We start from the raw sequence: 47542 nt of genomic DNA, 5'->3' as shown, positions 1-47542 counted from the left end.
ACCGCCGATAAAAAATCAAAAAAATTTACACACTTTACTTGACAAACCCTTATCTGCTATAAATGAATTCTATATATCAAACTTATCTTTGCAAGTTCCAAAAGCATATACCCCAAGGCCTTAAACAAACTGGATTTTTCAGTCCTCTATTACTTCTCCATGAATGCTCACTCTGCCCCCATCTGGACATTTTACATCGAATTTTTTAGCGCGAATATTACCATAGTCCAGTTCAGCTCCGTTCTGCAAGGCATATACAAGCGGATATATGACGTTCCAAAGTTCGTGGCATAACGGGGGACATAAATCTTCGACAAAGAAGATGTCCCCCGCTTTACAGTAACCTCCTCTGCATTTACTTTCCGTAATAGTTAATTTTACTTTTGCCATTACTGTAGCTCCTGTGCGCAACTTCTGATTTGTTTGTTTAGATTATAGCACTAATATAGCAATTTCTCTATCATTTCCTTATTTGTATGAATGGTATTTCCTTATATTTGTCCACATCGTTTTATTTCACTATGGGAAATCCAAGAACCATTTAGGCACTAAAGCATCAAAAGTAATTGCTATTTTTACACCTGCTATAGGTATTTGATCGGAATCACACGGTCATTTCCTTTCAGTGTGACCAGATTGTCATACAGACAGATCACGCCGCCGGGTCCTCTTTGCACACCGTGTATTTTATCTATCAGATCAAAAGCATCCGTATCTTTCTTTTTCGGATCAGCGTGCTTTTTCATTTCAAGTGGATACAGCGTACCGCTGTCCTCAATTAGCAGGTCAATCTCATTCATGTCCTTATCCCGGTAGAAGTACAGCGGAGGTTCCACAATTCCTTTATTATAGTAGCTTTTAATAATTTCCGAAATAACAAAGCTTTCAAAAAACGCTCCTGCCATCGCTCCGTTTTTCAGGACATCGGCTGTATTCCACCGGGTAAGATAAGCAGCAAGTCCCGTATCAAGAAAATATAGCTTCGGTGTCTTTATTACACGCTTTGTAATATTCGTAGAATAGGGCTTAAGCAGATAGACTATATTAGAAGCAACCAGTATAGACAGCCACCGTTCAGCAGTGGGCTGGCTGATTCCTACGTCCCGCGCCATCGAGGCGAGATTGATAAGCTGACCGGTAGAAGCCGCTGCCGCGGTCATAAAGCGAGAAAATTTTACAATATCGCCAATCTCGGAAAGCTCTCTCACATCCCTTTCGATATATGTTCGGACATATGCTCCATAAAACATCTGCCAGTCAAAGTCAGGATTACCGACAAGTTCCGGCATAGATCCCCGATAGATGATGTTCCAGACATCAGCATAGGAGATATCAGCAAGCTGCTTTTTTCTCTCTGAAAAATAATCATCCGTGGGAAGAAACGGTGCATCGTTTTCAATACCGTATCTCTCACGCAAAGAAAGTCCGAGCAGGGTCACCAAACCAATACGTCCCGATAAAGATTCGCTGACACCCCTCATCATCTGAAACTGCTGTGAACCGCACATAAAAAACTGGCCTTTCCTGTGACTGCAGTCTATGAGCATTTTAATATATGGAAATAATTCGGGTGCCTTCTGAATTTCATCCACAAAAACCGGCGGTGGATTGTCCTTGAAAAATGTTCCGCTTTCCTCCTGTGCACTGCTTCTGACAATCAGATCGTCAAGAGTGACATAGTTTATCCCCTCCGTAATTTTCTGAAGCATGGTCGTCTTTCCCACCTGCCGCGGACCTGCAACCAATATTGCCCCAAACATAGAAGAGAGTTTTCGCACTGCCTGCTCTGCATGACGTTTAATATATGTGTCCAACCTCACCACCTCTTTCCGGCTATTTTAACATTCAATATTATTATATACGAAATCCAACTAATTATCAATATTTAACCTATTACTATTCACCCACTCCCCGATACACCTCTTTAATAATTTCCTCCACAGAGGTTTCCGTCAGTTCGAAATCCCTGATCTCACATTGTGCGAATAAATATTCCAGAATTTTCTGCGCCGATATTTTTTTTTGGAAAATACAATCTGCAGTTGGTTTTCTGACTTATAGGTAATCCTGCAATCCGGAATATTCAGCGGTTTCTCCGGCGGTTTCACCAGCTGTACGCTTAACGAAGTCTTAGTATTGTATAATTCCTTAAGATTATCAATTCTTCCGTCATACACCAGTCTGCCGCAGTCTATAATCATTGTCCTTTTACAGATCTGCTCGATATCATCCATATCATGCGATGTGATCAGCACTGTGACTTTCCTGGTCTGATTCATCTCCTGAATAAACCTCCGGATTTTTTCTTTTGCCAGCACATCCAGCCCTATCGTCGGCTCGTCCATAAAAACCAGCCTGGGATTATGGAGCAGTGAGGCCGCGAAATCCGCCCTCACCCGCTGTCCCAGGCTTAACTGCCGCACAGGGCTGTCCAGAAAATCCTTCAAATCCAATATTTCATCAAAAACATACAGGTTCATGCGGTAAACGTCATCCGGGATCTGGTATATATCTTTTAAAAGTTTGAATGAATCGATCACCGGCAGTTCCCACCACAGCTGTGTCCGCTGTCCAAAAACCACTCCGATATTCTTAGCATGCTGTTTTCTCTTCCGATACGGAATCAATCCGCCCACATTCACCTCTCCGGATGTGGGTGTCAATATTCCTGACAGCATTTTGATGGTTGTTGATTTACCGGCTCCGTTCGGGCCGATGCAGCCAACGGTCTCTCCCTCCCGATTGTAAAGGAAATCCCGTCCACCGCATGCCTTTTCTCATACTCCCTGCGCCAAAAATGGCTGCCCGAACCTTTCTTTTCAACCTTATATTCTTTTCTTAAATCTCTCACTTCAATAAAGCTCATTTTAGTTTCCTACGCTTTCATAGCGGGACAGCCCCCGCCGCATTAAAAGGATACCCAGCAGGAACGCCGCGGCTCCGATCACCGGTGTCAGCAGATATAACTGTTTCCAGGCGATCTCTTTCTCCAAAAGCATCGCTGCCGGATAAAAATTTACATATGCCCAGGGAAGCACCGTGGACAAAATAACCCTTATTGTTCGATTATAGATGTTAATAGGATAATTAGAGAAAACCGCAAAATTGAAATACAGCATTTGCGACAGTGAAGCAGAGCGCTTCAGCCAAAATGCCGTCGCGCCAAAGCCGATAAAAACACCGCACTGCAGCAAGACCGCTCCCACCAGACACAGGAAAAAAAGAGCGCCTCTCTCCCACGACCAGCGGATCTCATTAACGGATAATGAATAAATTAAAAAAGCGAGTGAAAGAAAAATCTGGCTGATACCGGCCCAGTTAAACTGTTTCCACACGATGCTGAAGATCGGATGAACCGGGCGCACCATCATGCGGTCCAGATCGCCGTTATTTATGTATTGATCCATATTGTGAAGGATGCCGTAAAACAGCGTATTGGCGATGGAATAGGAAAAGAACTGCATCGCCATCAATAAAACTATTTCCGGATAGCTCCACCCGCCAATCACCGGATAATTTCGGGTGAGTATAAACGCCTGTAAATAAATAATCAGATAGGACAGAATATTAGAGCTCCATGCCATTATAAAATTTGTCTTAAACTGCATCCCGGACTTAACTGCATACTTTATATGCAGAAAATACAATTTTATCATCCGCATGTTCAGCCTCCCTGTACGGTGATCCGCCTCACTGCCAATTTCCATAAGAGATAGGCAGTTGCAGTCAGCACCGCGATCCACACAAAAAGCATACATATGGGCTTACCAAGTTCATCCAATGCGGCCGTTCCTGCCAGCATGCTCTGCGGCAGCTGGAATAAAATCCAGAACGGAAACAGAGAAGCGGTTCCAGATAAAAACCCGGGAAACATCCATAACGGAATCACGCTGCCTCCCAGCAGTTTAATGACGTCTTTCATCACTCTTTCAAACCATCCCGCACTGACCAGCATAAAGTGGAGCAGGCCCACGCAGAAGAAGATCAGCCAGTATAAAAACATATTGCCCGCCATGATCAAAAGGAACGGAAGAAGCATGGCTGTCTGCATCCTGACCTGAAATCCGGTCGTAAGAAAGGCCGCAGCTAAATACGGAATCCCCTTCTTAACCAGATTTCCGGTCATGCGCCCAAGTGATCCGCAGAGCATGCTGGCTGCGTAATTATACGGTTTGATAAAATCCATCACGATCGCCCCGTCCATGACCCGTCCGCCTACAAGCGAAGCTACCCCTGAATCATAGCAGAAACCTAAGAAGATCCCAAATGCCTGATAGGTTACCATCTCTGATAACGCTGCCGACTCTCCCAGCATAGCTCTCCATAAAAATATGTACATATACAAACTTAAAATGCCTGCTATTATTCCCAGAACTGTATCAGCCTTATATACAAAGGAATTTTTAAAATCAATATACACCAGATGCAAATATGCTTTTATCAAAATTAATCACCCATTTACCCTCGGCCGTGTACACGCATTATACCTATAGTACCAAATAAACGCTCACTATCCAATTCCTTTTCCCTTAAATGTATTTTACGTTTTTATATCGCTTGAATGAACAAGCACGGATAAACCGCCTGCCCGATTGACTTTTGCAGAACAGCCATGCTATGATGCGATTCACAGTAACTGACCCCTAAGTTATTTATTACAATTTTATTAAATTTAGAAAATAGTGTTATATTTATGTCATTTTTACGTTGTTATAGGCTGATAAAACTTGGAGGTAAAATCATGATACCGTTATCTGCAAAAGAGAAAGAGAAACTGGGGCATCTATATGTGAAATATTCGAGACTGATATGGTATGTTTCCGTCAGGATTGTCAGAGATGAGGGGCTGGCTGAAGATATGACACATGATACTTTTCTGAAGGTTGCGAATCAAATCGACAGCGTTAAAGCTGTGGAAGGGATTAAGACAAAATGTTTTCTTATTACGATTGCCAAACACCTATGTGTCGACTATTTCAGAAAAATGAAGGCGAAGAAGATGGATTATTCCTACAACCTGGATTCCCTGCTGGATCAGGCGCCGCTTCCCTTGGATCAGGTGTGTCAGAACGAAAGGGACACCGCACTGCACAACGCGCTTCAAAGTCTGGATGAAGATTACCAAGAGGTTTTATATCTGCGTTTCGTATCGGAGCTGAACAATCACGAAATCGCACAGGCGCTCGACATCACGCCCGAATATGCGGCAGTAAAAGTAATGAGGGCAAAGAAGGCGTTAAAAAAAGCCCTGGAGGCATATAATGCAAAGTATGGAGATGAACAGATCTTCTAAAAAAGGATGCTTCCCTTTCAGGCCAACCGCCTGTAAAGGGAAGCCTCCCGGATTCAATACCACTTTGCCTGTTCATTCCAGATCCGGCTGTACTCACCGCCCGCTTCTTTCAGCGTATCGTGCGTGCCGCATTCCACCACGCGCCCGTCCTTCATGACCACAACCTTATCTGCCGCCCGGCAGATCCCCACTCTGTGGGAAATGATGACCGATGTCTTATCCTGAATCAGATCCACAAACTTGGTCAGGATATCATATTCCACCAACGGGTCTAGCGCACTGGTCGGCTCGTCCAGTATGATCAGATCGCTGTCCTTGAACATACCCCGGGCGATGGCTACCTTCTGCCATTCCCCGCCCGAGAGTTCACGGCCGCCGAACTCTCTGCCCAGCTGGCTGTCCAGACCGCCGATGTTACGGATCAGCTCCTCCATCTCCACCGCCTCCACGGTTTTATTGAGCCTCCTGTCATCGTTTATATGGCTCAAATCGCTGATGCCGATATTTTCCCGCATGGTGAAGTTGTAATGTACAAAGTCCTGCGTCACCAGAGAGATATGGCGGTACAGGCTGTTTCTCTTAAGCGCCTTCATATCCTGACCGTCATAGCTTACGGTGCCGGAGGAGGCCAGATATGCGCCGGTCAGCACTTTTGACATGGTGGTCTTGCCTGATCCGTTTACACCGACCACCACCACATGTTCCCCCTTTTTGATGGCCAGGTCAACGCCGTTAAGAGAATCCCGGTCGGAACCGCTGTAGCGGAAATGTACATCCTTCAGGGTGATTTCCTGCTCAAAGGGCCTGTAGGACTCTTCCCCGTCTTTCTCCGCCTCAATCTGGAAAAAGTCATAGTACTCCTCTGCGCGGTGATAAAGCTCAAAGAATTGGGAAACGGTGTCCCCCAGCCCGATCAGGTTCCCCTGCAGGGTTGCGAACGCCGATATACAGGCGGCAAACTGGCCCACGGCGATGTTTCCGCGCACCATCAGTATGAAAGCGATCGCGATATTGAGCGCATAGCAGGTGTTTTTGATCACCGCTCCGGTCATCCACATGCGGGAGGCCGCCAGCTCCACCGCCTCCATCTCACTGACCACCGTCACATTGGAATCCACCCACAGTTTCTTCATATAGGATCCGAATCCCAGTGTGCGCATCTCCTTAACGGGATCTTTGAGACAGAACAGCCGCCAGAGGTACTGTATCCTGCGCCTGACCGAGGTCTGTCTGCGGTATGTGGTATAATAGCGTTTCTCAGTATAGACGGTTACCGCAAAATGCGGGATGATTCCCAGCAGTGAGAACGGGATCAGCCATGCAGAAAACGATCCGGTCACATATATGGTCCCGATGCATACCGCACCCATCTGTATGATATCAAACATCCTCGTGATCAGAAGCGTCATCGCCTCATAATCCGTATATGCCGCCTCTGCTTTCTGAAAGGAATCAAGCGTCTTCGGATTCTCCAGCGCTTCCAGGCTGATATGCTTCGCGTAATCAAACATCTTCCAGCCGTAAAATTTTTCTTTGCCGCATTCCATAAAGATCTTCTGCACCTGCTCCACGCTGCCAAGCACGGCAGGAAGACCGATGTTGATACACAGCAGGACGATGTCACGGCGAAAGACTGGCATCGTTTCTTCATTCAGATTTCCGACCACGGAAAAGATCTCGGCGATCAGAACAGGAAACCATACGGCCAGAACCGCATTGATGATGTGCACGATGATCGTGCAGGTGAGGAATCCCGGCATAAACCGTATTCCGTCCTTCAGCACATAGTTCAGATACCGCAGGCCCTTACGGACATTCTGCGAATAGGTACGGTCATGCTTGTTCGCCATCTTCACGGTCACCTCCCTGTTCTTTTACATACCAGGAGCTCTGCGCCAGATACATGCTGCGGTAAAGGCCCTCCTGCTCCATCAGCGCTTCGTGGTTGCCGGTCTGCACGATCTTCCCGTCATCCAGCACCAGGATCTTTTCCGCCATCTTTGCCGACGCCAGCCGGTGCGAGATCATGATCGTTCCTCTCTCGCTGAAAATCCTTGCAAAATTTTCATACATATGGCTCTCCGCTATGGGGTCCAGAGAGGCGGTGGGTTCATCCAATATCACATATTTCGCATCGGAAAGAAACGCTCTCGCCATGGCGACCCGCTGCCACTGCCCCTTGGACAGATCCTTGCCGTCTTCGGTCAGATGGCCCAGATTCCGGTCCAGCCCCGCATCTTCCGTATCAGCCAGCTCTTTGGCTCCGGCCAGAGAGAGCGCATGGAGCAGCGCCTCATCCTGATTCAGTTTCTCAAGACAACCGAACGCGACGTTTTCCCTAAGGGTCAGCTCATAGCTCTGGAAATCCTGGAACACAGCGGAAATCATCTCTCTTTTCAGCTCCTCCGAGAGGTCCCGCACATCGACGCCGCCTATGGTGACCCGCCCCTTTACCGGTTCGTAAAGGCCGCATAAAAGCTTGATCACCGTGGACTTTCCCGCGCCGTTTTCCCCGACAAACGCGACTCTTTCTCCTTCTTCAATACGGAAGGTCACGTCCTTTAATACCTCCCGGTCGGTTCCGGGATAGCGAAAGCTCACATGATCAAACTCGATACAGCTGCCGGCAGCCGCCGGTACCGACCGCTTGTCGCTCCGGTCGGGCAGCGCCAGAAATTCGCGGTAGAAATCCAGCTCTAACGCACGCCTTATGGCCTCTGATACCTGCCAGGAGGAATTGGTCATCTTATTTGTTATGGACCCGATGGAACCGAGAGCCGCGGTGAACTGGCCCAGCGTAACCGTCCCGTGCAGCAGCGCATAAGAGAGCATGGCGACAATGAAGATATAATAGATGAGGCCTAAGAACCGGCTTCCCGCATCCATGGCGATCAGCTTTCCGCTTTCTTTTTTTGTCTCCTCCACGATCTTGCCGCTGTACTCATTCCATTTTTCTGACAGCAGCGACTGGCTTTCAAATACCTTCATCTCATACACAGCATGTTTATTCCTTAACAGCTGCTTCAGATCGGCCATCCTGCGCTTATCATCCGTGGCTCCACGGTAGATTTCACGCAGCCGGTACGCGGAATTAAAGTACAGCGCCACCATCGGAACGGCGATGATCAGCAGCCCGACGCCGATCCAGACGGAAATGCTAAGATATACTCCCAGCGTAAATAAGATAGAGACTACCGCCTGAGTCGTGATCACCGTCCAGAAAAAGCACTGAGATACCACCTTCCAGGGCTCCCTGCTGATGCGCTGAAGCACCTCCTGGGCCCCTTTTTGCTCAAAGGCGCTGTATTCCAGATTCTCCAGCTTGTCCATGATGTCCCTTGCCATGCGCTGCGTCAGCTTCGTTTCGATGACTTTGTTTTCATAGGAGCCCAGGCGCTGAAGCATCGTCCAGAAGAAGAGCATCAGAACCAGCAGGACGCCCTGTACAATCATGGGTGTGAGCCCCTGCCCCGTGGACGTGTACAGAATCCCGGAGTCCACCACCTTCTGCACCAGGATAATCTGCAGTCCGGGAAAAAATCCCGGTATGTAGAAACCTAAAATCAACAGAAGCCCGTGCAGCGGCGCATAGCGGAAAACCAGCTTGAATGCCAGCCCGCAGTTTTTCACCACTTTCATACTTTCCCCCCTCTTTCTTGTCACTAACCGAAGGATGACCTACGCACACTTCAGTGTGCTTCCCCTTTTCAGTCAAATGTATTCCCATTATATCATGAGTTGGAAATTTGTAAACGGAATCGTCAGATAATCTCATCTATTTCATTTTTAAACACCAATAAGCCCGGATAAGAGTAAAAATCTTATCCGGGCTTATTTTCCGTAAAAACTCCAGTCTTCCCTGCAATTTTAAACTGCCGCAAGACTGCTAAACCATCAGCCTTGCCTCCATCCCATAAAAATCCACCGTCCGCAACGTGCCGTCCTTAAACAGTACGGTCACCGGACCGTAACCGCCGCAGCGCGTTGGATCGGCATACCGTATCTCCTTTATCGGGAACAGTTCCTCCTGCGTGAAATTCTCCGCGCTTTCCCTCGTCAGAACCTGTGACAGAAGCAGATACGGCTCATATCCGTACTGTTTCTCTCTCCGAAGCCTTGCGCAGACGATCATCGAATGCGCCGAATCCGCGTTTCTCCCCTCTGACCGAACCAGCTCCAGACTGTCCCATCCGTCAAATACGGTCATGGCCAGCTGTTTCTCCCGTCCCATATGGTCATGGCCCTTCAGAATCATTGCCTTCGCCCCGTCCAATTCCCTTTCTTCTATTAAAGTGCCGTTATCCGGAAAACCGTATGCTCCCAGAGTCAGCTCCAGCGGCCGGCGGAAAAAACGCATCTTATCCGCCCGGAAAGTGCCGAAAGGAACTGCAAAATCAGCCAGATCCATGGCCGGAGTGCGCAGGTATTCCACACTGCTAGAATAGCCAAATACTGCCCTCCGGTACAGCACCCCCTCCCGCTCTCCGCTCCACAGCAGCGCATTGGCCTTGCTGCAGGAATCTGTTGTCAGATCACGGAGCACATACTGCTGTGATTCAATGCCTGTCACAGGCTCTGACTCCCAGGGATATTTGGTGCTGTAGGAGAGCTTGCAGTAATTCCACATTCCGCGGTCATCACCCGCTTCCTTTTCCGCCTTCCCTGTCCGAAGCTCAGTGGTGCCGTTGGCGCCATGATTACAAAAGCACAGCCCGGGACCGTCCAGCACCGTCGTCTTCGTCTCTCTTACGCCAAGACTCTCCCATGTGCCGCCCCGTTCCCTCTCGGTCCAGAACGGATGATCCTTAGGGAAGTACAGGCACAAAAATGCCTTCGCCAGCCAAAACGGTGATTCTGCGCAGGAATAACTCTGCACCATAGGAAGAAACGGCCCATAAAAGCCAAGCACAGGTACCCCCTGATACAGCAGGTCGTCGCGGCATAGAAACTGCATGAGCGAACCGGAACAGATCCTTCTTGCGAGCCCTGGGTCCGCCGCCGGGTTTCTCATGAGAAGGTTTCCAGCAAAAGCGGAGGTGGACGCGTTTCGGTAGATGCAGCTTCTCCCCCACATATTGGTCCAGCCGTCCCTGTCAAAAAAATCCCCGTAGGTTTCCATCAGGCGGTTCGACTGCTCCTCAAACCGCGCCGCGAGATACGGCTCCTCCTCATAGCCGTACCAGAGATTCCAAAATGCGGTGTAGACATTAAACGCCCAGCAGGAATAGTAGTCAAAGCTATGGCCATCCCTGTACCATCCGTCCCCGGCATACCATCCCAGGATGGCCTGGGCATGATCCCGCATGATATCACGGTCGATCTCATAGCCCTCCATATAAAGAAACGCCATATCCAGCATATTAAACAGCCTCCAGTTATGCGGGATCGTGCAGCCCTGGGCGTAGTCTTTGATAAAATAAGCGATCCGGTCTTTCTCCTCCTTCGTGTAGGTATCCCAGATCTCCTCACGGCAGAGCCATAGGCAGATCACCAGAGCGCCTGTCTCCACGGTCTGCTGGAAGGTGCAAAAAGGGTCATCTCCTCCCTCCGCCGCTTTCATGCTCTCCATATCGAGCACCCAGTTGGGATCTCCCTTTGTGCAGGAGCGAAGCACCTGGCTCCTGTAATAATCCCGCATCCGATAGCCGCAGACCGTAAGCTCCGGCTCCGCATGGATCATGGGCGCCGCCAGAAAAAAGGATCGCGCCAGACCCTCAAAATATTCCGCCTGGATCTTATGCCCCGGCGTATGCGCATTGGGGTATGTCACCTCCGTCTCATAGCGGGGCATCACCACCGGATCGTCAAAATTCTGTATGTTCTGAAAGATTCCTGTCAAAAGATATTTCCCCGCATCTATCCAGGATTCTCTCGTCAAACCTGTGTATGGGGACAGACGGAAATCTGTCCCGGACGGTTTCCATCCCTGCTCCATCATCCTGCTCCTCATTTCTGCGCATTCCCTGCACTACCAGTATACGTTCCATTCAGGATTCAGCATCCTGTTTAAGGCTTCCATGAAATAATAATCCCCCCAGATCACGCATTCGTCCACGCCGCTTTCCCGGCAGGTGTTGTACGGCGTTTTCTTCGCATACACCCCATGCAGGAGCTGTCCGTCGGATATGGCAGGATCCTTCACCTGATAATGATCGATCAGCGTCTTAACAAATTTTCCGGCAAGGCTTTCGCAGTCTTTTTTTCCTTTCCGTCCAGATGTCTGCTCATCTCCAGCAGGCCGCAGGCCGCGATGGCCGCGGATGAAGAATCCCTGGGTTCATCGCTGCCATATGCGTCGCTGAAGATGAGATCCCAGTAAGGGCACAGATCCGCCGGGAGATGCTCCAGGTAATATCCCGTGATTCTGCGGAAATATCCGATATACTCTTCCCGCTTCGTATACTTATAAGCCAGAGCGGTGCCGTAGATTCCCCAGGCCTGGCCTCTCGCCCAGGCGGAGCCGTCCTGATAGCCCTGGCATGTGGCGCCGTGGTCAAATTCCCCTATCACCGGATTCATGAACACGGTATGCCAGGTGGAATCATCTTCACGGATCACGTATTTCATGGCCGTATGCACATGCTGGTCGGCGATTTCACGGTATCTTCTGTCCCCCGTTTCTTCGCTGGCCCAATAGAGCAGCGGCAGATTTAAGAGACAGTCTATGATAAATCTGTAATTGTCCGGCGCTCCATACGCCCCCCAGGCCTGTATAAAGCCACCCACGGGCTGAAACCTGGATATCAGCCGGTCAGCAGCCGCAACAGCCGCTTCCCGGGCTTCCTTCATGCCGGTCAGCATATATGCGGCCACACAGGATGGCGTGAACAAAAAGCCCATATCATGGTGATCCACATCTGTCTTGGCGCGGATTCTTTCCAGAAATGAGAGGACCTGCCGACTGCCGCTCTCTTTGAGCAGCCTGCGGGTTTCACCGTCAGCTGCGTTCTCATAGGCCAGCCACACTTCACCGGTCCAGAAGCCGGTTGTCCAGCCGATATTTTCCCTTAATCTATAAAACCCATTGTCGCTGTTATCTTCCGGAAACCGGTCTTTGTAGCGGATGACCGCGCGCTTCACCTGCTCCATACAGCATTCCATCGCCTTACGCACTTCCGGCATCGCGGCCTCAGGCATTTGTGCAATGCCCTCTCTCGTTATATATCCCCTCAACTTATTCCTCCTCTAAACATTCAGAAGCACACTGATGTGTGCGTTCATCAACCTGCGGTTGGTGACACGATCTGAATCTTTCTTATGCCGCAGGCCTTCACAGATCTTCGCAGAGCATCACAGGCCCTCGCAGCATATGAAATGATCCTGCTGCGCTTTCATCCAGTCGACCGTCATCCTCTCCAGACGCTCTGCAAGCGCTTTATTTTCTTCCGATTTAAGATCCAGCGGCTCCTGCTGCAGCGGGTCCAGCTCATTGTCGTACAGATATCGTAGGCACTCCGGCTGCGGTACGGGATGATAGCCTGCATCCATCACATAGGTGTATCTCGCGGTCCGTACGCCACGCCATCCATACCGCATCGGGTCCATCCCCGCCTTATAAAACTCCTCCAGATACAGCGCCCTTCCCGGGCAGGCACACAGAAAGCTCACCTTATCAGGCTCCTCCTCACCGGAACGCAGAATAGGGGCGCAGTCCTCACCTTCCACCGTGTCCGGCACCGGCACATCCAAAAGCCCCAGCACCGTAGGCATCATATCCTGGCTTCCGATACAGGTCGTGCAGGTATGGGGCTTTGTACCGGGATCGCGCACCACAAACGGGATATGCACCGATTCCTCATACCAGACATGCTTTCCCATCAGCCCATGGCTTCCCATCATATCCCCATGATCTGAGGACAGCACGATGACCGTGTCCTCATAGAGCCCTTCTCTTTTCAGGGCTTTAAGGAGCCTGCCGAACTGTTCATCCAGCCCTGCCACCGCAGCATAATACTGCCGTGTCATGCGCATTAGCTCCTCCCGTCCGCCGGACACCGGTTCCTCCGTGTGATGGTGGAGATGATCCGCCCGTACATTTCCGCGCAGCCGGAGTTCACGGCCCTCAAAGGCCTCCAGATATTGATCCGGCACCTCATCATAGGGGCTGTGGGGTGGATTCCATGAAATATACATGGCAAACGGCCTTTCTTTGTCCCGCACACACTCCAGATACCGGATAGCCGCATCGGTCTCATGCTCCACCGACCACTGATCCACCCGGATCATATCCGGTGTATCCAGCCAGTAATGGGGATGAAGGTGGGCATCCCAGGCGCCATAAGAATACCAGTAATCAAATCCGTGGCGCCGCACTCCGGGAGGCGTAAACGCATCCCAGCCCAGTGCTCCGGATGCCGGATTCTCCTCACGGTTTCGTTCCGGCTCATCCAGATGCCATTTTCCGATATATGCGGTCTGATAGCCGGCTTCTTTAAGCACCTGGCCGATACCGATCTCCCCGTCCTGAAGGCGCATCGAAAGCCCGGTCTTACAGTTGGTAAAAAATCCGGTGGATAGAGGATATCTGCCTGTCAGAAGGCTTGCGCGGTGGGGCGAACACAACGGAAATGTGCTGAATGCATGGTCACAGTAAACCGATTCTTCACAAAAGCGGTCCATGACCGGCGTTTGCACCGGGTCCTCTCTGGCATAACCGATGGCGCTGCCGCGCCACTGGTCCGCGAATACAAAAAGCAGATTTTTTTTATTCATGTGCATCTCCTGTCTCTCCTGCGGTCACAGAGCGGTCCGCCTCCCGGCTTAACAGTTCCTCATCCAGACGGATGCCGAAACCAAAGCAAGACTTCACCCCGATGGGATTGATCCTGCTGTCCGTCGGAATCTCCTGCACACAGCGGTAATAGAACTCTGATTCCCCGTCTTTTTCCGTAGCCTCCACCCACTGCGCTCCAAGCCCTACCGCCAGCTGCTGCCAGATCGTTGCGGAGGGGCCCACCAGGCTGTCGTCGCCAACCATCAGCCCCGCCCCCAGTTCACGTATCCGGCCTGCCAGCGCCACCACATCGATGATTGAACCTGCAGAATCCGGATGGATATTATAGATGCGGCCCATGCCGGGCAGGATCTCATGAATCGATTTTCTGGAAGGGCGCAGGGGGTAATCCGGGATCAGACTTAAATCCCCCGCCAGGGTTTGCAGCTTCACCCAGTCATTCAGGCTGATATAGGCGGGATCCTCACATGCATTAAGCCCCGCTTCCCGCAGGTTCATAAGGTTTACCGCGATCTGCTCCAGCGGCACATCCTCTCCCGGCATACAGTATCCGCCGTTTACATCGCCGATCAGGTATGTATTCCTTCCTTTTGTGTGCTGCCGGACCGTGCGGATCACCCCGCAGTCCAGTTCGTTATCTCCAAACAGCTTAACCTTGATATAGCGCTCCCGGCCGTGCTCCACCGCCCAGTCAGTTTTAGCCGCCACATCCTTAAGGTCATCGCTTAGTATCACATAGACGCCGTATACCGGCTCCGTTCCCTTAAGCCCTAAAAGCGCAAGTGCGGGCCTCTTTTTCAGCTTGCCGGCCAGATCCACCAGAGCCATCTCCATCATTTCCACATAATGCTCCGGCCAGATGCCGCGCTGTCTCCGCACTTCGGTGATCGCCGCGGAAACGCTCTTTCCCGTCAGGCTTTCCGCCCGCTGTAAGCAGCTGTCCAGAGAAACCTCCGGCTCATTTACGGTGATGATGCTCTCCGCATAGCCCGTCTCGCCGCCTGCATGCACCGCAGCAATCAGGTGCTGTCTGCTGTTCCATGTGCCGAAGCTGAACCTCTTTGTGGCATAAATGTTTTTCAGATAGATGCGGACGGATCCGATGGGTTCCTCCACCCCGCTTAAATTCTCAAGTATCTCTTCTGTTGTCACAGCTCATGACTCCCTTCTTACAAGTCGGTTAACCCTTAATTCCTCCGGTCAGTCCTCCGATAATCTTCTTAGAGAGGAACAGATACAGGATAAAGGTGGGCAGGAACACAATGATGACGGATGCGAACAGCCCCGACCAGTCGCCGCTGTACTTCATGCCGTTGATCATCGAGAACAGTCCCAGCGCCACAGGCCGTAGGCTGTCGGAATTCACAAAGAGCAGGGACAGGAAATATTCGTTCCAGATGCTGATGAAGTTAAAGATGGTCACTGTCACAAGGCCTCCCTGGACCAGCGGAAATACGATCTTCCAAAAGGTCTTTACCGGATGGCATCCGTCGATGGCCGCCGCCTCTTCATAGGAGCTGGAGATGTTGGCGAAATACGCGGTCAGAAACGTGGTCGTATAAGGGATCTTGGTGGCCACAAACAGCGCGATCAAAACGATCCGGTTGGACATCGTATTCTTTAATACTCCGGATCTGGCGATCATCGTATACAGCGGAATGATCACCATGATGATCGGAACACCCATGGTGGCTGCCAGCGAACTCTTGATCAAATCACGTCCCCTGAACGGAAAACGCTGCAGCACATAGGCAAAGGGCGCGCAGATCACGATCAAAAGGACACAGGAGGTGGTTGCATAGACCAGTGAATTCGTGAAAAACACGGACACATTGGAGGAAAACCACGCCTTCTTATAGTTCTCCCAGTGGAGACCGCTGTTAAATTTCAGGACGGTTCCGGTAAAGATATCCGCGGAGGTGGACAGGCTGGCCGCCAGCACCCACCCCAGCAGAACCGCGGTAAATGCGACCCAAAGGATCAGTATGATATATCCGGGAAGCAGGCGTATCTCTTTTTTCAGGTTAAACGGCTCCGGAGCCTTCCGCTCCTTTTTTGTTCTTCTAAGCACAGCGCGTACCTCCTAAAATTCCAGATCGTCATCTTTAAGCAGCCTGTTGGCCACGTTGAAGATGATTACAATAAAGAGACAGAGAATAATGCCGATGGCAGCGCCGCTTCCGGCATCCCTGGAAACCACGTCCACACTGTCGGCCCCAAACAGCTTCACATACATATAGACCATAGGAACTACCGTTGAAGTATCCGGCGTCAATGGCGAGAACAGCTGTGACCAGATGAAAAAGCCCGCCACGCTTATGGACCACATAATGATGTTAGTCCTAAGTATACCTTTGAGCAGCGGCAGCGTGATATGGAAAAACTGTTTGATCTTGTTCGCGCCGTCGATGCCCGCCGCCTCGTAGTAATCGGTGCTGATCCGCTCAATGCCGCTGATCCAGATAAGCATATGATGGCCGATCATGCCGAAGCAGTAGGATATGAGCAGTGCCCAGAACTTGTGATCCCCGTCCAGCCACTGAATACTTGCCAGAGCATCCAGATGGAGCGCTTTGAAAAAATTGGTCAGGAAGCCATAGGATGAGTTAAACACGTATTGGATCCACATCGTTGCCATAGCCACAGCGCTGATAACATTGGGCAGATAAATCGCGGCCTGGAAAAAGCCCTTGCCGCGCACGCCACTGGTCAGTATGGTCGCCAGCAGCAGGGACACCGCCATGATAATGATTCCGCCGTACAGCCATATGCGGAAAAGATTCCATAAAGACGTCTGGAACAGACTGTTCTGAAATAATGCCGTATAATTTTGGATTCCGCTGAAAGCCCATTTGGATACCGGATCCGTGATTTCCGTGATGGAGAAGAAGCTCATGATGACCGTCCGTATAATCGGATATACGAAAGTCAGCAGGAACAGCAGGGTGCCCGGTATGGTAAAGGCCAGTATCATACTTTTGTTACGCTTCATTGTACCCCCTCATTTCTTAAATAAGGAATTCCGCTCGCCGGATTCTCCGCCTGCGGCAATTTCTATGCAACAGGAGAGGCGGGCATCGCCCGCCTCCGCCATACCATGCACCGGTTATTTAGCAGCCGCCGACATATTGGCTACAAACTGTTCGGCAGTGATCTTACCCGCATACAGGTTCATCAGATTTTCTTTCAGAACCGGTGTTGCATCCGGGTTATTTTCAGCACCGCCGGAGGTCGGGAAAATCGTCGTGCAGTTCTGTAAGTTCTGCCGGCCAGGATGTATTGTTCAGATCTGCGGGAAGGCCCAGGGTCTCCGCCGCCAGTTTCGCATCGTATTCCCCTCTTGTCAGCTTTTCAATCAGACCGAAAGCCGCTTCCGGATGCTCGCACTTGGATGTGATCGCAAAGCTCTGCGCGCCTACCACCATGGCCTCAGTGCCATTTACGCCGCCTTCCACTTCCGGATAGTTGAAAAATCCCCATTCAAAATCTCCGCCGGTAATTGTCTTCACTTCGTTGGGCACATAGGTTCCTACGCAATACATTGCAGCCTTTCCCACCGCAAACTCGGTATTCTGTCCGGTAGGCCATACGTTTGAACCCACCAGAGGGGAGAAATACCCTTTGCCCGCCAGATCCTCAAAGGCCTTGGCAGCCTGAAGCACCTCCGGTCTTTCCCAGCCGCCGTTTTCGTTAAACATCACCTCATTCACGCCGTCGCTGCCCATCAGCCTGGCCAGATGCATGCCGAATGCCTGAGGAGCGTACGCGTCATCGGTGGTCAGTGGGATCACTCCGGAATCTTTCAGCTTCTGGCATGTGTCCAGAAATTCAGTCCAGTTGGAGGGAGCTTTATCGATGCCGGCATCGCGGAACAGCTTCTTATTGTAGAGATAAGCGTTCGCCTTAAACTGATAAGGAATCTCTTTGAGCACACCGTCCGTATAGCTTCTCGCCAGTTCCATCATGACAGGATTCGTATCCTTCTCATAATCAAACTGTTTCACCAAATCTTCCAGACTGACGGTACGGTCTCCATAGTTGCTCTTATTCCCCTGTCCGTCGAACAGGTCCACCTGCTGATCCGCATCCAGCGCCGGGATCAGGCCTTCCTTGATTCCTTTGCGCCCTTTAAACTCCAGATCAATCTCGACGCCGGTCTCTTTCTCATAAGCTTCCACCGCTTCCTTGATCACGATGCCCTGTGGTTCCGTCGCTTCCCAATTGGACCAATAGACCAGCTTAATGCCGGAATAGTCCGGTGCATCCGTATTCTCTCCCCCCGCCGCAGTGGATCCAGCCGGCTGCGCTGCCGGCGTAGTGCCGCTTGTCTCCGTCTGCCCTGAGCCCTGTGCGCACCCGGCCAGCATCGTGAGTGTCAGAATTCCTGTCAGAAGTGTTGCTGCGATTCTTTTTTTCATAAACCTTCTCCTTTTTCCGCTTATATTTTAACTGGTACCCCATGAGGTCCCAAATGAATGGGCAAAGCTAACTTTTGTTACAGCCGGAACACGTCCTCGTAAAACTGCAGATTGCTCTTAAATATCAAACTGATGATGCAGGTGCTTTTCGCCGGCGGGATGATATGCTTTATGATGCAGTCCGTCAGCAGCCGCAGCGCCGTAACACCTTTGTCAAACGCGTTTTTATAAATCAGCACATCAAATACCCCATCCTGCAGATACTGTGCACTTTTATCATACAGATCGGAACCGATGGCCCTCACCTTTCCCTTCATGCCCGTATCCGTCAGCGCTTTCGCCAAAGCGTCATTGGATCTGGAAGTGAGGGCATATACGCCGATCACATCGGGAATGGATGTCAGCCTCTGGCAGAATTCCCCATAGTCCGCTTCGTTCTTCCCATTGGTCTCATAGGGAGGCGTCTGCGACACCTTCACTCCCGGGCAATGCTCTTTGAGATAGCCGCAGAAGCTGCTCACCATATTTGCGTGAACCTTGGAGTCCTTCTTCCCGCCGGATACGATGATCGTGCCCTCTTTCGGAACAGCCAGTGAGAAAAATTCGGCGCACAGTTCTCCGATCAGCTTTTCGGAAGGCGATATGCAGTAGAGCCCGTCTATGCCGGTCAGCTCGTCATCCAGCACCACCACCGGGATCTTCTGCGCGGTCAGCCGGACATACTGTGTCATCACCGCCTGCTGCCTCGTATAGGAAAATGTGAGCACGCCGCTGTATACCTCCGGCCCGGCATCCGCGATCTGTTTCAGGATCATCGCCTGCTCTTCCTCATTCTGAATGCCGTACTCCTCGGTCACCACATTCAGCGCTTCGATCTCCTTCAGATAACTGCGGCATCCCTTCCACAGATAGGCGAAGTACATGCTCCCGCCTTCTGTCTCCGCGGGCAGCAGCACCGCAATCTTAACGGCCTTGCGCTTCATGGAGGACGCGGCATAATTGAGCTTATACCCCATTTCTTCCGCTGTTTTCAGGATCTTCTCTCTCAATGAGTCGCTGATACCTTCTTTGCCTGCCAGCGCGCGGTGCACGGTGGTGGATGACACATTCAGCGCTTTGGAAATATCCTTCAATGTCGCTCCAGATGCTTCTTCACTTTTTGCCATAATATCTCCTGTTCCTTCCGTCTTTTATAGTGATTGCGCTAAGTTATCCTTTTCGTAAACATTTACGTTATCGTTTACGTAATAAATATAAACGATCCAGTCATCAGCGTCAATGTTAATAAATACTAATTATTCGTTATGTTTTTATGCATAATGTACAACCAAATGCTTGCTGCCGCCTTACGGAACCGGTGTACCGGCACATTCAGTCCGGCGGCTTATAGCATACGCAGACGCTCTAAAAGCTCCTCTTTTACTGATGAATAATACGCAACGCGCCGGATCGTTTCATGGGCTTCACAGATGCCCAGCTTTTGTTCCTCCTCATCCGCGCATTCGATCATCAGGGCTCTTTTCAGATTATACTCCAGCCATTCCAGCCAGCTAAAGCCGATGCCCCAGAGCTTCTCCCAGCTAACGCAGCACTCTCCGTACTTTAGGCGGTATGACGATAAGAAGGCTTCCAGACAGCCGAAATCTATATGGCAAACCGTTACGCCCGCCCAGCTTAGCGCCAGCTGAAACATCTCCGAAAACGGATTTCCGTAATCCAGACATTCCAGATCGATGATGAGCGGTCTCCCATCCTGCCACAGGACATTTTTGCTGTCCATATCTCCGTCGCAGATGCAGGTCACGGGCGGAAGCTGTTGAAGCGCGAGGTTATAAGCCTCCTGCCCGGAATACAGTAGATCCCTGACAGCCTTTAACTCTTTTGCGGTCTTCGGACACTCTGTAACGGCCTGTGCGATATACCGGTCCCAGTCTGCACACAGCATCTCCCTATTACAGGGCTTCTCTCTCCGTTCAATTTTATGTATGGCAGCGAGGAGCGCGCCGGCTGTCCCACAGTGCTCTGCTTTGATTTCATTCCACCGAAGCGCTCTTCCTTCCACCCAGTGGAATACATAATAGTATTGGCCGTTAAGAAACTGCATTTTGCGGCCGTTTATTCCGATCGCCGGCACCACCGGAAGCCCGTGTTCATACAGCACCTCCTCCAGCTGTTCCGCCCTCTGGAAGTTAGGAAGCGCGTCCGGCCGCTTCATAACACAGGGGTTCAGGAGCTTGACCGCATATGCGCCAGCTTGGGTCTCTATTTTATACATTTTGTGCATATAGCCGCCGGATACCTTCACAGGAGGTGAGGTCAGACGGCCCAGATCCAGATTCCTTACTATTTCATGAAATACTTCGTCAACCATCATTTTATATTACCGCCGCTGTTTTAGATTCTATGCAGTTTTTCCTTACAAAACTGTTCAACCGATCTCAATTCTTTCTTTCTTGACTGACTTATCAGCAAATTTTTCAGTATGCCGAGCCAGCTGCCACAGGGATAGTGTATGCTGTACTTCTCGTCATACTGTTTTATACTGCTCAAGCCTTCCTGTTCGCATTTTGCCTTCCATTTATCGAATGCATCCAGCAGATAATATGTCTGACGTTTTATCCTTTCTTCTTCGCTCTCACGCACAGACGGCAGACCGGAACGTTCCTTCAGCGCCAGGTAAACAGACTGATCCACTGCTATGCTATCCTGATCGTAAAAATCTTGAAGATAAATTCGGCCTTCCACTCTGGGATCAGCTGTCTTCGGATAATCTTCCAGCCACTTTTTCCGGTCCATTTCCATGGCCTGCGCTTCAAGTTCCTCTTTTGAACGGTTCATGCAGCATTTTTTATATTTTTTACCGCTTCCGCAGGGACAGGGATCATTGGGATAAATCTTGACGGATTTTTCCTGTTTATTCATTCCTCTCATCATATTCCGAAGCATATTGTCCAAATCTGCGTCTAAGCGTTTCTGATCCTTATCCGATTGTTCGAACATAGACCAGCCCTTCAGTTCGTCCTCCGCGCTGGTAATCTTCTTACAAAATCTCTCATGAGCATCGGAATAATCAAACATCGCATCCACACAGTCGCTATAATCGCCCATCACATATTCATCCGCCCTGCCCTCGTCAAACAAATATTGTATGTCTTTCAGCATCTCCACAAAATGACAGTCGCAGATATTTACGATCATATGTGTATCCAATGTCCCGTCATCCTCACAGACCGGATCATGGATGAGCTCGTAAAGAATATCCGTGATAACCGATTTTTCCACAATGCTGTCTTTGTACAGCTGCATGCATACGTCCAGCGCTGCCGTTTTTGCATACGGATCACAGTTTTTATAAATAATATATTCTTTGAGCATTTTAAAATTGCCGTCATAGGTGCTGTATAATATATCACTTAAGCCGGATGTTACGCAGTCACCGATCAGCCCGTCCAGCACCTCTGCCGGAAGAGAGATCATATCCAGGATGAGCGGAAATGCTTCTCTGCATTCAAACTGTGCCAGTAAGTACATCGCATAGAAATGCAGTTCATAATTGTTTCCCAGTTCGTCTCTTTCCCGTATTGCTTTCCGGATTGCTTCCAAAAGGTACGGCGTTGCCAGTTCCGGATGATCCGAAATAATTCTGAACTCTTTTCCGGGAAATTTCGAGGTAAAGTATGTAATTCTGTTGATTGCATCTATCACTTCTTTTTCCATCTGTATATACTCACTTTCTCTATGAAATGTTCTCTTCAGTAAATCCCTGCCTTGTTCTCACAGGGTTCAAAATATTGATAGAGAATGCCGGCGCCGTCTTCCTCCCACACAATGCCGGTAACCGCATCCCCGAGTTCCTCGGTATGGCTGTTTCCCGCAATATACTGGTATATCTCAAGACCGGTCTTTCCCTCTAACTGAACTAGTTTCACCTGATAAGCACCGTCCGCCCATCCTTCGATCCTGTGATCCGGCCCGGCTTCCCCCTGGCCGGCACCGTCCGCAGTAAATGCCATACCGCTTTCTTCACATAGTATGCTGTAATGTGCGCCCCCATCCTCTGACACCACCTCAAAACTGCAGCCGGTATACAGGTCTTTTGGAAGCGTTAGAGGGAAGATTTCCCCGTCTTTCGGACACAGGATCAAAAGGCCCATGCTTCCGTTTCCGCCCTGTGTGCCTGAATCCATGCATAAAATCAGTTCCGGTATGCCGTCCATATTGATATCTCCGGATTCCAGATTTTTGACCGTGCTGCGGTAATTCTCCAAAACATACGGTGAAGGGAAATTCCCATACCGGACCTCCAGCTTTTCTATGTAAGTCTCTCCTTCTATTTCTCCATATTCTACAGAGAGGGAATCCTCCCGCCCATCACCGTTAAAATCTACAAGTATGCTTCCTGATTTTTTCAGCTGTTCTACCCACACTGCAGATTCCGTACTGAGGTATTCCACTTCTGGCACTGATGATATATTCTGAAGATCCGTTTCTGATGTTTCAGACTGCTGTGCCGTTTGCTGTATACTGCTGTCCCGGGCACCGCATCCGCATAATGTGGCACAAATGAAGCATAGAACCGCCGCAGTTATCTTCTTCATGTTTACGCCCCTCCCTTCGGGCCTTTCGCCTTAGAGCCCCTTATCAGTCCATTTTAATATGGACACTCACCTTTATCAACAAATATTATGGAAAAATCTGCTTTCTTACACAAAAAGAACGCATCCCAAACGCCTTCAGCGCGGAATACGTTCTCATTTGTTCAATTAAGCTTCATCCAGCGCTTCCCCATTGCTCTCAATGATCTTTTTATACCACCAAAACGATTTCTTACGGCAGCGCTCAAGCGTACCCGTGCCGTCGTCATTCCGGTCCACATAGATATAGCCGTAGCGCTTACTCATCTGCGCGGTGGAAGCGCTGACCAGATCGATACAGCCCCAGGAGGTATAGCCCATCACCTCCACGCCGTCATGGATCGCTTCCCGGACCTGCAGCAGATGCTGCCGCAAATAGTCGATGCGGTAATCGTCCAGCACCGTTTTTTCGCCGTCATCTGTTTGGATCAGCTCATCCGCCGCTCCCAGCCCATTTTCCACAATAAACAGGGGCAGCTCATATCTGTCATACAGCTTATTCAGCGTATAGCGCAGCCCCATGGGATCAATCTGCCAGCCCCACTCCGAAGCTTTCAGATAGGGATTTTTATAGCCTCTGGAGAGATTGCCTCCGGTGCATTCTCCCAGTTCGGGGTGCACCGTCTCACAGATGCTGGAATAATAGCTGAATGAGATGAAATCCACGGTATTTTTTAATATCTCCTCATCCTGGGGCTCCATCCGGATCCGAATGCCGCGCTCCTCAAAATAATTCAGCAGATATGCGGGATACCGGCCCCTGGCATGGATATCGGCAAACATCATGGTCTCCCTGTCCTTCTGCATCGCCGCGATCACATCCTGCGGGTCGGGCGTCAGGGGATAGACCGTAATGCCCAGGATCATGCATCCGATTTTGGCGCCCGGCATCAGCTCATGGCCGATTTTAACGGCCAGTGCGCTGGCCACCAGCTCATGATGAACCGCCTGATACAGATCCGCCTCCGAAAGCTTCTCCGGCGGTGTCAGGATGCCGCCGCTCATAAAAGGCGCGTGGAGCAGGGAATTGATCTCATTGAAGGTCAGCCAGTACTTCACTTTATCTTTATACCGGCTGAAAATCGTTCTGCAGTACCGCTCAAAAAATCCGATCAGCTTTCTGCTCCTCCAGCCGTCGTATTTCTGTGCCAGCCCCAGCGGCGTCTCGTAGTGGGATATCGTGATCAGCGGTTCGATCCCGTATTTATGGCATTCGTCAAAGAGTCGGTCATAAAACTGCAGGCCCTCCTCGTTGGGCTCCTCCTCATCTCCCGAGGGGAAGATCCGCGACCAGGCGATTGAGGTGCGCAGCACCTTAAAGCCCATTTCCGCAAACATGCGTATATCCTCTTTATAACGATGATAAAAATCGATGCCCTTCAGTTTCAGATTATCCTGTATGGGTGCTTCGGTCCGTTCTCCGCGCAGCCCGCGGGGCAGCACATCCTGTACTGACAGACCCTTGCCGCCCTCATCGTATGCCCCTTCACACTGGTTGGCCGCCACCGCGCCGCCCCATAAAAAGTTCTCCGGAAATCTCCGCATATTCTGTCCTCCTGTCTTCGTTTCCGCAGCCGGATCCGTACCATGAACCCGGCTGGCGTATAGCTGCCTGGTGGTACCGCCGTTTTCTACCGCAGCTCCAGCAGTGCTTCTCCCGTCTTCACATGCGCGGACGCTATGGTTTCCACTGCCTCATAGCCGAAATGGTTGGATATCACAACCGGCGTGATCACATCGTATCCTTCTGCCTTTATCGCGTCCGCATCAAACTCCAGTATGACGTCGCCGGCCTTTACCGTATCCCCGGCCGCCTTTTTCACTGTGAAATATTTTCCCTTTAGATTGACCGTGTCCAAACCCACATGGACCAGCACTTCCGCGCCGTGATCGGTGATCATGCCGAAGGCATGGCCGGTTTCAAACACGGATACCAGCCTTCCGTCTGCCGGCGCACATACCCTGCCTCCGACAGGCCGGACAGCAACGCCCTTGCCGAGTATTTCTTCCGCAAAAGTAGGATCGTTCACTTCCGCTAACAGCACGACCTCCCCCTCCAGAGGGGATAAAAGGACCTCTGCCTTCCTGACTGCGTCGTCTTCCGTATCCACAGCAACGTTTGCATCTTTACGCTTCCCTGCTGCTTCTGCGCCATCCGTGCCGGAAACCGCCGTGCTGTCCGCATCTATGTCGTCGGCAGGATCTCTGAACATGAGGTAGGAGATAATAAAGGCGCTCACCACGCTGACCGCGGCTCCAAGGCAGGCGAAAGTAAAGCTCTGCAGGGTATCCCCGCCCAGATAGCTCGGCAGAGTCAGAAAACCCGGAGATCCGCCGGAATAGTTTTTCACATTGAGAATTCCCATCAGGAAACCGCCGATACCGCCGCCGATCATGGATGCATACAGCGGCGTTTTAAACCTAAGATTCACGCCGTAGAGAGCCGGTTCCGTAATGCCGCACACCGCGGTGATGCCGGCGGAGGAAGCCAGCTGCTTGATTTCCGACTTTTTGCTCTTGAATGCCACCGCCAGGGCGGCTCCGCCCTGAGCCACATTGGATCCCAGCATGCCCGGATAAATCAGCGTATCATATCCGATGGTCATCCGGTTATTGATTCCGATGGGGATCAGGCCATAATGGGTTCCGGTCATGACAAGGAGCGGGGTCAGAGCGCCGACCAGCGCGGGCACCAGCCAGCTCACGTAGTGATTCAATCCGTTCACCGCGGATCCGATCAGGTTGCTGATCACGGTGCCTATGGGTCCGATCACCACCAGACCCACGGTTCCGGTGACCAGAATCGTAATCAATGGCTTTGTAAAGAATTTCACAGCCTTCGGCGAGATCCGGTCCGCTATGGGCTCCACATAGGACATGAACCATACAATCAGTATGATCGGAACCACGGAAGAGGAATAGCCCGCATTGGTGATCGGCAGCAGAAACAGGCGGATCGCCTCGCCGCTCTCTTTGGAAGCTGCCACCATGCTCACAAAATCCGGATGCAGGAGAATTCCACCGAGCATCATCGCCAGATAAGGGTTGCATCTGAATTTCTTTGCCGCCGAATTCGCCAGGAGGATCGGCAGGAAATAAAAGGCGGCATCCGCCATAAAGTTTAACACCTGGTAGGATGTTCCGCTCTTGTCCAGCCAGTGAAAGGCTGAAAACAGCGCCAGCACGGCCTTGATCATACCGGCCGCAGTGATCGCCGGAAGGATCGGCGTGAATATGCCGGACAGCGTGTCCACCAGGCGTTCCAGGAACTTTTTGCCGTTCTTATCCTCCTCTGCTCCGCCCTCTGTACTGATCTCACACATCTCGCTCAAAGGTTTATAAACGCTCGCCACATCGCTGCCAATCACAACCTGATACTGGCCGCCTTTGCTCACAACGCCCATCACCCCGTTTAATTTTTTCAGGGCTTCCGTATCGGCTCTGCTCTCATCCTTTAGATTAAAACGAAGCCTGGTTGCACAGTGGGCGAGCCCGGAGATATTGCTCTCTCCGCCGACTTTTTCCAATATTTCTTTTGCCAGTTCTTTATAATTCATCGGTAATCCTCACTCTCCTAGTAATCGTCTCGCTGCATTGCTTTTTCACTCGCATAGTATGTGTGGTTTTGCAGCATTTGAAACGCGGATTAAAGGACTGATGAAAAAAAGCGCATACTTTTTAAATGTATGCGCTAAATAAAAGGACATGAAATTTAAAGATTCTGCCGAATTATCTCAAAGTTCTTCTCCAACGGCAGGCTTCCGTCCAGCAAAATCTGGCGGCACTGCAATTTTTTCTGCCATTCATCATGTTTGGACTTACTTCTCATATCCAAACCGCCATTGTCATAGGAAGCCGCCCAATCAATGAAATCCCGATGGGTTTCATACATATCCCCACTCATATCAATCCTGCTGCCAAAATTCTCCCGTTCTCTTTTTCTTAACCTGGCAATCCGTATTGCAGTATCTGTTTCTACGCGAATTGCCAATGTAAAGAAAGGTATGAGCTCATCTCCCCAATCAACCAGCGAACCTGAAATAACCACCCTGTCATATTTTACAATATTATTTTTCATCAGTGTAAGCCTGTCAGAGCGGTTTCTTTTCAACGTATAGGGGGGATTTGTCGGTTCCCAAAAATAATCGTCTGTATCCATGAAAAAATAACCCAATTTATCGCTGATAAACCTGCCTATAGCAGAAGTTCCCGAACCGGATGCACCGTATATATGTATCACCTGTTTATCCATGTTTTAAGTCCTCTCACGGATCAAACCTCCCTGAAGCAGGCCCGTATCTCCTGCACCAGATACATTTCGCAGTCCCTGCAGTACGCTTCCTGTTCCGGTGTCCGGCGCTCATCCTCCGCCGGATAATCCGGGCGGTTTACCTCCAGAAATCCGTGCAGCGCCTGCGGGTATTCCTTCACTTTTACAGGTACGGATACATCGATCAGCCGCTTCGCATAAGCGATGCCCTCCGGCTTTAACTCATCCTTTCCACAGATGATAAAGACCGCCGGGCATACTCCCGCCAGATCTTCATCTCCTGCTATCAGCGGGGATATGTATTTATGGCCGCTTCCGCCGTCAGGAAACAAAAACAGCTTCAGCCCATCTTCCGGAAGCAAATGATCCGGATCATAGGTCAGATCTGTGGGCGGGTATACCAGCATCTGACATGCCAGGCGGATACCCTCATCCTTCAGCAAAAGCGCGGCGGTAGCCGCCAGCTGCGCGCCCGCGCTGTGGCCTCCCACCGCCATGCGTCGTTCATCAATTCCATATTCCATGGCATGATCCGCAAAGTATTTCACGGCGTCCGCCACTTCTCTAGTCGCATAGGGCAGCGGTTCCTCATCCGCCTTCGTATAGTTTACGTTGACCACAAATGCGGGCAGTTCATCCGCCATCATCTGGCAGAAGCTCTCCATCAGCACCGCGTCCCCGCCCAGCCAGGCTCCTCCGTGCATATTAAACAGCACCGGAAGCCGATCCTTAGAAGTTTGTGCGAAAGGGCGGTACAATAGCGTCTGCACAGGTTTTAATCCTTCCCTGGGTATGGAAAACCTGGTTCCGGCTGTCCGCTGCATGGCGGCCCGCTTCCGGCCTTCTTTCAGCCCCGGCACGGACTGCCGGTACTGCTCGGCGGCCTGCATAGCTAATTCTCTGTTTTCTTCTTTTTCGGTCATCTGCTACCTCCAACAACAAATATTAATCAGCTGCAAAACTTTCTGATGCCAGAAACAAAATAATTAAAACTCGTGGATGTATTATTTTCTATGTCCATATACGCTGCGATTCTTCGAGCACCATCCAATTGCTGGTGTTTGGGAAACAGTTTACGCAATTCATCTTTAGGATTTCCAATATTGTCTGGATTTCGAAATTTACTTTTCAGTTTTAATGCTCTGACATCCTTACCATAGGCTAGAGAAACTGCATTAAGATCACCGAAATGCCATGACTCCAGCTCTCGACAGGCAATTCTTATCAACACCTCCCGTTGATAAGGCTTTGTCAGCTCTTGCAGTTTAGATTTTACATCTCTGCAATCAGCACTGTCCTGATCCTGAACTATCACAAATTTTATATCTGCCTGACGCCATGCTTTAAGTTTATGAGGTATAGACTCCTGCAAATCACTTTTACCGCTATGAGGTATTGTCTTATAACAAATGTCTGGCGGTAAAATTTGAGGTAAAATAATATCAAGCACTTCCTTCATAGATTTTTCCTCTAACAAAAAAATAATTGTCATTCAGACACCTCTTCTATCAGTAAGCCCTGTCTCCATAACTGACCAAGCAAATCACCGGCAAAGTACAATTCTTTAATTGTTTTATTTTCGGAGGCTTTATAAACATGGGTATATCCATCCTTTTTAACTAAGCAGAATAATTCTTCCAATCTAACCGCATTGAGAAAATCCGGTGAATGGGTGGATATGAAAACCTGACCGCCTTCTTCCGAGTAGAGTCTGAACTCTTCGGCCAATTCAAACAATAGTTGCGGATATAACTGATTCTCCGGTTCTTCTACACAAAGAAGTGCATGTTTTTCAGGATCCTTGAGTAAAATCAGGTATGTGAACATTTTAATCGTCCCATCTGAAACATATCTGGATGCGAATGGATCTTTAAAATTTCCGTCTTGAAATTTTAATACTATTCTCCCGTCTTCCGTTTCCTGCGCCTCAATTTTAGATACCCCTGGAACACGCGTCGCCATCGCATCAAGTATCTCCTGAAAAATTTTTCTGTGATTATCATACATGTACTTTGCAACTAATGCAAGATTATCTCCTGATGTAGAAATTCTTTCACTATATCCCGCATCCTTAACTCCTCGAGCCTCTTCAATATGAAAATCCGATACATACCAATCTTCTATTAAACGTCTTAGCTGTGAAACAGCTATAAATTCTTTAAATTGACCAAGTCCCTTAATTGCTAATATGTCTGGTGAATCTAGTTTCTGCGGACTTCGGTCCGCAAGCCTTACATCCTCATACTTAATAAGCTCTCCATCTGCTGCAACTCCAACACCAAAAGAGAATTCCAGAACTTTCCACGGTGCTCCGGTTTGGCCCCTACGAAATCTCATGACCTCCTGCTTTATAGCCGGCTTCTTATTATCCTGCAAACAGATCGATAGTTGATACGTAATAATAGGTTCATCTTCAGACGGACGAAACTTTATTTCAAATTCTATATCCCCCTGCTGTCCCCTGGATATTACCTCATTAAAGCCACCTCGTTTCGCCAAGGCCGCCCTAATATTTAACTGCAATGCATCATGAAGAAAACCAAAAATATCAAAAAATGTGGTTTTCCCCACTCCATTCATGCCAAGGAAGACCGCCATATTAGGTATATTTTCTACCTCAATATTTTGAAATACTTTATAATTTTTAACTCGGATCGATTCAATTTTCATTTAGTCCTTCCCTTCAAATAGCATAATAACTTCAGTTTATGTACTAATTAAATTACCACATCACGGTTAAAATCTCAAGTTATCCCCTAGTATATTTCCATACTCGCAAAAACTTCATACGGTTCATTTACTAAATGCCTTCCAAGCGTTTTGTAATCAACCGCAAACAATTCAACCGAACCGAGATATTCATCCGTTACCTTCTGCCGGAACCGGGCCTGGGCCTCACCGCTCAGCGTAACCTCTCCGTTCTGCAGTGTTTCCATATCCTCCGGCCGATTGCTCGATACGCTGAAGCTGTCTTCGACCGTTTTTCCGCCTTTATTGTCTAAAAAATACACCTCGTATTCCAAGGATCCCTCCCCCTGGAACAGATTGTCCTTAATCTCCAGCAGGCAGGGCAGCCCGTCACCGCCTTCCGTCAAAAACCAGTCAAAGTACTCCCCGGTATGTGCTTTGCTTCCTTCTTTCCTGTATATCCTCTCGGTTTCACCGCTTTCACTGATCCGGTAAACGTCCCCATAGATGGTATAACAATCATCAAACCAGCTGATCACAATCATTTCATCCCTGCTGTCACGGTTCACATCCGCGAAATAGAGCAGGCTGTTGTTCGGATCGTACTTCGAACAGAACAGTTTTTTATATATATCCATCTCTTTGCCGCCGCTGTCTGCAGTTTCCTGATGCGGCACATCAAAAGTGGTCAGTTTGGCATACTCCTCTTTTATTGTTCTCTTCACTGCGGCCAGACCGCCCGTCCGTTCATTTACCTTAGAGGCTGTGTCCAGATCCGTCAGCACAGTATCAATCAGCTCTATTGCAGACCGGCACTGCGCTGCGGTATCGTTGGAAACCGCAAGTTCCCGCATCAGTTCATACATCCGCCTGTTCGTTTTCAGATAAGCGGCCACAGAAGAACATATCCGCTCTGTGGATTCATCGCTCCCGTCAGCCTCATGCAGAGCCAAATTAAAGCGGTCCAGCGCATCTGGCAGCAGAGCATTTCTGAAGTAGAGTTCAGCCGTCTCCACATATTTTTTGCCTGCCGTTAATTTCACGCACATGCAAAGCAGTACACGGATTCTGTCAGGCTGCGCATCTCCTGCAACTGCAGCAAGCATTTCTGAAACTGCGTTTTCCACATAATCCGCAATAAAGCAATCCGCTGCATTCCATCTGTCCCAATCCACTTCGTCCGGCTTCACTCCGTACCGCGCAGGGCCAAATTGATACAGAGTTTCCCACAGGGATAGTCCGTCCTGCACCAGAACCATAGCACCGCTTTCACCGACGGATAATTTGCAGTCTAAAAGCGGCAGCAGATCTTCAGCCGGAAGATACAGACGCCCGTTATAATTGTAATATCCGCCAAGATCATAGGAGCTGTTCAGGACAGTGACCGTCTTCTGATCCAGATTGAGCTTTACTTCCTTTATCCTGCGAGCCGGCTCAACCTGACTGTCAATCCGAAGGAGCTGTTCCTCGTATTGATAGGTATAGCCGGTGTATCTCGCTAAATCATCCACCGACATATATATGCTGCCGTCTGATTTCAGCACACAGATATCAAAAACAGAAGAGCCTTCTTGCAGCTTGGCCATCCGGGGCAGAAAATCTCCCGCCGCCCTCGCGCTCATACCGTTACCGGCCAACACACTCCCCACAATGAACAGAATAAGAAATAAACACATACATTTTTTCACCCTGCCCTCCCCCTCTTTCGGTGAACAGACAGCCGCAGCCGTCACTGTATGTACAATACCATTTTATAACTTTGCTGCCGGCTTTTCAACTGTGATTTCATCCGCGATCCGCTGATCTTTCGCAGAGAGCAGGCCCACCGTTCAGAGGTACCGATCAAGCGGCGCACAGCGGGGCAGAATTATGATTCTTCTGCTGCTAAAGACCGGGATTTATGATAGAACCGCCTTTCCCTTCGGTTTGCCCGCCGGTATTCCCGCAGTCTCCGGTAAAAGGTGGCTTCGCTCGTATTGCATCTTTTCAGGACTTCGTCCAGACCGATCCGTCCATTCTCCCAGGCGGAAACCATTTCCGGAAAACATCCGGGCAGGGAAAGCCGCGGCCTTCCGAACCGTACGCCCCTGGCTTTTGCCGCCGCGATGCCTTCCGACTGCCTCTGCCGGATATTTTCCCTCTCGTTCTGCGCAACAAAGGACAGGATCTGCAGCACGAGATCCGCTATAAATGTTCCCATCAGGTCTTTCCCCCTCCGGGTGTCCAGAAGCGGCATATCGATCACGCAGATATCTACCCCGATATCACCTGTCAGGATGCACCACTGCTTCTGTATCTCCTTATAATTGCGGCCCAGCCTGTCTATGCTCGTCACATAGAGCAGATCCCCGCGCTGGAGCCTTCTGACCAGCTTTTTATATTGTGGCCGTTCAAAATTGCTGCCGCTCTGTTTGTCCATATAGATTCCCCTCTCCGGCACCGCTTTGCTCCGCATCGCGATCAACTGCCTGTCTTCGTTCTGGTCCGTGCTGGATACACGTATGTACCCGTAAATTTTCCCCTGCATTTCAGCCTTTGCCCTCCTAATCCTCTGTTAAAAGATCCCGTACCCTATGAAACAAAACCGAATCCCGCTCGCGGGATTCTCCGCCTGCGGCGGGCCGCTTTAATGACATAATACCATCCCGCCGCAGTGCGGCCCTCGCAGAGCGTTTTTTATTACATAGGAGAGTTCGGAGAACTTTCTTATGTAATAAAAAAGGCACCCGCCTTGTATTTTACCGGCATATTCCGCCGGTAAAATACAAAGTAAGGTGTCTCCTGCGATTAAAAGTATAAAACATTCAGTTTTATTTGTCAAAGGTTCAAAAGCTTCTGCAGTCCGCCGTAAGCCTTTTTATAGGCATCGATTCCGTCCTGCTCCTTTTTCCTGCGCACGGATGCCTCCAGCGTCTCCAGACCGCTAAAATTGGTCAGATGAGGCTCCAGACTTAAAAATCCCTGAAACTGCTTTTTCTCCAGCAGTCCGAAAATCTCCGCCACATGGCCGTCGCCCTCTCCGGCCACCACCACTTCGCCGTCGGCCATCAATGCGTCCTTCACGTGAACATAGGCGATATAGGGTTCCAGCATCCTGTAGGCCTCAAGCGTATCCTGCTTGCACTGTACAAAGTTGGCGAAATCAAAAATACACCGGAAATGCTCTCCCGCCAGTGCCTCAAACAGCTCCAGGCAGCGTTTTGCGTTGTCGCCGTAGATTCCCTTTTCATTCTCATGAAACAGGATAACCTGATGTTCTTCGGCATATTCCTTCATCCGCGCCAGCCGCCGGATCACTTCCTCACGGTAATCCTCCGGTCTTTCCCCCTGCGGAATGTAAAAGCTGAACATACGGATATTCTGTGTATCAAACAACTTCGCCAGCTCCACCACATGGCGGAATTTCTCAAAATGCGGCTCAAAATCATCCGTGATACCAATCTTTCCGATTGGGGAGCCGATGGCTGAAACCCGGATGCCCGCCGCGCTCATCCGGTCATGAAAGCCTTTTGCCTGCTCCGTAGTCATATCCGCCACGCCGATGCCGTCCGCCGCGCGCAGCTCTATGTATTTCTGTCCCAATTCCTGCAGCGTTTTTAGCTGAACATCGAAATCCCGGTTGATCTCGTCCGCAAAACCTGAAATAAGGCAGTCTCTTAACATCATTTAATCCCTTCCTTCACCGTTGTATTTGCTCTTCGCCGTCTCATAGGCTTTCAGCATGAGCCAGACCGTGTGCTCCATCGCGTTAAGCTCCATGGGAAAAGGCTTTCCGCTTTCCATGCATTCATAAAAGGTTCGGATGCATTTCATATGTCCTGCCCCCCAATAACTTTTGCCGAGCCGCCCATCATCGTTAAAATCCTGTTCCAGCCTGCCGCCGTCCCTCATTCGGACGGTCACAGTCTCTTCCTCTATCCTGACCCGCGCCTTCTCACATTCCAGCTCCACAAGCGGGGGCAGATCCGCCCCGTAACCGGTGGTCACATAAAAGCTCGCCGCCGCATCGGGATATACAATCGTCGCCGCCATCGTGTCCTCCACCTCTATGATGCCCTTCAGGTGCTGATTATCCATGACTGCATCCATGCTCAAAGGCTTCTCACCGATAAAGTACTGCAGAAGATCCAGCGTATGTACGGACTGGTTGATCAGCGCTCCGCCGCCCTCCGTCTCCCAGCGCCCCCTCCAGGAGCTGTTCCGGTAATATGCTTCATCCCGATGCCAGTTCACCAGTCCTCTGGCACAAAGGATCCTGCCGTAAGTCCCCTTCTCCAGCTGTTCCTTTACATAGCAGACGCTATTGTTAAAGCGGTTCTGGAAACAGATTCCCAGACGGGCGCCGCCCGCCGCTTCCTCTACCGACTGCTTAAGCTGCTCCCACTGCCCGTTATCGATCACCGGAGGCTTTTCCATAAATACATGAATTCCACGCTTCAGCGCGGCTGCCGCCATCGGCACATGAAGATAATGAGGCGTGCAGATATGCAGCACATCGATCTCTTCCTGATCCAGCATGGTTTCCAGATCATAATACGGTTTTACCCCATACTCGGACGCCATCTTATCCGCCTGTTCGGGCACGCAGTCTGCCACTGCGGATAATTCCGCCGGCTCCAGCCTGGATATGCAGCCCGCATGCACCTTAGCGATGCTCCCGCATCCAACAATCGCACTCTTCATAGCTGTTGTTCCTTCCTCCCCGGCCTTATGCGCCGTAGCTGCCTTCCGTTTCAAACGTGGCCTCAAGAACATTTTCTTTCGCTTTGGATTTCGCTCTGCGTTTATTAAGTTCCTGTAAAAACAGGTCCTCATCAAACGGAATCTCCACCGGCCGCCCAAGCCAGCTGGACAGATGCATGGCGTTAGACAGCGTCAGCCCATGAATGCCCTCTCTGCCGTCCGCCACCAGGGGAGTTCCTCTAAGGATTGCGCCGGCAAAGGCTGCAAGTACGCCGTTATGCTGTGGATTCTCTCCGTCGGTCACAATTTCCGAAAATCTGCCCCTTGGCTTTGCAAAACCCTCTTTCGTCGTGAAGCAGAATTCCCGTTCACTCTGATCCAGCTCATAGACCTCTATACGGTCGTTCTCGCATACGATCTTCGCCCGTTCCAGATCCACTTCAAAACGGTTTGTTCCGGGCGCGTCCGCGGTGGATGTGATGAAGACTCCGGTAGCTCCCCCCGGATATTCCAGATAAGCGGTCACATCGTCTTCCACCTCGATATTATGCCATTTGCCCTCATGGCAGAACGCCTGCACTCTGGAGGGCATGCCGCAGATCCACTGGATTAAATCCAGGTTATGGGGGCACTGGTTTAACAGCACACCTCCCCCTTCTCCGTCCCAGGTGGCTCTCCAGTCACCGGAATCGTAATACGCCTGGGAGCGGTACCAGTCCGTCACAATCCAGTTTACCCGCTTGATGTTTCCGTATGTCCCGCCGGTCACCAGTTCATGCATCTTGCGGTAGATATGGTTGGTTCTCTGATTAAACATCATGCCGAAGACCAGGTTATGCTTCATGGCCTCCTCATTCATCTCCCGCACCTGCTTTGTATACACTCCCGCGGGCTTTTCGCACATGGCGTGGAGCCCCTTTCTTAAAGCAGAGATCACCAGCCTGGGGTGATCATAGTGCGGGGTTGAAACGATGACCGCATCGATGCCGTCATATTCCAGTAGTTCCTCAGCGGATTCAAAGATCCTGGTGCCTTCCGGCAGATTTTCCCTGGCCCATTCTCTCCTGGAAGCCTTTAAATCCGCCACCGCCGCCAGCGTCATATCCGGCACCTCTCCGTTGGCAATGCGCGTGCTGTGGCTGCTTCCCATATTTCCTATACCAATAATTCCCACTCTGACTTTATCCATATCCATCCTCCACTCATGTCACCAACCGCAGGTTGATGACTTGCGCACACTTCAGTGTGCTTCCTCTTTTCATGTCACCAACCGCAGGTTGATGACCTACGCACACTTCAGTGTGCTTCCGATATTACTCATATCCAAGTTTTTTCAGATTATCATAGCTCTTTCTCAGGCATATAAAGGGCGATTCCTGACAGGTATCCTGCTCCACCAGCGCGTATTCACAGCAGCTATTCTCCAGTGCATCCATAATGGCCTCAAAATTCATATTGCCTTCCATCACCGGCGCCATCACCGCTTCTCTGCGTACCATGCCCCGGTCTTTTAAATGCACGCAGGGAATCCTGTCTTTGCACTTTACTATCCACCGGCATACATCGCCGCCCGCTGTCTGTACCCAGTAGGTATCCAGCGTAATCCCCATCTCATCCGGTGCAAAGCCCTCCAGAAGATAATCCATCAGGTATTTTCCATTCACCTTCTCGAATTCAAAATCATGGTTGTGATACATAAGCAGCATGCCCGCTTCTTTGATCTTTCTGGCCGGTTCTCTGAAATCCTCAATGAAATGTGAGATCCATGCCTCGCTGCGGTATTTATCCGGCATACTGCCAAGCCCGATATAGCGGCATCCCATCATCCGGTGCTCCTCGATCAGCCGGTCCGTATCGTTTAAAATCCGGTTGACGTCACTGTGTGTAAGAACAATCCCTAGGCCCGCCTCATCACAGATTTCCCGCGCTGCCTGCGGCGTAACCGCGCTTCCAACTGCCGAGAGTTGGACATAGGAGTAGCCCATATCTGCAATCTTTTTTACCGTACATGCAAAGTCGGACACTGTCTGTGTGTAGAGTCTTACCGTATAAAGCTGCGCACCAATTTTCATAATTTATGCCTCCCAAGCCTTCCCAATCCAATTAATTTTCCCGCCGGCGCTGCGAATATAATGCAGCGGCGGTGCCGTTGTTCCAATCATACTCCATTCCTGCGGAAAATAGGATTGCGAAACGCAAAATAAGTATTGCAAATATAGCCCTGACATTTTATACTCTTATTAAAATACTACCAACAGGAGCACATTATGGCAGCAGATTCTTTTCTGATCCCCGATCCCCAATCCATCCGTTTTTCCGTCAGCCACTACCGTTCCTCTGAGTATGAAATCCATTATCATACATTTTACGAGCTTTACTATTTCGTGGGCGGGGACGCCGACTATCTCGTGGAAGGCACCGAATACCGGCTGACTCCCCACAGCCTGCTCCTGCTTTCCCCCTACGCGTTTCACGGCGTCCGTGTAAATTCGGATGCGCCCTATGTCCGCTGCGTGATTCAATTTGCACCGGAAGCTCTGTCCGCCGAACGGCGGGCCTTTCTGCTGTCTTCTTTCCCCGGGAGTAAAAAAAACTCCCCGAAGGAAGTTTTTTATGAGCATACCGAACAGTTCGGTCTCTATGACTGCCTGGACCGCCTGATCCAGTCGCAGAAGCAGCCCGCCGCGCTGCGGGAACAGTACTATCCGATTTATCTGGAAGCGCTGCTGGCTCAGGTTTCCCTGATGTGTCAGACTTTAAGCCCAACCCAGGTATCCAGCAGCGCCCCGGAAGCGATTACAGATATCTTGAGCTATCTCAACGATCACCTGACGGACCCGATTACGCTAGACGGCCTCTCCAGACGTTTCTATATCAGCAAATACTATATGAACCGGGCATTTAAAAGGGCCACCGGCACGACGGTCATGGATTATATCATCAATAAACGCGTCATCATGGCCCGTCAGATAATACGAAACGGGCAGACAGCCGCAGATGCGGCCATAGCGTCGGGCTTCGGGGATTATTCCTCCTTTTACAGAGCTTATAAAAAGGTGATCGGATGCAGCCCGGCAGAGGATAAGCAGAGCTTAGGGTAGCAGGTTACCGGTAGCATTCATACCTTTCTGCGTCATACTGCCGGCACTCTGCCAGTATCCTGACCCCTTCCGGCAGATACTCCTGTTTTAGAACCCTGGCACTTCCGTTTAAGTAAGATACAGCACTCCCGTCCTCGTACGGCACCAAAAATTCGCAGACTTTATAGTCGGCAAAGACTTTGCCGTGAATCATTTCCAGCAGTTTGGTAAGCCCTGCTCCGGTTTTAGCCGACATATAAATCTTATCCCCCACCACTTTCGGCAGCTTTGTCTCATCCATCACCAGATCGGCTTTATTCATAACATACAGGCGGGGAACCGCCTCCGCTCCCAGCTCTTTTAAGGTATTGGCGGTAACCTCCATATGCTCTTTATACTGTTCGTCTGAAAAATCCACCACCTCAAGCAGCAGATCCGCATAGCGCACTTCATCCAGCGTGGAGCGGAATGCCTTGACCAGAGAATGGGGCAGCCGGCTGATGAAGCCCACCGTGTCTGACAGCAGGAAATCTTTATTATCCCCCGGCGTGATCTTTCTCACCGTTGTATCCAGCGTGGCAAACAGCATATCCTTTGCCTCCACCATTTTATCCTCTTCCTTCTGATATACCTCCACCATCTTATTCATCAGGGATGATTTGCCCGCGTTTGTATAGCCCACCAGCGCGATCTGCGGCAGGGCTGAACGGCTTCTCCTTTTCCGCTGTGTTTCCCTGTCCTTCTGCACAGCTTCCAGCTCTTTTTCCAGCTCACCGATCCGGCTTTCGATTTTTCTCCTGTCCAGCTCCAGCTTCTTCTCACCTGCGCCTCTGTTGCTTAGGCTGCCGCTGGTACCTCCCTGCCGGTTCAGATTGCTGCGCATTCCGGCAAGCCTTGGCAGGATATACTGGAGGTTCGCGGCTTCCACCTGCAGTTTGGCCTCCCTTGTTTTCGCTCTGCGCGAAAATATCTCCAGAATCAGGTTGGTGCGGTCCAGCACCTCCAGATCCAGCGCTTTCTGCAGGTTCGTCAGCTGGGACGGGCTTAAGTCATTATTAAACACCACGCTGTCCGCTCCCAACTGCTCCGCCATTTCCTTAATTTCAGTCACCTTGCCGCTGCCGATATAATAGGCAGGATTGACAGAAGCCAGATTCTGACTGACACTGGCGATCACTTCCATCTCGCAGGCCTCTGCCAGATTTTCCAGTTCTTTCATGGATTTATCAAAATCCCGTGCGCTGCCCATCATTGCCCCTGCGATAATTGTTTTATTTCTCTTCTCATTTCCTATTGTCTGTAATTGTGTCATATATTCTCCTATCTGCGCTTTCCACGCAACCGTTTTTCAGTGGAAACCCCGCAGAATGCGAGCTTTCCTAGTTTACTCCGTTACTTTGTCCGCATCTTAATCTGATCCATTTTTTCATCATCCACATGTCCGAAACCTCCTGTTCTCTAAAAATAAAACCGTAAGACATGCCGCTTCAGCGACATGATACCTTACCGCCGCAGTACGTTCCTCGCGGAGCGTTTTTGTTCAATAAGACGTATTGCCTTATTGAACAAAAAAGGCTGAGAAAACAGCTCCCCCTAAGGGGATGCCAGGAAACGCCCTGCATATATACAAGCCTCGCCTGCATACATTTGGGCACACAATAACGGATATGAGTAAAGCAATACTAAAAAAGCACCTGCATATAACTGCCGGCCCCTTAATCATCGCTCTAATTTAGCTCATATCCGTTATCTTAATCTCCTGATCATTCTGTTTCTCAACCTCATACAGTTTTATTTATAATTTTCACAGATATACTGTGTCTATGGATATGGTACTCGGAAATTTCCAGAAAGTCAAGCATTTTATACTGGAAAGCGCACGGATGCGCACGATGTAACTGTTTTGCTGTTGCTATTCACAGCTGCCGATAAAGCAGCTGTGAATAGTAACCATTTTTCTTTATTTGTCCTGCGATGCCAACGTCAAATCAAACAGCCAGTTATGTGTGCGCACAGCCTCCTGACAGGCTACGGACTCCGACATGATATATTCATGTACATGGAAATAAACATCCCGGCGTCCGTCCTTCAGAAAGCTTTTTAGCCTCCCTTGCAGATTCTGATCTTCATTCAGCAGATCCACCAGAACATCGGAATAACGGCTGCCGCTGCCCGCACGCAGTTCGCCCATGACCGTATCAAACTCTTTCGCAGTTGTATAGTTCCGTCCCAGATGGTCCGTAGCGGCATCCAGGCTGTCACAGATTGTAATGATATCGATAAATATTTTCTGCGGCGATGCGGTGTTGTCAAATTCCGGCGGATAGCCGGAACGTCCGTCAAAGCTCTTCTGATGGCCCAGCGCAATATCACGGAATTCGGACAACCCTTTTAGATTCTCAAGCATCTCCCCTCCGGTCACAGGATGGTATCTTAAAACGCGGAATTCAAGATCTCCCAGCCGATGGCTCTGGGCGTTGATCACACTGGAGCAGAGCACCTTGCCGATGTCATGAAGCAGAGCGCCGTAATAGATGTACTGAACGAACTCATTTCTCTTTTCAGCCACTTCTTCTGCCGACAACGTGCCCAGCTGGCCGGCTAAGAGAGCAGGACGCCTTTCTATCACAGCGTTCAGAATCTCCACCGCAAGCTTCGCTACCATAATCGAATGCATAGCTGTCTGTACCTGACGAAACATTGTCAGCCTCAGAAGAGAATGCAGCAGATCCCGGCGATTATTGGTGTGCGGCATAGCAGAAAGGATATAACAATAGTTCTGGGAACCACAGATATAATCTATAAATGTAGTATACGGCCGGCTGGACAGATAGGATATAAACAGACTCTGTATATCATCATAGAGTTCCCGGTCCCGCCCACCTCTGCATGCCACGTTTTCCGCCGCCAGCTGCATGGCCTCAACAGCCTCAATAGATCTCTGGTTAAATGTGCCGCCTTCAAACAGCTCTTCCGCAAAATCCTCCATCATCCCGTACATTTCCGTCAGTACTGCTTCATCAGAGCAGAGCCCCATGAGTCTCTCCGCCATAAGACAGATCAGCCTGTTACGGATGCGATAGCTGTCGGAATGCTCCAAATTGGCGCCGTTCTCCCGCATCTGGCGTCTGGCAGCCCCATATATAGCTGCCGCCTGCCCGGCACTGCACTGTCCCGGTGAAATACACAGAGCCGTATAGCCAAGCTGATAGTCGAAATCAGGAAGTACCGAATTAAACGGGTATCCCTGATCCACGGCCATCGTCTCTTTAACTGCCTTTACCGCCGCGCGATGACAGGAGACCAGCAAGTCAATCTGTTCCTTTGCAATCCGCCCCAGCTTCAGCCGGGTGGTCATATGATCAAACTGCAGATCATATATGGAAAGGCCCATACTTTTTTCTTCCGGTGAAAGCTCCTTAAACCGGCGTTCGTATATCCCGCGGGCCGCCGCGCAGTCCTTCCAGACTTCCTCTCCCAGATGAATCGAATCCAGCATCGCACAGGACATCGCACGGACTGTATAGCATTTCATCAAACCGATATCGTTCCCTGCTTCTTTATAAAAATCGATCAGAGATTCCGCGATCTCATAGGCCGTGCCCAGATCCTGAACCCGGGTAATATAGCGAAACAGCGAGCAGATCAGCGGGTCCGCTATATCCCGCGTCCAATGCCCTGGCTGCCGCGTGAACCAGCGCACATGCTGATCCAGCATCTCTTCATTTTTAACAAAGGCTTCGCGGACACACGCGGAGTGATTCCTATAGCGTTCCACCCACTCCTCCGCCGGAAGGTCGCTCTGGATCAGCCCATAGCTCGCTTCATTTAAATCCGATATGACCATATTATAATCCGTGAATAATCTCGTCCAGCCCTCCCTGGTGCAAAATCCGTGGGTCAGCTTTTCCATGGCGGTCTCCCCCTTTAGCAGATCCTTATGCAGCGTTCACCTTTCATCATTGTAGCGCAAGGAACCGCAATTAACAAGACTATAGTTTAAGCCCGCCTATCATACGCTGCTTTATCGGCACCGCTGAACAGTAATCTTAAATTACACACAGAACAAAATAAAAACATAATTTCATGTCCGCAGGGAATCCTAACACTAAAAAGCAAGACAACAGGAGGGATTCATATGGCTGCAACCATGAAAGGCGCGATTTCATTCGGCCTGCTGCATGTGCCGGTCTCGCTGCACACTGCGGTGGCCGATAACGATATCCATTTTAACCAGCTCTGCCGCGAGGACGGCTCCCGCGTGCGTTATAAAAAGGTGTGCGCAGGCTGCGGCAAGGAGGTGGAGAGCGGCGATATTGTGAAAGGCTTTGAGATCGAACCGGGACGTTATATAGAGATGACGGAAGAGGATTTTGAAAAGGCAAAAACCAGAAAAGACAAGACCATACAGATACTGCATTTCGCGGATATCGGCGATATACGGCCGATTTATTTCGACAAAACATATCATGCGGTGCCGGAAGTCGGCGGGGACAAACCCTATGAACTGCTCAGGCGCTGTATGTTGGAGGAAGGAACTGTAGCCATCGCCAAGGGGGTGATCGGCCAGTCCGAGCATCTTATGGCGCTGATTCCCACGGACACCGGCATACTGGCGGAGACTCTGTTTTTTCACGATGAGGTGAAGTCCATGCCAAAGGAACCCGCAAAACCAGAACTGTCCGAGCAGGAGCTCACCATGGGAAAAACCATCATACAAAATATGAAAGAAAACTTTGATCCGTCCAAATATCACGATGAATATAAGGAAAAGCTCTGGAGTATCATACAGGCAAAGGCCAACAATCAGGAGATCACCTCGGCGCCCGAGGATCAGCCCGCCAATGTGATCAGCATGATGGACGCTCTCCAGAAGATGGTGGAACAGGCGAAAGCCGGCCAGGATTCCACACCGCCCAAAAAGCCGCGCACACGGAAGAAAGCGGCCTCCGCCTCATGAACGGGGATCTGTTTGACAGGAGACATATAGCCCCGATGCTGATCGCAGAAAATGTCAAGCCATTTGAGGACCCGGACTGGCTCTATGAGCTTAAGTGGGACGGGGAAAGGTGTATCGCTTATCTGGATCCCCGGTCCGGCACCGAGCTTCGCAATAAACGGCAGATGCGGATGAATCCTAAGGTTCCCGAGCTTAACGCGATACACCTGCAGGCGAAAAAGAGATGCATCCTGGATGGCGAACTTCTCTGCCTGGTGAATGGCAAGCCTGATTTTGAAGCGATACAGCGCCGGAGCCTGATGAGCAACCGCTATAAAATCGAACTGGAATCCCAGCGTTTTCCGGCCTCCTATGCCGCTTTTGACTGCCTCTACTATGACGGACGGGATCTGACCATGCTGCCCTTAACCGAACGCAAAAAGTATCTGAAAAAAGCCATCCGTGAATCGGAACGCCTCGTCATCTCCCGCACATTTGATTCGTCTCTGGCGCTCACGCTGTTCGATATGGCCAAACAGCAGGGGCTGGAGGGCATTGTGGCCAAACGCTCCGACAGCATCTACCTGCAGGGGAAACGCGTAAAGACCTGGCTGAAGATCAAAAATCTCATGGATGACGATTTCGTCATCTGCGGGTTTATCTATAAGGAAAATCACATGATCAGCCTGGTGCTTGGCCAGTATCTGAACGGACAGCTGATCTATGAGGGGCATGTGACCCTTGGCGTGGGCGGCAGGCCGTTTCTGAAAATACAAAATCACAAACGCCTGGAATATCCGCCCTACGATGAAGCAGTCCCCGCGGGCCACGGAAACGACGATGCCATATGGCTGGAACCTACGCTGGTCTGCACCGTGGCATATATGCACCGGACGAAAAGCGGCGGCATGCGCCAGCCGGTGTTCAAGGGCCTAAGGGAGGATAAGGAAGCGATAGAATGTATCGCTTCCTTTCCGGCGCAGTGATGTTTCCCATTCATGCATAGTGGCAGTCAGAGCCGTTAATCCAGCACCCCTTTCAGCGGATTATGCTTCATGGCCGGCGCGCTCTGATAATCGGATTCGATTTCCACATACGCTCTTGCCATGCTGCTTCTCTCAAATGCGGTCATCACCTCCAGGACATGCAGAGTCTGCTCATAGCCCGCCCTAAAAGCCCTGCCGGTTTCCAGTGATTTCGCCATATCCGCCAGCCCGAGTCCCCGGCTGTTGTCCGCGTAGTCAAACATCAGCGGTATTTCTTTGAACTCCTTCTCCTCCTGACGCAGCAGCAGCACCGGACCTCCGAAGGTGTTGGGATCCGGCACCAGCAGCGTGCCTTCCGAACCGTAGACTTCGAATCTGGCCTGGCCGTTATTGACCACATCAAAGGTGGTAAACAGCGTGCCCACCGCACCGCTGTCAAAATCCAGGATGCCCGTCACATAAGTGGGTACGTCCACATCGATCACAGTGCCCGCCTTGGGCTGGCTGGTGATCACCCTCTGCGGGAAGGAAGTCTTTGCCACGCCGGTCACACCGCGGACGCCGCCCAGCAGATTGATCATCGCGGTCAGGTAATAAGGCCCCATATCCATCATCGGCCCGCCGCCGTGCTTATAATAGAATTCCGGATCCGGATGCCAGCTCTCGTGCCCCCTGCAGATCATAAACGCTGCGGCGCCCACGGGGGTGCCGATAAATCCGTCCTCGATCAGCTTTCGGCAGGTCTGGATGCCGGCCCCCATAAAGGTATCAGGAGCTCCTCCCAGCATAAGCCCCTTATCTTTTGCCAGCTCCACCAGGGCTTTTCCTTCCTCAAACGTCGCTGCCAGGGGCTTTTCCGAATAGACATGCTTTCCGGCCTCAAGGGCTGCTTTTGTCACTTCATAATGCTCATACGGCCTTGTCAGGTTCAGCACGATATCAATCTCGTCATCTGCAAACAGGTCATACATGGTGTCGTATATTTTCGGCACGCCGTATTCCTCTTTCGCCTTCTCCGCCTTTTCCCGCACCAGATCGCAGACCGCCTCCACCTCAATCTCCTGGAAAAGCCCGGTTATATTCTTCAGATAGATGCCGCTGATGGCGCCTACCCCTACCATTCCTATTTTAACCATCGGTTTCTCTCCTCCCGCCGTCCATTTTAATACATCTTCGCTTCATTCAGGAAACGCTCTGCTGTCAGATTATGCTCTCTGGCATAAGCCTTTCCTTCTCCTGCCCAGAGCATGCCGCGCTCCATCAGGATCTCGGCATTGGGGGATTTGTCAAATACATCGTCGTGATGCCCGAGGGATGTGTAAAACACCCTTCCGTTTCCCCAGAATTTGGTCCAGGCCACCGGCATATCCACAGGCTTGTTGGATATGTGGTAATAGTTCACGATGGGAAATCTGGTGGTGGCCAGCACTTCAATGGCCGGGTCCACATGCAGATAATAATGCTCGCTGCAGACCGGGAAATCCTCGAGGCCCTCCACTATGGGGCTGGACCCTCTGCAGATATTAACGGTATACGGGATGCCGTCTCCGCCCGGATGGCTCACCCACTGCCCGCCGGTAATGAACTGCCATTCCGTATCCTGGCGGAAGGAATCGCACATGCCCCCATGGCAGCCGACCAACCCCACGCCTTCTCCTACCGCCGCGGACAGATTCTGCACATAGCGGTGGTCAATCTCTCCCATGGTCCAGCACGCGACGATCAGATCCAGCTGTTTTAGAGCCTCCGCATCCGCCAGGCAGTCCAGCGTATCGCTGATCTCTGTCTCATATCCGTTCTTCTCAAGCAGTCCCGCAAATCTCACGGAGGTGAGCTTCGGTTCGTGTCCGTCCCATCCTCCCTGTATAATCAACGCTCTCTTTACCATATGTCCCTCCTATTTTTATGTCACCAACCGAAGGTTGATGACCTGCGCACACCTCAGTGTTCCGATAAAATTCATCCGGTTAGATCCTGCACTTCATTCCATGCCCTTCCTCCTGGGCCAAAAATACCAGTTCAATCACCTTCATAACCCTTAAGGCCTGCGCAGGCGTAACGATCAATTCTTCCGCGCCTTCCATAACGCCGATGATATTTTTATAGTAGTCGCTCCAGTCCGACTCCACTTCCGGCAGTTTGCTGGTAACTGTGGTATAGCTGGGTCTGGGCGCCATGGTCCTGGTCGGCCCGGCTTCCGTATAAACGATGTCATCGGCCCATTCAAGAGCGGCATCCTCCTTCAGCTGCACCACCCTGCCCTCGCAGCTCCAATCCTCCACCACAATGGTGCCGTTGGTACATGACACATGCCATCTGGGCTGATTGATCAGGCAGTTGGTGGACATCTCACAGATGGCGGACACACCGTTTTCAAACCGGAGCATGATCTTAATGTTGTCATCCACCTCATCCGAATACAGATTGAACAGATGGGCATCCACGGAAACCACAGGAGAATCGATCATATTCAAAAACTGGTCAATCAGATGAACGCCCCAGTCCAGCACCATCCCGCCTCCGTTTGGCTTATGACCGCGCCATCCGTGCATGGCCTGGCGGGAACCCTGCACGCGGCTTTCGATAAAATAAGGATCACCGACTGCGCCGCTTTTAAGAAGCGTCTTAACAGTCACAAAATCCTTATCCCATCTGCGGTTCTGATGAATGGAAAACAGCCTTCCCGTCTCCTTAGCAGCCTGGATGATCTCCTCCAGCTCCGCAGCATTCATCGTGACCGGTTTCTCACACACCACATTTTTACCTGCGCGCAGGCAGCGGACCGCATAATCCTTATGGAAATTGTTCGGCGTAGCGACGGTTACCAGCTCCACCTCCGGATCCTCCATAAGTTCCTCTGCCGTCTCATAGACATACAACCCGTTTGCGGCGGCCTTCTCCCGCGCCTCCCCGCGGATGTCAAAGATGCCCTTCACCGTCATATTATCAATCCGGGTTGAGACATTATCCGCATGCCAGCCGCCCATGCCGCCATATCCGATAATCGCCATCGTATGTTTCATGATATCCTCCTGATTATATAATTCCGTCCGGCAGTATTACAGCTTCCATCCGCATTTTCATAAGCAGATGCGGAAGCGAATACACTTTAATCCGGAGCGGTCCCATACTTGTAATATAGCAGAGATTGGGATATAATACGTGACATAGCAGATCAAAAATAAGACAAATATTGCACTGATGAGCAAATATAAATACAGGTGATCTCATGAATCTCATTTATGAAAATAACGCGGACCGTTATCTGTTCTCCACTTCACAAAACATGACCTTTCCCTCCCATATGCACACAGGCATCGAGCTGCTTTATCTTGAGGAGGGCTCTATTGAAACAACGGTCGGAACCTGCACGCGCATGATGCGTCCGGGAGAGCTGGCCCTCGCTTTCCCTCATCAGATCCATTCCTATTATACGGATCCAAACGGGCCCGGCAGCCTCGGAATCATGGTTCTTTGTCCGGCGGAAACAGGCGGTGAATTTCTGCCCGCTCTTCTGCGCAGCCATCCGGCCGATCCGTTCCTTTCAGGCGGTGCGGTGCATCCCGATATTCCTTATGCCATGCGCTCTCTGCTGCGGACGCCGCCGGACCGCCCGGATCATCTGCCGGTCATACGCGCTTACATCCAGCTCCTGTTATCCCGCGCATTTCCCTCCATAAATCTGGTGAAAAATAAAGACAGTCAGCCGCCCGGCAGCACCGCACAGCTGATTGCCTTTTTATCGGAACATTATACGGAACCTGTAAACCTGGATATGCTGTCCGCACAGCTGGGGATCAGCAAATACAGTGTTTCA

The 47542-nt window shown here is 50.5% G+C and carries 40 protein-coding genes and 1 pseudogene (1 of these 41 cut by a window edge); 5 read left to right on the top strand and 36 right to left on the bottom strand.

The features are described 5' to 3' along the window. Nucleotides 1-138: 138 nt before the first annotated feature. The 6 genes from DWZ56_RS15275 to DWZ56_RS15255 all read right to left on the bottom strand — a co-directional run bounded on the left by DWZ56_RS15275 (nucleotide 139) and on the right by DWZ56_RS15255 (nucleotide 4345). Complete coding sequence (locus DWZ56_RS15275; RefSeq protein WP_118557493.1) at nucleotides 139-390, bottom strand: TIGR04076 family protein; 252 nt, start codon at nucleotides 388-390, stop codon at nucleotides 139-141. Between the two features lie 194 nt (nucleotides 391-584). Then, on the bottom strand, nucleotides 585-1760 hold the full coding sequence (locus DWZ56_RS15270) for an ATP-binding protein (protein WP_118557492.1): 1176 nt from the start codon (nucleotides 1758-1760) through the stop codon (nucleotides 585-587). 192 nt (nucleotides 1761-1952) lie between these two features. Next, entirely contained in the window at nucleotides 1953-2684 is a 732-nt protein-coding gene (locus tag DWZ56_RS15265; RefSeq protein WP_243095306.1) for an ABC transporter ATP-binding protein, read from the bottom strand. Then, nucleotides 2660-2866, bottom strand: coding sequence for a hypothetical protein (locus tag DWZ56_RS23205; RefSeq protein WP_243095297.1), 207 nt, complete (start codon nucleotides 2864-2866; stop codon nucleotides 2660-2662). Before DWZ56_RS23205 ends, DWZ56_RS15265 begins: the two co-directional genes overlap by 25 nt. Nucleotide 2867: 1 nt before the next feature. Further along, nucleotides 2868-3662, bottom strand: a complete 795-nt coding sequence (locus DWZ56_RS15260; protein ID WP_158584619.1) for an ABC transporter permease — start codon at nucleotides 3660-3662, stop codon at nucleotides 2868-2870. Between the two features lie 2 nt (nucleotides 3663-3664). Then, the gene (locus tag DWZ56_RS15255) at nucleotides 3665-4345 is read right to left on the bottom strand and encodes an ABC-2 family transporter protein (RefSeq protein ID WP_147369433.1); all 681 of its coding nucleotides are present in this window, start codon (nucleotides 4343-4345) and stop codon (nucleotides 3665-3667) included. Nucleotides 4346-4741: 396 nt separating this feature from the next. On the opposite strand from DWZ56_RS15255, the gene DWZ56_RS15250 reads away from it, so the two are divergent. Beyond that, nucleotides 4742-5293 carry an RNA polymerase sigma factor gene (locus DWZ56_RS15250; protein WP_158584618.1) on the top strand — a complete coding sequence of 184 codons (552 nt, stop codon included), beginning with the start codon at nucleotides 4742-4744 and terminating at the stop codon, nucleotides 5291-5293. Between the two features lie 53 nt (nucleotides 5294-5346). Here DWZ56_RS15250 and DWZ56_RS15245 read toward each other — a convergent pair whose 3' ends face one another. The 25 genes and pseudogenes from DWZ56_RS15245 to DWZ56_RS15125 form a co-directional block, all read right to left on the bottom strand. Further along, nucleotides 5347-7143, bottom strand: coding sequence for an ATP-binding cassette domain-containing protein (locus tag DWZ56_RS15245; protein WP_118557488.1), 1797 nt, complete (start codon nucleotides 7141-7143; stop codon nucleotides 5347-5349). Further along, nucleotides 7127-8932 (bottom strand): ABC transporter ATP-binding protein, encoded by a 1806-nt coding sequence (locus DWZ56_RS15240; protein WP_118557487.1) that lies wholly within the window; start codon nucleotides 8930-8932, stop codon nucleotides 7127-7129. Before DWZ56_RS15240 ends, DWZ56_RS15245 begins: the two co-directional genes overlap by 17 nt. Nucleotides 8933-9179: 247 nt before the next feature. Next, a complete protein-coding gene (locus tag DWZ56_RS15235; RefSeq protein ID WP_243095295.1) occupies nucleotides 9180-11231 on the bottom strand; it encodes a DUF2264 domain-containing protein in 2052 nt (683 codons plus the stop codon). A 30-nt stretch (nucleotides 11232-11261) separates the two neighbouring features. Beyond that, nucleotides 11262-12430: pseudogene (locus DWZ56_RS15230) on the bottom strand (glycoside hydrolase family 88 protein). 153 nt (nucleotides 12431-12583) lie between these two features. Continuing rightward, a complete protein-coding gene (locus tag DWZ56_RS15225; RefSeq protein WP_118557486.1) occupies nucleotides 12584-14005 on the bottom strand; it encodes a sulfatase family protein in 1422 nt (473 codons plus the stop codon). Further along, nucleotides 13998-15179, bottom strand: a complete 1182-nt coding sequence (locus DWZ56_RS15220) for a hypothetical protein (protein WP_118557485.1) — start codon at nucleotides 15177-15179, stop codon at nucleotides 13998-14000. The genes DWZ56_RS15225 and DWZ56_RS15220 overlap by 8 nt, the downstream gene beginning before the upstream one ends. Before the next feature lie 28 nt (nucleotides 15180-15207). Then, the gene (locus DWZ56_RS15215; RefSeq protein ID WP_118557484.1) at nucleotides 15208-16098 is read right to left on the bottom strand and encodes a carbohydrate ABC transporter permease; all 891 of its coding nucleotides are present in this window, start codon (nucleotides 16096-16098) and stop codon (nucleotides 15208-15210) included. 12 nt (nucleotides 16099-16110) lie between these two features. After that, a complete protein-coding gene (locus DWZ56_RS15210) occupies nucleotides 16111-17019 on the bottom strand; it encodes a carbohydrate ABC transporter permease (RefSeq protein WP_118557483.1) in 909 nt (302 codons plus the stop codon). A gap of 223 nt (nucleotides 17020-17242) precedes the next feature. Further along, on the bottom strand, nucleotides 17243-18445 hold the full coding sequence (locus DWZ56_RS15205) for an ABC transporter substrate-binding protein (protein ID WP_243095294.1): 1203 nt from the start codon (nucleotides 18443-18445) through the stop codon (nucleotides 17243-17245). A gap of 77 nt (nucleotides 18446-18522) precedes the next feature. Next, on the bottom strand, nucleotides 18523-19611 hold the full coding sequence (locus DWZ56_RS15200; protein WP_118557482.1) for a substrate-binding domain-containing protein: 1089 nt from the start codon (nucleotides 19609-19611) through the stop codon (nucleotides 18523-18525). 218 nt (nucleotides 19612-19829) lie between these two features. After that, on the bottom strand, nucleotides 19830-20819 hold the full coding sequence (locus tag DWZ56_RS15195) for a phosphotransferase enzyme family protein (protein ID WP_118557481.1): 990 nt from the start codon (nucleotides 20817-20819) through the stop codon (nucleotides 19830-19832). A gap of 20 nt (nucleotides 20820-20839) precedes the next feature. Then, entirely contained in the window at nucleotides 20840-22162 is a 1323-nt protein-coding gene (locus DWZ56_RS15190; RefSeq protein ID WP_118557480.1) for a DUF1186 domain-containing protein, read from the bottom strand. A gap of 35 nt (nucleotides 22163-22197) precedes the next feature. Then, complete coding sequence (locus DWZ56_RS15185; RefSeq protein WP_118557479.1) at nucleotides 22198-23043, bottom strand: hypothetical protein; 846 nt, start codon at nucleotides 23041-23043, stop codon at nucleotides 22198-22200. Between the two features lie 165 nt (nucleotides 23044-23208). Then, on the bottom strand, nucleotides 23209-24624 hold the full coding sequence (gene ascB, locus DWZ56_RS15180; protein WP_118557478.1) for a 6-phospho-beta-glucosidase: 1416 nt from the start codon (nucleotides 24622-24624) through the stop codon (nucleotides 23209-23211). An 86-nt stretch (nucleotides 24625-24710) separates the two neighbouring features. Beyond that, on the bottom strand, nucleotides 24711-26636 hold the full coding sequence (locus DWZ56_RS15175) for a beta-glucoside-specific PTS transporter subunit IIABC (protein ID WP_118557477.1): 1926 nt from the start codon (nucleotides 26634-26636) through the stop codon (nucleotides 24711-24713). A gap of 155 nt (nucleotides 26637-26791) precedes the next feature. Continuing rightward, a complete protein-coding gene (locus DWZ56_RS15170) occupies nucleotides 26792-27331 on the bottom strand; it encodes an AAA family ATPase (RefSeq protein WP_118557476.1) in 540 nt (179 codons plus the stop codon). 20 nt (nucleotides 27332-27351) lie between these two features. After that, a complete protein-coding gene (locus tag DWZ56_RS15165) occupies nucleotides 27352-28272 on the bottom strand; it encodes an alpha/beta hydrolase fold domain-containing protein (RefSeq protein WP_118557475.1) in 921 nt (306 codons plus the stop codon). Nucleotides 28273-28298: 26 nt separating this feature from the next. After that, on the bottom strand, nucleotides 28299-28841 hold the full coding sequence (locus DWZ56_RS15160; protein ID WP_118557474.1) for a DUF4276 family protein: 543 nt from the start codon (nucleotides 28839-28841) through the stop codon (nucleotides 28299-28301). After that, complete coding sequence (locus DWZ56_RS15155; protein ID WP_118557473.1) at nucleotides 28838-30019, bottom strand: AAA family ATPase; 1182 nt, start codon at nucleotides 30017-30019, stop codon at nucleotides 28838-28840. The genes DWZ56_RS15160 and DWZ56_RS15155 overlap by 4 nt, the downstream gene beginning before the upstream one ends. 86 nt (nucleotides 30020-30105) lie before the next feature. Further along, on the bottom strand, nucleotides 30106-31725 hold the full coding sequence (locus tag DWZ56_RS15150; RefSeq protein ID WP_118557472.1) for a hypothetical protein: 1620 nt from the start codon (nucleotides 31723-31725) through the stop codon (nucleotides 30106-30108). A 179-nt stretch (nucleotides 31726-31904) separates the two neighbouring features. Continuing rightward, nucleotides 31905-32564 (bottom strand): recombinase family protein, encoded by a 660-nt coding sequence (locus tag DWZ56_RS15145; protein WP_118557471.1) that lies wholly within the window; start codon nucleotides 32562-32564, stop codon nucleotides 31905-31907. 290 nt (nucleotides 32565-32854) lie between these two features. Further along, the gene (locus tag DWZ56_RS15140) at nucleotides 32855-33703 is read right to left on the bottom strand and encodes a sugar phosphate isomerase/epimerase family protein (RefSeq protein ID WP_243095293.1); all 849 of its coding nucleotides are present in this window, start codon (nucleotides 33701-33703) and stop codon (nucleotides 32855-32857) included. Continuing rightward, on the bottom strand, nucleotides 33704-34720 hold the full coding sequence (locus tag DWZ56_RS15135; protein WP_118557470.1) for a Gfo/Idh/MocA family protein: 1017 nt from the start codon (nucleotides 34718-34720) through the stop codon (nucleotides 33704-33706). It abuts the gene before it with no gap. A gap of 25 nt (nucleotides 34721-34745) precedes the next feature. Then, entirely contained in the window at nucleotides 34746-35909 is a 1164-nt protein-coding gene (locus DWZ56_RS15130) for a Gfo/Idh/MocA family protein (RefSeq protein ID WP_118557469.1), read from the bottom strand. A gap of 124 nt (nucleotides 35910-36033) precedes the next feature. Next, nucleotides 36034-36792: a sugar phosphate isomerase/epimerase family protein gene (locus DWZ56_RS15125; RefSeq protein WP_118557468.1), complete on the bottom strand. Its 759-nt coding sequence runs from the start codon at nucleotides 36790-36792 to the stop codon at nucleotides 36034-36036. A 195-nt stretch (nucleotides 36793-36987) separates the two neighbouring features. On the opposite strand from DWZ56_RS15125, the gene DWZ56_RS15120 reads away from it, so the two are divergent. Then, nucleotides 36988-37821 (top strand): AraC family transcriptional regulator, encoded by an 834-nt coding sequence (locus tag DWZ56_RS15120; protein WP_118557467.1) that lies wholly within the window; start codon nucleotides 36988-36990, stop codon nucleotides 37819-37821. Between the two features lie 4 nt (nucleotides 37822-37825). Here the strand turns inward: DWZ56_RS15120 and hflX are convergent, their stop codons facing one another. Together hflX and DWZ56_RS15110 are read right to left on the bottom strand one after the other, a co-directional pair. Further along, a complete protein-coding gene (hflX, locus tag DWZ56_RS15115; protein WP_118557466.1) occupies nucleotides 37826-39112 on the bottom strand; it encodes a GTPase HflX in 1287 nt (428 codons plus the stop codon). A gap of 648 nt (nucleotides 39113-39760) precedes the next feature. Then, nucleotides 39761-41713: an HD-GYP domain-containing protein gene (locus tag DWZ56_RS15110; RefSeq protein ID WP_118557465.1), complete on the bottom strand. Its 1953-nt coding sequence runs from the start codon at nucleotides 41711-41713 to the stop codon at nucleotides 39761-39763. Between the two features lie 225 nt (nucleotides 41714-41938). On the opposite strand from DWZ56_RS15110, the gene ku reads away from it, so the two are divergent. Next, nucleotides 41939-42760, top strand: coding sequence for a non-homologous end joining protein Ku (gene ku, locus DWZ56_RS15105; RefSeq protein WP_118557464.1), 822 nt, complete (start codon nucleotides 41939-41941; stop codon nucleotides 42758-42760). Then, a complete protein-coding gene (locus DWZ56_RS15100; RefSeq protein ID WP_118557463.1) occupies nucleotides 42757-43725 on the top strand; it encodes an ATP-dependent DNA ligase in 969 nt (322 codons plus the stop codon). Before ku ends, DWZ56_RS15100 begins: the two co-directional genes overlap by 4 nt. 35 nt (nucleotides 43726-43760) lie before the next feature. On the opposite strand, the gene DWZ56_RS15095 is transcribed toward DWZ56_RS15100, so the two are convergent. From DWZ56_RS15095 to DWZ56_RS15085, 3 genes are all read right to left on the bottom strand, one after another. Beyond that, a complete protein-coding gene (locus DWZ56_RS15095; protein WP_118557462.1) occupies nucleotides 43761-44861 on the bottom strand; it encodes a Gfo/Idh/MocA family protein in 1101 nt (366 codons plus the stop codon). Between the two features lie 26 nt (nucleotides 44862-44887). Further along, nucleotides 44888-45613 carry a ThuA domain-containing protein gene (locus DWZ56_RS15090; RefSeq protein WP_118557461.1) on the bottom strand — a complete coding sequence of 242 codons (726 nt, stop codon included), beginning with the start codon at nucleotides 45611-45613 and terminating at the stop codon, nucleotides 44888-44890. A gap of 79 nt (nucleotides 45614-45692) precedes the next feature. Continuing rightward, nucleotides 45693-46748 (bottom strand): Gfo/Idh/MocA family protein, encoded by a 1056-nt coding sequence (locus DWZ56_RS15085; RefSeq protein ID WP_118557460.1) that lies wholly within the window; start codon nucleotides 46746-46748, stop codon nucleotides 45693-45695. A gap of 206 nt (nucleotides 46749-46954) precedes the next feature. Here DWZ56_RS15085 and DWZ56_RS15075 point away from each other — a divergent pair, with 206 nt between their 5' ends. After that, nucleotides 46955-47542 carry the 5' portion of an AraC family transcriptional regulator gene (locus tag DWZ56_RS15075; protein ID WP_118557458.1) on the top strand. It continues 216 nt past the right edge of the window, so the window shows 588 of its 804 coding nt (coding positions 1-588); its start codon is at nucleotides 46955-46957; its stop codon lies beyond the right edge, outside the window.

Origin of the sequence: Lachnotalea sp. AF33-28 (assembly GCF_003477885.1) — a bacterium.
GTDB lineage: Bacteria > Bacillota > Clostridia > Lachnospirales > Lachnospiraceae > AF33-28.
Note: the sequence above shows the minus strand (reverse complement) of the source record. Positions and strands in the feature narration are given on the sequence as shown.

What these genes read in the sequence shown, in the direction of transcription:
- DWZ56_RS15275 (WP_118557493.1), bottom strand. Translation starts at nt 390, where the DNA reads ATGGCAAAAGTAAAATTAACTATTACGGAAAGTAAATGCAGAGGAGGT.
- DWZ56_RS15270 (WP_118557492.1), bottom strand. Translation starts at nt 1,760, where the DNA reads ATGTTTGGGGCAATATTGGTTGCAGGTCCGCGGCAGGTGGGAAAGACG.
- DWZ56_RS23205 (WP_243095297.1), bottom strand. Translation starts at nt 2,866, where the DNA reads ATGAGCTTTATTGAAGTGAGAGATTTAAGAAAAGAATATAAGGTTGAA.
- DWZ56_RS15260 (WP_158584619.1), bottom strand. Translation starts at nt 3,662, where the DNA reads ATGCGGATGATAAAATTGTATTTTCTGCATATAAAGTATGCAGTTAAG.
- DWZ56_RS15250 (WP_158584618.1), top strand. Translation starts at nt 4,742, where the DNA reads ATGATACCGTTATCTGCAAAAGAGAAAGAGAAACTGGGGCATCTATAT.
- DWZ56_RS15245 (WP_118557488.1), bottom strand. Translation starts at nt 7,143, where the DNA reads ATGGCGAACAAGCATGACCGTACCTATTCGCAGAATGTCCGTAAGGGC.
- DWZ56_RS15240 (WP_118557487.1), bottom strand. Translation starts at nt 8,932, where the DNA reads ATGAAAGTGGTGAAAAACTGCGGGCTGGCATTCAAGCTGGTTTTCCGC.
- DWZ56_RS15235 (WP_243095295.1), bottom strand. Translation starts at nt 11,231, where the DNA reads ATGATGGAGCAGGGATGGAAACCGTCCGGGACAGATTTCCGTCTGTCC.
- DWZ56_RS15225 (WP_118557486.1), bottom strand. Translation starts at nt 14,005, where the DNA reads ATGAATAAAAAAAATCTGCTTTTTGTATTCGCGGACCAGTGGCGCGGC.
- DWZ56_RS15210 (WP_118557483.1), bottom strand. Translation starts at nt 17,019, where the DNA reads ATGAAGCGTAACAAAAGTATGATACTGGCCTTTACCATACCGGGCACC.
- DWZ56_RS15205 (WP_243095294.1), bottom strand. Translation starts at nt 18,445, where the DNA reads ATGAAAAAAAGAATCGCAGCAACACTTCTGACAGGAATTCTGACACTC.
- DWZ56_RS15200 (WP_118557482.1), bottom strand. Translation starts at nt 19,611, where the DNA reads ATGGCAAAAAGTGAAGAAGCATCTGGAGCGACATTGAAGGATATTTCC.
- DWZ56_RS15195 (WP_118557481.1), bottom strand. Translation starts at nt 20,819, where the DNA reads ATGATGGTTGACGAAGTATTTCATGAAATAGTAAGGAATCTGGATCTG.
- DWZ56_RS15190 (WP_118557480.1), bottom strand. Translation starts at nt 22,162, where the DNA reads ATGGAAAAAGAAGTGATAGATGCAATCAACAGAATTACATACTTTACC.
- DWZ56_RS15185 (WP_118557479.1), bottom strand. Translation starts at nt 23,043, where the DNA reads ATGAAGAAGATAACTGCGGCGGTTCTATGCTTCATTTGTGCCACATTA.
- ascB (WP_118557478.1), bottom strand. Translation starts at nt 24,624, where the DNA reads ATGCGGAGATTTCCGGAGAACTTTTTATGGGGCGGCGCGGTGGCGGCC.
- DWZ56_RS15175 (WP_118557477.1), bottom strand. Translation starts at nt 26,636, where the DNA reads ATGAATTATAAAGAACTGGCAAAAGAAATATTGGAAAAAGTCGGCGGA.
- DWZ56_RS15170 (WP_118557476.1), bottom strand. Translation starts at nt 27,331, where the DNA reads ATGGATAAACAGGTGATACATATATACGGTGCATCCGGTTCGGGAACT.
- DWZ56_RS15165 (WP_118557475.1), bottom strand. Translation starts at nt 28,272, where the DNA reads ATGACCGAAAAAGAAGAAAACAGAGAATTAGCTATGCAGGCCGCCGAG.
- DWZ56_RS15160 (WP_118557474.1), bottom strand. Translation starts at nt 28,841, where the DNA reads ATGACAATTATTTTTTTGTTAGAGGAAAAATCTATGAAGGAAGTGCTT.
- DWZ56_RS15155 (WP_118557473.1), bottom strand. Translation starts at nt 30,019, where the DNA reads ATGAAAATTGAATCGATCCGAGTTAAAAATTATAAAGTATTTCAAAAT.
- DWZ56_RS15145 (WP_118557471.1), bottom strand. Translation starts at nt 32,564, where the DNA reads ATGCAGGGGAAAATTTACGGGTACATACGTGTATCCAGCACGGACCAG.
- DWZ56_RS15140 (WP_243095293.1), bottom strand. Translation starts at nt 33,703, where the DNA reads ATGATGTTAAGAGACTGCCTTATTTCAGGTTTTGCGGACGAGATCAAC.
- DWZ56_RS15135 (WP_118557470.1), bottom strand. Translation starts at nt 34,720, where the DNA reads ATGAAGAGTGCGATTGTTGGATGCGGGAGCATCGCTAAGGTGCATGCG.
- DWZ56_RS15130 (WP_118557469.1), bottom strand. Translation starts at nt 35,909, where the DNA reads ATGGATAAAGTCAGAGTGGGAATTATTGGTATAGGAAATATGGGAAGC.
- DWZ56_RS15125 (WP_118557468.1), bottom strand. Translation starts at nt 36,792, where the DNA reads ATGAAAATTGGTGCGCAGCTTTATACGGTAAGACTCTACACACAGACA.
- DWZ56_RS15120 (WP_118557467.1), top strand. Translation starts at nt 36,988, where the DNA reads ATGGCAGCAGATTCTTTTCTGATCCCCGATCCCCAATCCATCCGTTTT.
- hflX (WP_118557466.1), bottom strand. Translation starts at nt 39,112, where the DNA reads ATGACACAATTACAGACAATAGGAAATGAGAAGAGAAATAAAACAATT.
- DWZ56_RS15110 (WP_118557465.1), bottom strand. Translation starts at nt 41,713, where the DNA reads ATGGAAAAGCTGACCCACGGATTTTGCACCAGGGAGGGCTGGACGAGA.
- ku (WP_118557464.1), top strand. Translation starts at nt 41,939, where the DNA reads ATGGCTGCAACCATGAAAGGCGCGATTTCATTCGGCCTGCTGCATGTG.
- DWZ56_RS15100 (WP_118557463.1), top strand. Translation starts at nt 42,757, where the DNA reads ATGAACGGGGATCTGTTTGACAGGAGACATATAGCCCCGATGCTGATC.
- DWZ56_RS15095 (WP_118557462.1), bottom strand. Translation starts at nt 44,861, where the DNA reads ATGGTTAAAATAGGAATGGTAGGGGTAGGCGCCATCAGCGGCATCTAT.
- DWZ56_RS15090 (WP_118557461.1), bottom strand. Translation starts at nt 45,613, where the DNA reads ATGGTAAAGAGAGCGTTGATTATACAGGGAGGATGGGACGGACACGAA.
- DWZ56_RS15085 (WP_118557460.1), bottom strand. Translation starts at nt 46,748, where the DNA reads ATGAAACATACGATGGCGATTATCGGATATGGCGGCATGGGCGGCTGG.